The sequence below is a fragment of the Hymenobacter monticola genome (genome assembly GCF_022811645.1).
GTDB lineage: Bacteria > Bacteroidota > Bacteroidia > Cytophagales > Hymenobacteraceae > Hymenobacter > Hymenobacter monticola.
The window spans coordinates 4760354-4818024 of the sequence record NZ_CP094534.1; the positions used below are offsets into that span (position 1 = coordinate 4760354).

The 57671-nt window shown below is 62.4% G+C and carries 48 protein-coding genes and 3 tRNA genes (2 of these 51 running past the window's edge); 31 read left to right on the forward strand and 20 right to left on the reverse strand.

Annotated features, from left to right (window positions below):
• Positions 1-1763, forward strand: the final stretch of a protein-coding gene (locus MTP16_RS19925; RefSeq protein ID WP_243513097.1) for a BamA/TamA family outer membrane protein. 1963 nt of this gene lie to the left of the window's left edge; only the last 1763 of its 3726 coding nucleotides appear in the window; the start codon falls outside the window, past its left edge; its stop codon occupies positions 1761-1763.
• Between the two features lie 79 nt (positions 1764-1842).
• The gene (locus MTP16_RS19930) at positions 1843-2832 is read left to right on the forward strand and encodes a Ppx/GppA phosphatase family protein (RefSeq protein WP_243513098.1); all 990 of its coding nucleotides are present in this window, start codon (positions 1843-1845) and stop codon (positions 2830-2832) included.
• Positions 2833-2965: 133 nt separating this feature from the next.
• On the opposite strand, the gene ppk1 is transcribed toward MTP16_RS19930, so the two are convergent.
• The 11 genes from ppk1 to MTP16_RS19985 all read right to left on the reverse strand — a co-directional run bounded on the left by ppk1 (position 2966) and on the right by MTP16_RS19985 (position 14935).
• Positions 2966-5320 carry a polyphosphate kinase 1 gene (ppk1, locus tag MTP16_RS19935; protein WP_243513099.1) on the reverse strand — a complete coding sequence of 785 codons (2355 nt, stop codon included), beginning with the start codon at positions 5318-5320 and terminating at the stop codon, positions 2966-2968.
• A gap of 124 nt (positions 5321-5444) precedes the next feature.
• Complete coding sequence (locus tag MTP16_RS19940) at positions 5445-6665, reverse strand: sensor histidine kinase (RefSeq protein ID WP_243513100.1); 1221 nt, start codon at positions 6663-6665, stop codon at positions 5445-5447.
• 11 nt (positions 6666-6676) lie between these two features.
• Complete coding sequence (locus MTP16_RS19945) at positions 6677-7090, reverse strand: response regulator (RefSeq protein ID WP_243513101.1); 414 nt, start codon at positions 7088-7090, stop codon at positions 6677-6679.
• 35 nt (positions 7091-7125) lie between these two features.
• On the reverse strand, positions 7126-9441 hold the full coding sequence (locus MTP16_RS19950) for an ATP-binding protein (protein WP_243513103.1): 2316 nt from the start codon (positions 9439-9441) through the stop codon (positions 7126-7128).
• A complete protein-coding gene (locus MTP16_RS19955) occupies positions 9423-10019 on the reverse strand; it encodes a biliverdin-producing heme oxygenase (protein WP_243513105.1) in 597 nt (198 codons plus the stop codon). Before MTP16_RS19955 ends, MTP16_RS19950 begins: the two co-directional genes overlap by 19 nt.
• Before the next feature lie 86 nt (positions 10020-10105).
• Positions 10106-10516 carry a RidA family protein gene (locus MTP16_RS19960; RefSeq protein WP_243513106.1) on the reverse strand — a complete coding sequence of 137 codons (411 nt, stop codon included), beginning with the start codon at positions 10514-10516 and terminating at the stop codon, positions 10106-10108.
• 105 nt (positions 10517-10621) lie between these two features.
• On the reverse strand, positions 10622-12616 hold the full coding sequence (gene gyrB / locus MTP16_RS19965) for a DNA topoisomerase (ATP-hydrolyzing) subunit B (RefSeq protein WP_243513108.1): 1995 nt from the start codon (positions 12614-12616) through the stop codon (positions 10622-10624).
• A gap of 228 nt (positions 12617-12844) precedes the next feature.
• Complete coding sequence (locus tag MTP16_RS19970; protein WP_243513110.1) at positions 12845-14290, reverse strand: T9SS type A sorting domain-containing protein; 1446 nt, start codon at positions 14288-14290, stop codon at positions 12845-12847.
• A gap of 307 nt (positions 14291-14597) precedes the next feature.
• A tRNA-Arg gene (locus tag MTP16_RS19975) sits at positions 14598-14671 on the reverse strand.
• A 22-nt stretch (positions 14672-14693) separates the two neighbouring features.
• Positions 14694-14767: transfer RNA gene (locus MTP16_RS19980), tRNA-Pro, on the reverse strand.
• Between the two features lie 80 nt (positions 14768-14847).
• Positions 14848-14935: transfer RNA gene (locus MTP16_RS19985), tRNA-Ser, on the reverse strand.
• 164 nt (positions 14936-15099) lie between these two features.
• Between MTP16_RS19985 and MTP16_RS19990 the strand changes: the two genes are divergently transcribed.
• The 7 genes from MTP16_RS19990 (at position 15100) to MTP16_RS20020 (ending at position 25955) form a co-directional block, all read left to right on the forward strand.
• Positions 15100-16068: a VWA domain-containing protein gene (locus tag MTP16_RS19990; protein ID WP_243513112.1), complete on the forward strand. Its 969-nt coding sequence runs from the start codon at positions 15100-15102 to the stop codon at positions 16066-16068.
• Positions 16065-17078: a tetratricopeptide repeat protein gene (locus tag MTP16_RS19995; protein WP_243513113.1), complete on the forward strand. Its 1014-nt coding sequence runs from the start codon at positions 16065-16067 to the stop codon at positions 17076-17078. The genes MTP16_RS19990 and MTP16_RS19995 overlap by 4 nt, the downstream gene beginning before the upstream one ends.
• Positions 17079-17217: 139 nt before the next feature.
• On the forward strand, positions 17218-18402 hold the full coding sequence (locus tag MTP16_RS20000; RefSeq protein ID WP_243513114.1) for an acetyl-CoA C-acyltransferase: 1185 nt from the start codon (positions 17218-17220) through the stop codon (positions 18400-18402).
• Positions 18403-18527: 125 nt separating this feature from the next.
• Positions 18528-19976: a toxin-antitoxin system YwqK family antitoxin gene (locus tag MTP16_RS20005; RefSeq protein WP_243513115.1), complete on the forward strand. Its 1449-nt coding sequence runs from the start codon at positions 18528-18530 to the stop codon at positions 19974-19976.
• A gap of 458 nt (positions 19977-20434) precedes the next feature.
• On the forward strand, positions 20435-22963 hold the full coding sequence (locus MTP16_RS20010; protein ID WP_243513116.1) for a TonB-dependent receptor domain-containing protein: 2529 nt from the start codon (positions 20435-20437) through the stop codon (positions 22961-22963).
• 123 nt (positions 22964-23086) lie between these two features.
• Positions 23087-23845 carry a nuclear transport factor 2 family protein gene (locus MTP16_RS20015; RefSeq protein WP_243513117.1) on the forward strand — a complete coding sequence of 253 codons (759 nt, stop codon included), beginning with the start codon at positions 23087-23089 and terminating at the stop codon, positions 23843-23845.
• 169 nt (positions 23846-24014) lie between these two features.
• Positions 24015-25955, forward strand: coding sequence for a M28 family peptidase (locus MTP16_RS20020; RefSeq protein ID WP_243513119.1), 1941 nt, complete (start codon positions 24015-24017; stop codon positions 25953-25955).
• 71 nt (positions 25956-26026) lie between these two features.
• Here the strand turns inward: MTP16_RS20020 and MTP16_RS20025 are convergent, their stop codons facing one another.
• The gene (locus MTP16_RS20025; protein ID WP_243513121.1) at positions 26027-26575 is read right to left on the reverse strand and encodes a helix-turn-helix domain-containing protein; all 549 of its coding nucleotides are present in this window, start codon (positions 26573-26575) and stop codon (positions 26027-26029) included.
• Between the two features lie 250 nt (positions 26576-26825).
• Here MTP16_RS20025 and hisS point away from each other — a divergent pair, with 250 nt between their 5' ends.
• The 8 genes from hisS to MTP16_RS20065 all read left to right on the forward strand — a co-directional run bounded on the left by hisS (position 26826) and on the right by MTP16_RS20065 (position 36483).
• Positions 26826-28259, forward strand: coding sequence for a histidine--tRNA ligase (gene hisS / locus MTP16_RS20030; RefSeq protein WP_243513123.1), 1434 nt, complete (start codon positions 26826-26828; stop codon positions 28257-28259).
• Entirely contained in the window at positions 28259-29467 is a 1209-nt protein-coding gene (locus MTP16_RS20035) for a hypothetical protein (RefSeq protein WP_243513124.1), read from the forward strand. The genes hisS and MTP16_RS20035 overlap by 1 nt, the downstream gene beginning before the upstream one ends.
• Positions 29468-29484: 17 nt before the next feature.
• Complete coding sequence (locus MTP16_RS20040) at positions 29485-30762, forward strand: hypothetical protein (RefSeq protein WP_243513126.1); 1278 nt, start codon at positions 29485-29487, stop codon at positions 30760-30762.
• Positions 30763-30835: 73 nt separating this feature from the next.
• A complete protein-coding gene (gene hutH, locus MTP16_RS20045; protein WP_243513128.1) occupies positions 30836-32329 on the forward strand; it encodes a histidine ammonia-lyase in 1494 nt (497 codons plus the stop codon).
• A gap of 244 nt (positions 32330-32573) precedes the next feature.
• Positions 32574-34505, forward strand: a complete 1932-nt coding sequence (locus MTP16_RS20050; RefSeq protein WP_243513130.1) for a T9SS type B sorting domain-containing protein — start codon at positions 32574-32576, stop codon at positions 34503-34505.
• Positions 34506-34637: 132 nt separating this feature from the next.
• Entirely contained in the window at positions 34638-34976 is a 339-nt protein-coding gene (locus tag MTP16_RS20055; RefSeq protein WP_243513131.1) for a YbaB/EbfC family nucleoid-associated protein, read from the forward strand.
• Positions 34960-36015 (forward strand): glycosyltransferase family 2 protein, encoded by a 1056-nt coding sequence (locus MTP16_RS20060; protein ID WP_243513133.1) that lies wholly within the window; start codon positions 34960-34962, stop codon positions 36013-36015. The genes MTP16_RS20055 and MTP16_RS20060 overlap by 17 nt, the downstream gene beginning before the upstream one ends.
• A gap of 24 nt (positions 36016-36039) precedes the next feature.
• A complete protein-coding gene (locus MTP16_RS20065; RefSeq protein WP_243513134.1) occupies positions 36040-36483 on the forward strand; it encodes a hypothetical protein in 444 nt (147 codons plus the stop codon).
• A gap of 99 nt (positions 36484-36582) precedes the next feature.
• Here the strand turns inward: MTP16_RS20065 and MTP16_RS20070 are convergent, their stop codons facing one another.
• Positions 36583-36801 carry a PspC domain-containing protein gene (locus MTP16_RS20070; RefSeq protein ID WP_046242767.1) on the reverse strand — a complete coding sequence of 73 codons (219 nt, stop codon included), beginning with the start codon at positions 36799-36801 and terminating at the stop codon, positions 36583-36585.
• Positions 36802-36963: 162 nt separating this feature from the next.
• Between MTP16_RS20070 and MTP16_RS20075 the strand changes: the two genes are divergently transcribed.
• The 3 genes from MTP16_RS20075 (at position 36964) to MTP16_RS20085 (ending at position 40677) form a co-directional block, all read left to right on the forward strand.
• A complete protein-coding gene (locus MTP16_RS20075; RefSeq protein ID WP_243513135.1) occupies positions 36964-38775 on the forward strand; it encodes a tetratricopeptide repeat protein in 1812 nt (603 codons plus the stop codon).
• Positions 38776-38802: 27 nt separating this feature from the next.
• A complete protein-coding gene (locus MTP16_RS20080) occupies positions 38803-39918 on the forward strand; it encodes a pyruvate dehydrogenase complex E1 component subunit beta (RefSeq protein ID WP_262922646.1) in 1116 nt (371 codons plus the stop codon).
• A gap of 186 nt (positions 39919-40104) precedes the next feature.
• Positions 40105-40677 (forward strand): DinB family protein, encoded by a 573-nt coding sequence (locus tag MTP16_RS20085; protein ID WP_243513137.1) that lies wholly within the window; start codon positions 40105-40107, stop codon positions 40675-40677.
• A 98-nt stretch (positions 40678-40775) separates the two neighbouring features.
• Here MTP16_RS20085 and MTP16_RS20090 read toward each other — a convergent pair whose 3' ends face one another.
• Complete coding sequence (locus MTP16_RS20090; protein WP_243513138.1) at positions 40776-41204, reverse strand: acyl-CoA thioesterase; 429 nt, start codon at positions 41202-41204, stop codon at positions 40776-40778.
• A 76-nt stretch (positions 41205-41280) separates the two neighbouring features.
• Entirely contained in the window at positions 41281-42021 is a 741-nt protein-coding gene (locus tag MTP16_RS20095; RefSeq protein WP_243513139.1) for a class I SAM-dependent methyltransferase, read from the reverse strand.
• Between the two features lie 136 nt (positions 42022-42157).
• On the opposite strand from MTP16_RS20095, the gene MTP16_RS20100 reads away from it, so the two are divergent.
• Positions 42158-42331 carry a DUF2256 domain-containing protein gene (locus tag MTP16_RS20100; RefSeq protein ID WP_243513141.1) on the forward strand — a complete coding sequence of 58 codons (174 nt, stop codon included), beginning with the start codon at positions 42158-42160 and terminating at the stop codon, positions 42329-42331.
• A gap of 78 nt (positions 42332-42409) precedes the next feature.
• On the forward strand, positions 42410-42718 hold the full coding sequence (locus MTP16_RS20105; protein WP_243513142.1) for a hypothetical protein: 309 nt from the start codon (positions 42410-42412) through the stop codon (positions 42716-42718).
• A gap of 101 nt (positions 42719-42819) precedes the next feature.
• On the opposite strand, the gene MTP16_RS20110 is transcribed toward MTP16_RS20105, so the two are convergent.
• From MTP16_RS20110 to ffh, 3 genes are all read right to left on the reverse strand, one after another.
• On the reverse strand, positions 42820-43644 hold the full coding sequence (locus MTP16_RS20110) for a molybdopterin-dependent oxidoreductase (protein WP_243513143.1): 825 nt from the start codon (positions 43642-43644) through the stop codon (positions 42820-42822).
• A gap of 12 nt (positions 43645-43656) precedes the next feature.
• Positions 43657-44385, reverse strand: coding sequence for a cytochrome b/b6 domain-containing protein (locus tag MTP16_RS20115; protein WP_243513144.1), 729 nt, complete (start codon positions 44383-44385; stop codon positions 43657-43659).
• A gap of 364 nt (positions 44386-44749) precedes the next feature.
• Entirely contained in the window at positions 44750-46117 is a 1368-nt protein-coding gene (gene ffh, locus MTP16_RS20120) for a signal recognition particle protein (RefSeq protein WP_243513145.1), read from the reverse strand.
• Between the two features lie 155 nt (positions 46118-46272).
• Here ffh and MTP16_RS20125 point away from each other — a divergent pair, with 155 nt between their 5' ends.
• Entirely contained in the window at positions 46273-47583 is a 1311-nt protein-coding gene (locus MTP16_RS20125) for a glycosyltransferase family 4 protein (RefSeq protein WP_243513146.1), read from the forward strand.
• The gene (locus MTP16_RS20130; protein ID WP_243513147.1) at positions 47584-49326 is read left to right on the forward strand and encodes a DUF6044 family protein; all 1743 of its coding nucleotides are present in this window, start codon (positions 47584-47586) and stop codon (positions 49324-49326) included.
• 5 nt (positions 49327-49331) lie between these two features.
• On the opposite strand, the gene MTP16_RS20135 is transcribed toward MTP16_RS20130, so the two are convergent.
• Both MTP16_RS20135 and MTP16_RS20140 read right to left on the reverse strand, forming a co-directional pair.
• Positions 49332-50267 (reverse strand): hypothetical protein, encoded by a 936-nt coding sequence (locus MTP16_RS20135; protein ID WP_243513148.1) that lies wholly within the window; start codon positions 50265-50267, stop codon positions 49332-49334.
• On the reverse strand, positions 50264-51736 hold the full coding sequence (locus MTP16_RS20140) for an MBOAT family O-acyltransferase (RefSeq protein ID WP_243513150.1): 1473 nt from the start codon (positions 51734-51736) through the stop codon (positions 50264-50266). Before MTP16_RS20140 ends, MTP16_RS20135 begins: the two co-directional genes overlap by 4 nt.
• Positions 51737-51900: 164 nt before the next feature.
• On the opposite strand from MTP16_RS20140, the gene pseB reads away from it, so the two are divergent.
• From pseB to pseH, 7 genes are all read left to right on the forward strand, one after another.
• Positions 51901-52920, forward strand: a complete 1020-nt coding sequence (gene pseB / locus MTP16_RS20145; protein ID WP_243513151.1) for a UDP-N-acetylglucosamine 4,6-dehydratase (inverting) — start codon at positions 51901-51903, stop codon at positions 52918-52920.
• A gap of 88 nt (positions 52921-53008) precedes the next feature.
• Entirely contained in the window at positions 53009-54184 is a 1176-nt protein-coding gene (pseC, locus tag MTP16_RS20150; RefSeq protein ID WP_243513153.1) for a UDP-4-amino-4,6-dideoxy-N-acetyl-beta-L-altrosamine transaminase, read from the forward strand.
• A gap of 1 nt (position 54185) precedes the next feature.
• Complete coding sequence (locus MTP16_RS20155) at positions 54186-55091, forward strand: aldo/keto reductase (RefSeq protein WP_243513155.1); 906 nt, start codon at positions 54186-54188, stop codon at positions 55089-55091.
• Complete coding sequence (locus MTP16_RS20160; RefSeq protein ID WP_243513157.1) at positions 55073-55879, forward strand: SDR family NAD(P)-dependent oxidoreductase; 807 nt, start codon at positions 55073-55075, stop codon at positions 55877-55879. Before MTP16_RS20155 ends, MTP16_RS20160 begins: the two co-directional genes overlap by 19 nt.
• A gap of 8 nt (positions 55880-55887) precedes the next feature.
• A complete protein-coding gene (locus MTP16_RS20165; protein WP_243513158.1) occupies positions 55888-56640 on the forward strand; it encodes a cytidylyltransferase domain-containing protein in 753 nt (250 codons plus the stop codon).
• A gap of 43 nt (positions 56641-56683) precedes the next feature.
• Complete coding sequence (locus tag MTP16_RS20170; RefSeq protein ID WP_243513159.1) at positions 56684-57274, forward strand: GNAT family N-acetyltransferase; 591 nt, start codon at positions 56684-56686, stop codon at positions 57272-57274.
• A 62-nt stretch (positions 57275-57336) separates the two neighbouring features.
• A protein-coding gene (gene pseH, locus MTP16_RS20175) for a UDP-4-amino-4,6-dideoxy-N-acetyl-beta-L-altrosamine N-acetyltransferase (RefSeq protein WP_243513160.1) crosses the window boundary here: on the forward strand, positions 57337-57671 show its 5' portion. 211 nt of this gene lie beyond the right edge of the window; 335 of the gene's 546 nt are visible here — the first part of the coding sequence; its start codon is at positions 57337-57339; the stop codon falls past the right edge of the window.

The window sequence follows — 57671 nt, forward strand, 5'->3', positions numbered from 1 at the left end:
AGGGCTTCAACACCGAGTTTCAGGACATGAAAAGCCTGAACTGGCCCGCCCGCCACCTCGACCGCTTTCTGCTCCAAAGCCTCACCCGCGAGCAGTGGCAGGAGGCTGCTAAGTACCTGCAAGGCAAAATCACCCCCACCGTTATCGACGGCGCCACTGCCCAGCTACCCGCTGAAATTCAGGACAAATCGGGCAATGACATCAACCGCAAGTTGAAAGCCCGCATCCAGGAATTGCCCAAGGCCATCGACGAGTATTACCTGCTGCTGGCGCGGCGTGTGGACGTGGTTGGCTCTAACAAAGGCGAGGTTTTCCAGGTGAACCGCCTGCCCGATGGCCAAGTGCGCGTGCAGATGTTTGACCGCGCCGGCGACACTGAAAACCCTAAGGGCGCAGCCCTTTTCGACCGCACCTTCAAGCCCAGCGAAACCAAGGAAGTGTGCCTCTACGGCCTCGGCGGCAAGGACGTAATGACGGTGACCGGCGACGGCGGCAGCCATAGCATTCTGGTGCGCGTCATCGGCGGCGACGGCAAGGACAAGATTACCGATAGCTCTACCGCCGCCGGCCTGCGCACCCTCACCAAGGTCTACGACCTGCCCGATACCGAACTGCAGCTCGGCAAGGAAGCGGATAACCACACCAGCACCCGCCCCGGCGTGAACGCCTACGACCGGGAGCAGTTCGAATTCAACTCCTACAAGCCCAGCATCGGCTTAGGCTACAACCGCAACGACGGCTTCACGGCCAGCGCGGGCGTCACCTTCCTCACCCAGGGCTTCCGCAAGCCGGGCTTCAAAAACCAATATTCCGTGCTGGGCGAGGTGAGCACCGGCGGGCAGCGCCAGCTCACGCTCAGCACCCGGCACCGCTATGCCATCGGCAGAATCGATGTGGGCGCAGCGGCCAGCTACGGCAACTACTTCCCCTTCTACAACTTCTTCGGCCTGGGCAACAACACGGCGCTCGACCAGGATAAGTACGACGTAAAATTCTACCGCGCCCGCTACCGCGGCGTCACCCTCAACGGCTTCCTGGAGCGGGTGTTTCTGCAGCGCAGCGTGTTGCGCGTGGGGCCCTCGTTTGAGTACTACGTCACCGACTTTGCCCCCGACAGCTACCTCGGCGTGCTCAACCAGACGCCCGGCGCTTCCGACATCCGCCCCAACAGCAGCACCCAGCGCCTCATCGGCCTCAACGGCGTGTTCGACCTCGACCTGCGCGACCGCCAGGCCTTTGCCCGCCGCGGCGTGCGCCTGCGCGCCCAGCACGACACCTACCGCCAGCTCTCCGGCGCCGAGCGCACCTTCGGCCTCACCCAGGGCTTCGCTGAGTACTACGGCACGGCCAAAATCGGCATCCCGGTTACGCTGGTGGTGAAAGGCGGCGGCGCCAAAAACTACGGCCCCGACGCCGACATTCCCTTCTACAAGTTTGCCTCGCTGGGCCTGCGTGAGGGCCTGCGCGGCTACTACCGCAACCGCTTCAGCGGCGACGCCAGCCTCTACTACAACACCGAGCTGCGCCTCGCCCTGGGTCAGGTCAAAAACGGCTTCCTGCCCTTCTACTACGGCGTATTTGGCTTCTACGACCAGGGCCGCGTGTACTACCAAGGCTCCTCGCCCACCGGCTGGCACAGCGGCTACGGCGGTGGTGTTTACATCGCGCCGGTGGTGGAAACGCTGGCCTTCGCCATCTCCTACCAAAAGTCGGTCGAAGCCACCTTGATACAGTTCGGATTGGGCTTCCGCATCGACAAGTAAACCTTAGCAATAGTCAATTATCCCAAAGGCAACGCCACGGCGTACCTTTGGGCTTTTATTTAATTCCGTTGTTTCCTGCATGAATTTTCCCCTCCGTAAGCTCGCCGCCATTGACATTGGGTCCAACGCCGTGCGGTGCCAGATTTCGGCGGTGTTGTATTACGAAGGCCGCTACCGTCTCAAGCGCGTGGAATACGTGCGCTTTCCCATGCGCCTGGGCGAGGACGTCTTTGCCACTGGTGAGATTTCGGCCGCCAAAGCCGACCAGTTCGTCAAGTTTCTGCATTCCCTCAAGCTGCTGATGGAGGTGCACAGCGTGGCCCATTACCTCGTGTGCGCCACCTCGGCCATGCGCTCGGCGGCCAACGGCGCGGCCATCGTGGCCCGCGTGCGCGAGGAGCTGGGCATGGAAATCAAGGTCATTGACGGCCAGGACGAGGCGTTCTACATCAACCGCGTCATCGAGCACGTGCTGGAAGACAAGCGCCATTACCTGCACATCGACGTGGGCGGCGGCAGCACCGAGTTCAACATCTACCACGACCGCCGCAAGGTGGCCGCGCAGTCGTTCGAAATCGGCTCCATTCGCCGCATGCAGCAGGAAGAAAGCGGCGGCGCCAGCACCGAGGCCCAGAACGAGCTTTGGGCCCGCATGGAAGCCTGGGTGCGTCAGAACGCCCGCCAGTACCACGTCACCCGCGCCATCGGCACGGGCGGCAACATCAACAAGCTCTACAGCCTCACTTCCGCCGCCCCCGACAAGCCCGTGACGCGCCGCAGCCTCGTCACCACCCTCGACCGCCTCGCCGGCCTGAGCATGAACGAGCGCGTGAACGTGGCCATGCTCAACCCCGACCGGGCCGACGTCATCGTGCCCGCTGGCCACATCTACCTCTCGGCCATGCAGTGGGCCAACGTCAACAACATGGTCGTGCCCGACATTGGCCTGAAGGACGGCATGCTGCAAGCTCTCTTCGAAGACTACTTCGACGAGCTCAGCCCCGACGGCACCCACCCCGCCCGCCTGCCCGTGCCCGACGTGCAGAACAGCCCCGCGGAACTGGAATAGAAGGAGATATAAAAAGGTAGTGTCATCCTGAGCGCAGCGAAGGACCTCATCACGCTTGAACAATTCGTTCTTTGGTGATAAGGTCCTTCGCTGCGCTCGGGATGACACTACCTTTTTGGTTCCTATAAAACTCCTACGCCCGCGCCGCCGTAGGCGTCACCGCTTCCTCGTCCACGTGCCCGACCGGGGTAGCATCATCCTCGCAAGCCTCGTCGTGCTCACCCTCGCCGAAAGCATCGTCGGCAGTGGCTTCCTGTGCTTCGGCCAGGGTCAGCGCGGCGGCCTCGGCTTCGGCCTGCTGCGCTGCTTCCACTTCCAGCCGGCGTTGCGCCTGCACGCCCAGCAGCGCCAGCATGCCCTCGGCCGTGGCCGTGGCTAGCTGGGCTTCGTCGCGTTTGAAGAAGTCTTTGTGCACGTTTACTACTGGTTCGCCCGGCGCGGGGCGCTGCCGGATGTAGGCCCCATCTTCCCGCATGAGGTAGCTATTCTGATTATCCATCATATTCATCATCAGAATATTAATAGCCTCGCGCTTAAGCTGCGGGTTAACAATCAAAAACAGGGCTTCGATGCGGCGGTCGAAGGAGCGCACCATGATGTCGGCCGAGCCTGCGTACACTTTGGCCTCGCCGCCGTTGTGGAAATAGAACAGGCGCGTGTGCTCCAGGTAGTCGCCCACGATGCTGCGTACCTCGATGTTTTCGCTGAGGCCCGGCCGCCCCGGGCGCAGGCAGCAAATGCCCCGCACCACAAACCGAATGGGTACCCCAGCCTTAGCAGCCCGGTAAAACTCGTCAATCAGCTCCTTATCCTCCAGGGAATTCATCTTCATCACGATGCCGCTGGGCAGGCCTTTTTTGGCGTGCTTCACTTCCTCCCGAATGAGGTGAATGAGTTGCTGGCGCATGTCTTTCGGCGCTGTGATGAGGTACTCGTAGTCGTCGGGCTGCGAGTGGCCGGTGATGACGTTGAAGAATTCCGACACATCGTGGCCGTACACGTCGTTGGTCGTGAGCAGGCTCACGTCGGTGTAGAGGCGCGAGGTTTGCTCGTTGTAGTTGCCCGAGCCGATGTGCACGTAGCGCGTCACCTTTTCGCCCTCCTTGCGGATAATCATGAGCAGCTTGGTGTGCGTCTTGTACTTGCTCACCCCGTAAATCACGAAGCAGCCCGCTTTTTCCAGCTTAGCGCCCTCCCGGATGTTCTTCTCCTCGTCAAACCGCGCTTTCACCTCGAACAGCACTGATACGTGCTTGCCGTTCTCGGCCGCCTTCAGCAGCGCTGCTGATACGCGGGAGTCGTCGGCTAGGCGGTAAATGGTTTGCTTAATGCCCAGCACGTGCGGGTCGACGGCGGCCTGCTCCAGCAAACGCACCATGGGGTCGATGCTGTTGTAGGGGTGGTGCAGCAACACGTCGTGGTGCTTGAGGTACTCGAAGAGGTTCTCCTCGGCGCCCTCGGGCAGGCTGAGCGGCTGCACCGATGAGGGCATTTTGGCCGTTTTGCCCCGGAAGTTGGGGTGGCGCACTATCTGCCACAGGCCCTTCAAGTCAATCAGTGAATTGATTACGAAAACGTTGCCGTTGTCGATATTCCACCGCTCGCGCAGCACCTGCATCAGGCTGGGCGAGGCGTTGGGCTCCACTTCCACGCGCACCACGCGGCCGCGCTTGCGGGTTTTCAGGCCCACCTGGATTTCCTTGATGAAGTCGTTGTCGATGTCGTCGGATTCTTCCAGGGTGAAGTCGCCGTTGCGCGTGATGCGGAACAGGTCGGCCGACACAATCTCCACGTTGCGAAACAGGCGCGGCAGGAACTCGCGCACCACTTCTTCGATAGGCACAAAAATGACTTTGTCTTTGCGCGTGAGCTCAAAAAACCGGGTCAGGTTCTGCGGAATCTGTACGAAGGTGAGGCGCTCCTGCCCTTTCTCGGCCTCGCCGTCGAGCCCTACCGCCAGGCCGCTGCCAATGCGCGTGACCACTCCGAAGATGAGCATCTGGTTCATCATCAACGGGAAGCCGTGGTACGAGTCGTACACCATCGGCGTGAGCAGCGGAAACACCGTGTTCTTGAAATACCCGTCGGCTTTCTTGATTTCGAGCTCCGTCAGGTCGCTCATCTTCAGAATATTAAAGCCATTCTTCTCAAAGTTGGGCTTTAACTCGTTCAGGTAGGTCAGGCTTTGGTCGTTCACGAACCGGTGCGCGAAGTCGAGCAGCTTGCGCCGGAAGGGCAGCTCGCGCAGGCCTGAGTAGTCAATTCGCTCCTTGCCGTAGTCGAGGTAGTTGTAGAGCGAGCCCACGCGAATCATGAAAAACTCGTCGAGGTTCGAGCTCGTGATGGCCAGAAACTTGAGCTTATCGAACAACCCCCGCCCGGCGTCCTGCGCCTGGTCGAGCACGCGGTAGTTGAAGCGCAGCCAGCTCAGGTCGCGGCTGATGTACTTGCTTTTGCGGATAAGGTCGGCGGACTTAAATAACTTCATGGACCACGGATTTTTTCGAATTTAAACGGATTACGCGGATTTTGGGGCACCGCGCCATCGTCTTCCGGCAAATTAACGGCAAGCATTGCCTCAAAACCGCGCCATTAAGGCATTATTAATCTGCCTAACCCACCGGCGGCCCCAGATACAGCCGAAACACGGTGCCCTCGCCCTCCTGGCTGGTCACTTCGATGCGGCCGCCCTGCGCCTGCACCAGCCGGTTGACCAGAAACAATCCCACGCCCGTGCCGGACGACGCCTGCGGGTGGAACCGCCGGAACAGCTGGAAAATCTCCCCGCCGTGCCGTTCCATGTCGATGCCCATGCCGTTGTCGCGCACTTCGAGCACCGGCTGGCCGGCTTCTTCGTAGGCCCGCACCTCCACGTTGCACCGTCGGTCGGAGTGCCGGTATTTCAACGCGTTGCTCAGCAAATTCAGCAGAATGGTGCGCAAGCTGCTGCGCCCAAACTGCAGCGAAGGCAGGGCGGCAAAATCGGTGTGAACGCAGCCCTTGGCCGCCGCCACCTGGGGCTGGAGCAGGGTCAGCACTTCTTTGGCCAGGTCGGCCAGTACTACTTTCTCGGTGGGCTGGCCCCCGGTCATGCGTTCGGCCTGCACCACGGCCGAAAGGTCGTGAATGGTTTTGCTTAGGTCATGCAACGACGAGTCGACCAAACGCAGCACCGTGCCGGCCTCCGCGTCGTGAAACGTGGCCGAACTGCGCAATTCCTCAAACAAGCCGCGCAGGTTGTCGACGGGCTGCTTCAGGTCGTGTGAAGCCGCGTACACAAAGTTGTCGAGGTCGGAGTTGGCGCGGGCCAGGTCGGAGTTGGCGGCTGTGAGCTGCGCGTTTTTGAGGCTGATTTCGTGGCGCGTCTCGGTCAGGGCGTCCAGCGAGTCGCGCAGCTGCTGGTTCACGGCGCGCAGCTCGTCGTGGTAGCGCGACACGTACTGCCGCCACTCGTTTTTCTCAATGGCGTGCAACACCGTTTTGGCCAGCAGTTCTTGGTCAAACTGCCGCTTCACCAAGTAGTCGAGGGCGCCGTTGTTGAGGGCGCGCACGGCCAGCTCCTCGCTACCGCCGCCGGTCACCATCACCACGCACAGGGTTTCGGGCGGTGTGAGCGTCTGCAGGTCGGCCAAAATGTCGAGGCCATCCGCATCCGGCAGGTTGTAATCAAGTAGCACACAGTCGGGGCGATGGGCCACAAACTGGGCCCGGGCCTCCTCTGCCGTGGCCGCTTCCTCGAAGCTGATGCTTTCAAAACCCAGGTGCCGGCCCAGAAACCGCCGGTACAGGGCGCGGTCTTGCTCGTTGTCGTCAACGAGTAATATTTTCTTCATGAGGCCTGCTCCTACAATGCCTTCGGCAGCTCTGAGGTTTCCAGCCAGTATTGGATGGCGTTGCGGACTTTTTCCTCTAGAGCGGCGTACTCGATGGGTTTGGCAAGGTAGCTGTTGGCGCCCATTTGGTAGCAGTCGGCAATGTCGCCGGCGCTGGTCGAGGTGCTGAACACGATGACGGGGATGGGCTGCAGCTTGGGGTCGCGCTTCATGATTTCGAGCACGGCGCGCCCGTCGGTGCCGGGCATATTTAGGTCGAGCAGTACGAAGGCGGGCAGGGTTTGGGGCCAGCCCGAGGCCTTGCCATAGCCCTGCAGGTACGCCAGGGCCTGGTCGCCGTCTTCGCAGCGCAGCACCGGGTTTTGCAAGGCATGCTTCCGAAACACACGGCTCAGGGCCATGAAGTCTTCGGCGCTGTCTTCCACGACAAGAATGGGTTTAAGTGGCGATAAAAGCACGGTTACCGGCGGATTTTAGGAATAGTGAAGTAGAAAGTGGCCCCCTGGCCGGGCTGCGAATCAACCCACAGGACGCCGCCATGTTTTTCAACCATCTTTTTGGCGATGGCCAGGCCCGCGCCGGTACCTCCTCCGTACTTGTCCGGGGTGTGCAGGCGCTTAAATAGTTTGAAGATGTTGTTTTGGTGGCGGGGGTCAATCCCGATGCCGTTGTCCTGTACGTAAAACACGTAGAATTCGGCGCGATTTACCGCGGGAAAAAGCCCAACAGCTGCCTCACCCACCCGAATGACCTTTTCTGGCCGGTCGTTGTACTTCATGGCATTCGAAAACAGGTTGCTGAACACCTCCTGAATCCGAATCCGGTCGCCCATAATGGCCGGCAGCTTATCCGCTACGATGAGCTGCGTCTGGGTTTCCTCAAAGCGCAGCTGCAGCAGGTCGTTCACTTCCTCCAGCACCTCGTTCAGGTCCACCGCTTCCAGCTCCAGTTCGGCCCGGCCCACGCGGGAGAGCTGCAGCAACGATTCAATCAGGCCCTCCATGCGCTGGCTCAGGCGCACCAGGGTTTGCAGCCGGTGCACGCCCTCTTCGTCGAGCTTGTCGGCGTAGTCCTCAAGCAAAAAGAGGGAATAGTTGTGAATGCCACGCAGGGGCTCTTTCAAATCGTGCGAGGCCACGTAGGCAAACGAGTCGAGGTCGTCGTTGCTGCGGGCCAGTTCGGCGTTGAGGCGGCTCAGGCTGCGAGCCTGCGACTGCAACTCGTTGAACACCTTGAGGCGGATGTCGGAAATGCGCAGCCGGATTTCCTTGGCCGCTTCCAGCTCCACGGGCCGCCACGGGGCCGCGGTATTTTCCACCAGCTGCTTCCAGGACTCAAACGACTGGCGAGGCGAAAGAAATACCTGACCATCCACCAAGGTCTGGTTTTTCTCGTGCTGGCCGGCCCAGGTCACGGTACGCACCTGCTCGGGCCGGAACCAGAGCAGGTAGTTGCCGGACGCATCGGCCAACGAGGCCGCAATGATGCCGCTGGCCGTGGCCCGCATGGCCAGCCCGGCCGGGTTGAGCGCGGCGTAGGACGAAGTCGAAAACACGTCCTCCGGCGCGTGTTCCTGCAGCCAAGCTATCAGGTCGCGGATTTGCTCGGGCGTGGGCGTGCTGCCCAGCGTGATGAGTTCATCGTTGAAGCACACCGCCGCCCCGCCGCAGTCGAACACGTCCTGAAGCGTGGGAAAAAACCGGCACAGGCCGTCCACAAAATTGGTTTGGCCCGATACGGTGACGTGCTCGAACAGCTCGCTCTGCCGCTCGCTGATGCGCAGCTGGTACTCGGTATTATCGAGCAGCTCTTTACTGGCCAGCAGGGCTGAGAACGTTTTGCCGATGAACTGGCACAGGTCGCGCAGCTCGTAGCTCACCAGCCGGGGCGTGAGATGGTGGCAAGTCACCATGCCCCACAGCTTGCCATTCTGAATGAGCGAGATGGTCATCGTAGCGCCCGAGCCCATGTTGCGCAAATACTCCAGGTGAATGGGCGACACGCTCCGCAGCACGGCGTAGGTCATGTCGGGCGGGCGGCCCGAGGCGGGGTTGCGCACCGGCACCAGCGGCACCGGCGCGTAGCCGGCATCGGGGATGAAGCGTAGCCAGTTTTTGAGGTACATGGCCCGCGCCTGCTGCGGAATGTCGGTGGCCGGGTAATGAATGCCGAGCCAGGGGTCGAGGTCGTCGCGCTTGGCTTCGGCAATGACTTCGCCGCTTTCGTCGGCCGCGAAGCGGTAAATGGCCACCCGGTCGAAACCGGTGAGGGCCCGCACCTGGTCCACGGTGTGCTGGCAAAACTCCAGCACCGAGCCCGCGGCCAGCATCTGGCCCAGGGCGGCGTTCAGAAATGGCAGGTCGAGGGGCGCCTCGTCGAGCTGGTCCACCGGCTCAAATTCCAGCCACAGCACCCCGTCGTAGCGGTGCATGATGATTTTGAAGTACGGCTGCCCGGCCACCGGGGCCAGGCGCACGCCCAGCAGCTTGGGCGCCGTGCTCAGCGTGCCCAGCAGCGCTTCCACTTTGGCTTGCTGGTCAGGGGCCAGCACCTGGTCGAGGCCGCCGCCAACCAGGCGCTCAGCCGGCTGGCCCAGGTAGGTTTCGGTGTTAGCGCTGGCCTGTACGATGCGCTGCGTGTGCTCGTCGAGGCACAGCAGAAAGCCGTAGGGCTGAATGGCGCCCGGAATGTGAATGGGCTCCCGGTCGCAGTTGTTCAGGGTGATGGTGGCGCCCAGCAGGCTTTCGTCGGTGTAGCTCAAGGTTTGTTTATCCACGCAGCAAGACATTGAAAAGTAAGAGCGGCCGAAGCCACAATTTCGTCGGCAGTATCTGAGGTAGCGGCCTCCGTCAGCAGGTGGCAGAACGCTTTCCACATCGGTCCGGTTCGCTCGCCATACCCCGCAAAATAGCGCCGCAGCGGAATGCCCGCTTTTTCCAGCTGCCGGGTGATGACCTGTCCGCCCAGTGTCGAGCCCTCCAGCACGTACATGGCTCCCAGCAGCTGCGGCCGCGTGTGCAGCGGCGGCATATCCGGGCACAGCGGCAACCCAGAGTCAGTGGCGGCGCGCCCCAAGTCCTCCAGAATCAGGGGCGCGCGAAAGCGTTGCGGCAGCTGCCAGGCCGGGCCAAAATCGGCTTCGTGCTGGCGCAAGGCGGTTTCGTAGGGCTGCAAAAACCCGTACATCCGCTCCAGGAAATGCGCTGTACCGGCTGCCGTGGGCGCACCCGCCCGCAACGCTTCGTTGAACGCGCCGGCTTCAAGGGCGTCGTGGTACGGGCGGGTTTCGGCACGCAGCCGGGCCAGAATAGGCGGCGCGGCTGGCGTTTCAGGTTGGTTGGGAACAGTGGGCATCAAGAAGGAATGTGCATCGGATAAAACCGACGCAGTGTAACTGCCAAAATTAGGGCAGACCAACCGCTTCCGCTTTTTAGCAAGTGCTAATTTCCGCAGGACTGCGCGTTTCCCTCCCCGGTAATGATGGCCGTTGCCTCAATCTCAACCAGTAAGTGCGGGTCAATCAGGGCCTTCACTTCCAGCATCGACGAAGCCGGCCGAATCTCACCGAACACTTCGCCGTGCGCCCGCCCCACGGCCTCCCACTGCCCAATATCGGTGACGAAAATGCGCGTCCGCACCACGTCGGCAAAGGAGGCCCCGGCCGCTGCCAGGGCGTCCCCTATTTTTTCGAGCGCCCGCTTGGTCTGGGCATACACCTCGGCCCCGCCCGTTATCACGTCGCCGTCCTGGGCCGTGGTGCCGGCCACTTCCACCACGTTGCCCACGCGCACGGCGCGCGAATAGCCCACCAGGGGCTCCCAGGGAGCCCCTGAGGAAATCAGTTGTCGCATAAAAGTCAAGTGTAGTTAATGCAAAAAAAAGAGGCAGCCGAAATCGGCTGCCTCTTCCTAATCATAAAATCTGCAAAATCCGTTAAATCCGCATCATCTGCGGTCCTAAACGTCCAGCTTGGCGTACTTGGCGTTGCGCTCGATAAAGTCGCGGCGCGGGGCCACCTCGTCGCCCATCAGCATCGAGAACAGGTGGTCGGCCTCGGCGGCCGATTCCACCGTTACCTGCTTCAGCGAGCGGGTGATGGGCTGCATGGTGGTTTCCCAAAGTTGCTCGGCGTTCATCTCGCCCAGCCCTTTGTAGCGCTGCACGTTCACGGTTTCGGGCTTGCCGCGGCCGAGGTCGGCCTGGGCCTGGGCGCGCTCCTCCTCGGTCCAGCAGTAGCGCTCTTCCTTGCCGCGCTTCACGAGGTAGAGCGGCGGCAGGGCGATGTAGATGTAGCCGCGGTCCACCAGCTCGCGCATGTAGCGGAAGAAGAAGGTGAGAATCAGCGTGCGGATGTGCGAACCGTCGATGTCGGCGTCGGTCATGATGATGACCTTGTGGTAGCGCAGCTTGTCGAAGTTCAGCGGGCCGGTTTCGGTGCCTTCCTCGTCGGTAGTGAAAGCCAGCGACTTGCGCTCGTTGAACGTGACGCCCAACGCGGTAATCATGTTCTTGATTTCCTCGTTTTCCAGGATTTTGTGCTCCTGAGCCTTCTCCACGTTCAGAATCTTACCACGCAGCGGCAGAATGGCCTGGAACGCCCGGTTGCGGCCCTGCTTGGCGGTGCCGCCGGCCGAGTCACCTTCCACCAAATACAGCTCACAGATTTCCGGGTCGGAGTCGGAGCAGTCGGCCAGCTTGCCGGGCAGCGAGTTCGAGCCCAGCACGTTCTTGCGCTGCACCATGTCCTTGGCCTTGCGGGCGGCGATGCGGGCCTTGGCGGCCAGAATCACTTTCTCCATGATGCGGTTGGCCTGGTTGGGGTTTTCGTCCAGGTACTGCGTCAGGATTTCGCCCACCACCGAGTTCACCGCGCCGCTCACTTCGGAGTTGCCCAGCTTGGTTTTGGTCTGGCCCTCAAACTGCGGCTCGGCCACTTTCACCGAGATAACGGCTGTCAGGCCCTCGCGGAAGTCGTCGCCGGTGATTTCCACCTTGGCTTTCTCAAACAGCTTGTTCTTGTCGCCATAGGCTTTCAACACGCGCGTCACCGCCGAGCGGAAACCGCCCACGTGGGTGCCCCCTTCGATGGTGTTGATGTTGTTGACGTAGGAATAGACGTTCTCCTGGTACGAGGTGTTGTACTGCAGGGCCACTTCCACGGGCGTGCCGCCCTTCTCGCTCTCCACATAAATGGGCTCGGAGAGCAGCGAGGGCCGCTGCTCGCCGTCGAGGTATTGCACGAAGTCGCGCAGGCCGCCGGTCGAGTAAAACTCGTCGCCGCGGAACTCGCCGTTCTCCAGCTTCTCGCGCAGGTCAGTCAGAGTGATGCGGATGCCTTTGTTCAGGTAGCTCAGGTCGCGCAGGCGGCCGGCAATGGTGTCGTAGCGGTACTCAGTTTCGGCGAAGATGGTGGGGTCGGGCAGGAACTGCACCTCGGTGCCGTGCTCATCGGTGTCGCCAATCTCCTTCACGTCGTACTGCGGGAAGCCAATCTTGTATTCCTGCTGGTACACGTGCCCTTTGCGGCGCACGGTCACCTTCAGGTCGGTGCTGAGCGCGTTCACGCAGCTCACGCCCACACCGTGCAGGCCGCCCGACACCTTGTAGGAGCCCTTGTCGAACTTGCCGCCGGCGTGCAGCACGGTGAGTACCACCTCCAGGGCCGAGCGGCCCTCCTTGGCGTGGAAATCGACCGGGATGCCGCGGCCGTTGTCGCGCACGGTGATGGAGTTGTTTTCATTGATGGTGACGTTAATCAGGTCGCAGTGGCCGGCCAGGGCTTCGTCGATGGAGTTGTCGACCACTTCCCACACCAGGTGGTGCAGGCCTTTGAGGCCGGTGTCGCCGATGTACATGCTGGGCCGCTTGCGCACGGCCTCCAGGCCTTCGAGTACTTGAATGCTGTCAGCGGTATAGTCCGGCTGCGGGGTTTTTGCGGTTGTTTCGCTCATGTGGGCGGGATTAAATCAGGTCGTAAAACAGCCGTGTGGGCTGCCAGTTACTGAACACTCAAAAGTACATATTTAATCCCATTTTAGGGAATTTTCGCGGTTTTTATCCCCGGATTTTTTCATTTTCAGCACCCTGAAAATCAAGTAGAAAAACCCACACCGAAGCGCACAAAAAAAAGGCCTTTCCCGACTGGGAAAGGCCTTTTTTAACAAGACTAAAAACGATGATTAGTTAATCACCAGCTTTTGCGTGGCAATGCCAGCGTCGCCGCGCAGCTGCAGGGTGTACACCCCGGTTTTTTCACCGCTCAGGTCGATGGAGAACTTCTTCGAACCCACCGCCGTCGCGTTCAGCGTTTGCGACTTCACCGTGCGGCCCATGGCATCCACCACCGTGAGTTGGGCACCGGCTTTCATCGTCGAACCCAGTTCTACGTTGAACACACCAGCAGCGCCGGGGTTGGGGAATACACTCAGCGATTGTTGCAAGGCAGCATCGCGGGTAGACAAAGGCACAATTCGGGCTTTGTACAGGCCACCCACACCGTTGGCATCAGTCGATGCGCCGGCGTAGCCTTCAGCCAAGGCACCATTCGTTCCGGGAACCAAGTCAAACGCAAAGAAGCCCTGGCTGCTGTTCATGCTGGTCCAGGTCACGCCGTCGGTGCTGTAGGAAGAGCCAAAGTCGGCGGCCACGCCGGGCGTAGAGGCGGGAAAACGCTGGCCCACGCTGTAATAACGGCCGTTCACGGCATCGATGTCGTACCAGAAAAAGCTGCCGGTGTTAGTATTGTTCGGAGTAATGGGTTGCCAGGTGTCGCCGCCGTCGCTGGTACGGATAACGTTCACGGCCGTGAGTGAGCCGCCCGCAGCCTTGGTGTTGTAAGCAATGCCGTTCTGTGGGTCTTTAAAGGCGAGCTTGCTGATGGTTTCGGTCAGCGGCGTGGGCTGGCTCACCGTCCAAGTGATGCCACGGTCCGTCGATTTGTAAACGCGCTCCTGCTCATTTGGTCCGCCCGAAGCGCCGCCAAACCAGATGGTGTTGCCCAGGGCAAAAAACGAACGCACCAAGGCCGCTTCGCCGGTAAAGGGAGTCAGCGTGCTGGTTTGCGGAATGCGCGTCCAAGTCACACCGCCGTTAGTAGTGCGTAGAATCTCGAAATAACCGTTGGTCGGGTCGCCCACGGCCACGCCTTCATTGGCATCGAACATGTGCACGAAGTCGAGGAAACCGCCATTGGCTGCCACAAATTGGGTATTGGTATTTGTGGTTTTGGTCCAGCTTTGGCCGCCCGTGGTGGTGCGCAGGATGTCGCCCCCGCCAGTTGAACCGTATTTCGCGGCCACGGCCGTAGTGGCCGAAACAGCAGATATGTTCGCCGTTTCGTAGGTAGCATTCTGCCCCGCGGCCGAGATGGCGTCAAAGTAGAATTCCGTACCGGTGGCGTTGTTGGTTGCGAAGAAATAGTTGGCAACACCGTTTGTAAGGTCTTCAGCCACCACCCACGACACGTTCGACGAAACGGTGTTCACATGCACGGTGCGATACCCGGGAGCAAACGAAGCGACGCTGGTCGTGTTCACCGGTACCCACGGGCCCAGGTTGACTGTCGGCTGCGCATAGGCGTTGCTCACAGCTCCGAGCAAACCCAAGGAAAGTAGGAATTTCTTCATGGTTAAAAAAGGTAATTGGGGGTGGCTAAAAAGAAGGGGGGTGTAAAAGAAAGATGCCTTTGGTCACAGCAGTCAGTTGGGTGTGCTAGCTGTGTTTGGGGCCCAAGATACGGAAAACAGCCGATTCTCAGCGTGAGAAACGTTAGATTTAGCTTCGGGGTTGTAGCCAGGCCTGCCATTCCGAATGCGACGATTGGCTTTTGTAATTTTGGTAACCAAGCTTTTCGTTAGTGGTCGATGCTTCGAATTGAAGCAACAAGCCATGCATGCAAAAGCCCTTCCCTGAAGCAGGGAAGGGCTTGAACAGTGGCCCCGTTTGGATTCGAACCAAAGACCGACTACTTAGAAGGTAGTTGCTCTATCCAGCTGAGCTACGGGGTCGAAAACGGGGCGGGAAATAAAGTCGGGGTGGCAGGATTCGAACCTACGACCTCCTGCTCCCAAAGCAGGCGCGATACCGGGCTACGCTACACCCCGAAAAAAAATAATGTTGGGCTTAGAAAGCGTCCTACTGGGTGGAGCCCCAACGGGATGCTTTCGCAACCCAACATTATTAGTGGAGAAGGGGGGATTCGAACCCCCGGTAACCTTTAGAGCTACGGCAGTTTAGCAAACTACTGGTTTCAGCCACTCACCCACTTCTCCGGCTGGTTTTCGCTTCCGTCCGAAGCGGGTGCAAATATACTAGCCGAACTGAATTGACCATGCCCTCATCGAAAAAAAATATCTTTGGGGCCCCGCTGTCACCAATTCGGGTTCGTGTTGTTGCTTTGGGGCAGGGCTGCCTTTCTGACTTTTAACTACTGCATTTGCTAACCTGGGCTTATCCTGATTTTATTGCCGTGGGCGTCGCGCTGGCGCTGGCCTTGGCGCTGCTGGGCCGGCACTGGGCGCGCACGGGCCGGGCCGGCTGGGCACTGGGCAGCCGCGCCCGCCACCGCGGCTGGAAGCTGGCCCTGCGACTGGCGGCTGGTGTGGCCCTACTGGCGGCGGCCATGGGCCCCTCGCTGGGCGTGAGCCAGCGGCCGGTGCGCACGGCCGGCAAAGACGTGTGGCTGCTGGTGGACGTGTCGCGCTCGATGGACGCCCCCGACGTGACGCCCTCGCGCCTGCTGCGAGCCCAAGCCGAGCTGGAAGAACTGGTGGTCCAGTTTCCGGCCGACCGGCTGGGGCTGGTGGTGTTCGGGGCCGAAGCTAAGGTGCAATGCCCGCTGACCTATGACCAAGCGGCGGTGCAGGTGTTCATTCGAACATTGCGCACCAGCCTGCTGCCCGCCGGCCCCACCACCCTGCGCGAGCCGCTGGAATTGGTGCTAAAGCGCTTGGGCACCTCCCCGGCAGCCACGCCCCGAGCCACGGCCCTGGTGCTGGTGAGCGACGGCGAGGACTTCGGCGAGAACCTGGAGCCGGTGCTGCGGGAGCTGGGCCGCACCGGCGCCCGCATCTACACCGTGGGCGTGGGCACGGCCAAAGGCGCCCGCATTCCCACCACGGCCGGGGGGTTTGTGCGCGACGGCAAGGGCCAAGTGGTGCAAACCCGACTGCGGGAAGCGACGCTCCTGCAGCTCGCGGCCCAGACGGGCGGGCAATACGTGGAACTGAACGACCAGCAAAACGGCTTCGCCCCCTTGCTCCGCCTGCTGCGCAACATGCCCGGCCTGGCCGAACAGGTGCGTACCGTGCCGGTGGCCGACAACCGCTACCGCTATGCTCTGGCGGCCGCGCTGCTGCTGCTGGCCCTGGATGTGGCCCTCACCGTAACCACCATACGGCTATGAAATATTGGGTATTGGCGGCATTGCTACTTAGTGGCCCCGGCTTGCAGTTGCTCACCCGCGTGCGCGACCGCAACGAGGCGGTGGCCACGGGCACCGCCGCTTACCGCCGGGGCGAAACCGCGCTGGCCGTGTACGCCTTCGAGAATGCGCTCAATGCCAAGGCCCGCCGCCCTGCCGACCCCCGCCTGCTCCTGAACCTAGCCCACGCGCAAACCCGGGCGGGCATGCTGGTGCCCGCGCAGGCCACGTATGAGCGACTGCTTACGGGCTCGCCGGCCGCGCTGAGCAGCGTGGCGCGGCAGCAGTTGGCGGTGCAGGCCGCCCGGCAAGGCAAACTGGCCCAGGCAATTGGCTTGTTGCGCCAAGCATTGATACTGAACCCAGGGAACGCGGGTGCCCGCTACGACTACGAAGTGCTAATCGAGTACCTGGGCAAGCGGCCGAACGCGCCGAAAATTCCGCCCCCGCCCACTCCTAAGGAAAAGAATGCGGCGGATGAAAAAGCAGCGCCCGAAAAAAACGGCACGGCCCAGAACCAACCCGCCGAGAAAGCCGGCACGGACCGCCAAGGCGAGGTGAATGACTCGAAGCCCAGTCCGGTCCCACCCACGGGCCCACCGGACTCCCGACCCGACCCGGCCGGACAGCCCGACCAGCGCCAGCCCAGTGCTGCCCCTGCGAGCGCGGCCGCTGGCGGCCGCACCCTGGGCAACGGCACGCGGCAGCCTCTTCCTTCGGGCGAGGAGCCCGGGCAGCAGCGCGGCCTCGACCGCAGTGCAGGCGCCTCCTCCCCCACCGCAAATGGGCGCAGCAACCACCCCGGCACCGAGGCGGCCACGCCGGCCGACGTGCAGCTCCAAACCCAGCGCGAGCGCCTGCAAGCCATGAACCTGAGCCCGGCCCAGGCGCGCCAACTGCTGGAAACGTTGCGCGCACAGGAGCAACAGTACCTGCAGCAACTGGCGCGCCCACCGGCTCAAAAGCCCAACCCCAATAAGCCAACTTGGTAATTTCAACCTGAAAACAAGCCCTTTAACTTGGTAACCAAAGCAGGCTAACGCCTGTTAGGCTGATTCCTCGCTGGGGGCCGGTAAATCCGTACTTTTGCGGCCAGATTCAACCTCCCACCCCACTTCAATTAACATCGGTATGCAAACCAAAGAAGTTGTCATTATTTCCGCTGTCCGCACGCCCATCGGGTCGTTTGGCGGGGCGCTGGCGTCGTTGTCGGCCACTGAACTGGGCGGCATTGCGCTGAAAGGCGCCCTGGACAAGGCCGGCGTGGCGCCGTCGGAAGTTGAGCAGGTGATTATGGGCAACGTGATTTCGGCCAACCTGGGCCAGGCGCCCGCCCGCCAGGCCGCTAAAAAGGCCGGCCTGCCCGACACCGTGGAATGCACGACCGTGAATAAAGTATGCGCTTCGGGCTCGAAGGCCATCATGTTTGCCGCCCAGGCCATCATGCTGGGGCAAGCCGATGTGATTCTGTCCGGCGGTATGGAGAGCATGAGCAACGTGCCCTATTACCTCGACAAAGCCCGTTTCGGCGCCAAGTACGGCCACGGGCAGATGATTGACGGGCTGGTGCGCGACGGCCTGTGGGACCCCTACCACGACTACGCCATGGGCAACGCGGCCGAAAACACGGCCAAGGAAATGGGCATCACCCGCGAACAGCAAGACGCTTTCGCCATCGAGAGCTACACGCGCAGCGCCGCTGCCGCCAAAGCCGGCAAGAAGAAGGACGAAATTGTGCCCGTGACCATTGAAAGCCGAGGCAAAACCACCGTTATCGAAGATGACGAGGAATACCTGAAGGTAGATTTCGCCAAAGTGCCCGGCCTGAAGCCCGCCTTCATCAAAGAAAACGGCACCGTGACGGCCGCCAACGCCTCCACCCTGAACGACGGCGCCGCCGCCGTGCTGCTGATGAGCCGCGAGAAAGCCGACGCACTGGGCCTCACGCCCATCGGCCGCATCCTGGGCTTTGCCGATGCCGAGCAGGCGCCGGAGTGGTTCACCACTTCGCCCGCGCTGGCCATTCCGAAAGCCCTGAAAAATGCCGGTAAGACGGCGGCTGACGTGGATTTCTACGAAATCAACGAAGCTTTCTCGGTGGTGAGCCTGGCCAACAACAAGCTGCTGAACCTGGAAGGCACCAAAGTGAACAAGTACGGCGGCGCCGTGAGCCTGGGCCACCCGCTGGGCGCTTCGGGCGCGCGCATCGTGACCACGCTGATGAACGTGCTCAAGAACGAGGGTGGCAAAATCGGGGTGACGGGCATCTGCAACGGCGGCGGCGGCGCCAGCGCCATTGTGGTGGAGGCGCTGTAGCGCGACGCTCGAACCGAAGTTTTAAGAGCCCCATCGATATTTCGGTGGGGCTTCTTTTTTTGGCCCGAATTTTAAGAGCTTGCCATTCACTGCACGGAAATAGCATTTCCTGCGTTCTTGCGCCTATGAAATACCTGGTTCCTGTTTTCTTTTTGCTGCTGGCGCTGCCCTCGCACGGGCAGCGGCTGCGGCGGTTTATCTCTTATTATGATTCGCTGAAAACCAACAAGCGCGAGGTGTACACGGCACTTGTGGCGGCCGATACGGTGCCGCAGGGCACCTACAAACGGTTTTACCGCAACGGCAAGCTGGAGCAACAAACCAGCTTCACCCAAGGCAAGCGCGACTCGGCTTATGTGGAGTTTCACCCCACCGGCACCCGGCGGCTGGAGGCTACTTATAAGGACGGCATCCGGCAGGGTCCCTTCAAAACCTACTACAACGACGGCCACGTGGCCCAGGCGGGCTTTTTTGAAAACGACGAGCCCACCGGCGAAATCACCTACTACCACCCCGACGGCTCGGTGAAGCTACGCACCACGCTGGTGAAGGGGCAGCCCAATGGCGCGCTGAAGGCGCTGTATCCGGATGGGAAAACGCAGGCCGAAATCAGCTACGTAGACGGCCAGCCGAACGGCGCGGTGAAGTTTTACTACCCCAACGGCGTGGTGCAGAGCGAGGGCAGCTTCACGAAAGGCTTGTTGTCGGGCCCGTATAAAACGTATTACCCCAACAGCCAGATTGAGGTGGAAGTGCTGGCCGACAAAAACGGCCGCGGCCGATACCGCAGCTACTACATGAGCGGCAAGCTGCAAACCGAGAGCACCTACGCCCCGGCCCCGCTGCAGCAGCGCGCGGTGAAAAACCCGCTGGGCGACGACCTGACCAAGCGCGCCGCCCCGGTGAGCGGCACCGCCAACCTCGACGGGCCGGCCACCAGCTACTACGAGAGCGGGCAGGTGAAATCGAAGCTTACCTACAAGAACGGCATCCCTACCGGCCACGGCCTCGAATACTTCGAAAACGGCCACCTGCGCGAGGAAACTGACTACGGCAACGGTGGCAAAGACCGCAAAATCACGCGCTACCAGGACCTGGCCGGGCAAGTAAAACAGGCTGAAGAACAGTTTAAGAACAACCGCCCGGCCGGTACCTGGCGCGAGTTTTATCCCGACGGCAAGACGCCCCGCAAGGTGGAAACCTATGGCCCCCAGGGCAAGCTGGTGGGCGAGCGCCTCACCTACTTCGAGAACGGCACGGTGCAGAGCCGGCAGCCCTACCTAAACGGCTTCATGGCCGGGGTGGCGCAGGAATATTTTCCCTCGGGCAAGGTGCGCAAGGAAACCACCTACGTGCGCAGCCAGATTCAGGGCCCTTTTAAGGAGTACCGGGAAGATGGCACGCTGGCCGTGAATGGCCTCTACCGCAACAGCAAGCAGAGCGGCGTGTGGACCTATTACAAGGAAGACGGCACCACCGTTGACCGCACCGTGACTTACCGCAACGGCGTGCTGGTGGCCGACCCGGTGCACCAGCCCAAGCCAAAACCCAAGGCGCCGGTGAAGCGGCGGTAGCCCGCAAAAGTCTCCTGATTTGTAAAAGCCCCGGCCGGTTGGCCGGGGCTTTTTTGTGACCGATGGAAAAGTTTAGCCCATGGGCAACCCCACTATTGGCGCTTGCATCTATTAGCCGAACGCCACGCTCAGCCACTAATCCGCTTTCGAGTTCTCGCGCCCGCTTCAGGCCATAAAAATTTCTCCTTGTTAATCAATGGGTAATAAAATCAAAAGCTAAGCTTAAGGCAAATTATTTGAAACAGTACCTTGCTTTACAAAGTACCTGTTTTACATTTGTTCCATACAACACCAAGTAGCTGCTGTTAGCGTGTACCAAAGACGGCCCGCTACTGCCCGGTTTCCTCCCACTCACCGGGATTAACGGGCGACCAAGCTTCTCTCCTCCGCAGCGGAACCGCGGCCGCTGCCCGACCTGAGTTAGCCCCCTCGCCTACCCAATTCTCTTTTTCTGCATCATGAAAACTTTTCCCACCTCCGCTCCCATTTCCTGCGTCGGCCGCGTGTTGCCTGGCCTGATTGTCGCTGCGCTGGCTTTGCCGCTGGCCGCGGCGGCCCAAACCAGCGGCCCCGGCGCGGTGAGCGGCAGCCTGGTAGAAGCGGCTTCCGGCCAGGCCGTGCCCTTCTCCGATGTGCTGTTGCTGCGCGCCGCCGACTCCACGTTTGTGACCGTGGCCCAGACCACGGAGCAGGGCACGTTTAAGGCCAGCGCGCTTCCGCTGGGCACCTACTTGCTGCGCGTGCAGGACTTGAACTATCAGGTGTTGCGCCGCCGCTTTACGCTGACGGCAGCGGCCCCGGCCGTGCAGCTCCCGGGGTTGAAAATGGCCGCAGCTACCGCTACCAAGCTGAACGAGGTGGTGGTGACGGGCCAGAAGGCGGCCGTGGTGGAAGAGCTGGGCAAGCGCGTGATTAACGTGGAAAAGGACCTGGCCAGCGTGGGCGGCACGGCGGCCAACGTGCTGCAAAACGTGCCCTCGGTGAGCGTGGACGTGAACGGCACGGTCTCGATGCGCGGCACTTCCAACGTCACCATCCTCATCGACGGAAAGCCGGCCGGCGTGAGCAACGGCGGCTCGGGCGGCGGCCAGCGCCTCGACCAGATTCCGGCCTCGCGCATTGCCCAGGTGGAAGTTATTACCAACCCCTCGGCCAAGTACGACGCGGCCGGCGGCGGCGGGGTTATCAACCTGATTACGAAGAAAGAAACCCGCACGGGCACCAACGGCACGGCCGCCATCAACCTGGGTACCAACGACAAATACAGCGGCAACATCAGCCTGAGCCGCAAGGTGGGCAAGGCTACTTGGAGCGGCGGCTACGACGGCCGCGACGTGACCTACCGCAGCAAGGGCCACTCGGAACAGACGGCTTTGCTCGGCACCGAAACCATCCGCACCACGCAGGTGGCGGCCGGTAGCGAAGGCCACCGCAACCACTCGCTGCGGGCCGGCGTGGAGCTGGAATTGCCCAAGAGCCAGACGCTGGGCCTGAACGCCAGCATCGGCACCGAGCGCAACCTTGAAAGCGAAGGCCAGGAGCTGACCCAGCAAACCAACAACGGCCCCGTGCAGCGCGCCCGCGGCCAGCAGGACCTCGACGTGCAGGTGAAAGTGTACAACGCCGGCGGCAACTACCGCCGCACCTGGGCCGAGCACAAGGGCCGCGAGCTGTCGGCCAACTTTGGCGGCGTGGTGATTGACGCCACGGTGCCGGTGGTGCAGCGCCAGTACGCTGAGGTGGGCACCATTGCCCAGCCCGGCACCCGGCAGCAGCTCGACGTGCTGGCCAACATCCAGTTCGGACAGATTGACTACACCCACCCGCTGGCCGATGGCAAGGGCCGCCTCGAAATGGGCGCCAAGATTGAGCACCAGGGCAACCGCGGCAGCAACAGCTTCGGCTTCGCGGCCAACGAAAACCGCCCCAACGACTTCGTGAACGACCCCGCCCGCTCGCTCACCTACGCTTCCGACCAACTGGTGCCGGCCGCTTACGTCACGGCGCAGCACTCCTTCGGGCCGAAGTGGAACGCCCAGGCCGGCCTGCGTACTGAATACACCTACCTGAGCGGCAGCATTGCGGGCGGCGCGGGCGTGGCCCAGCGCGGCAGCCTGCAGCAGGACTACCTCAGCTTCTTCCCCTCGGCCCTCATTAGCCGCGACTTTGGCAAGGAGCCCGGCCAGAACCGCCTGCAGCTGAGCTACGCCCGCCGCCTCAACCGCCCTAACTTCATGCAGCAGCTGCCGCTGGCCATTTACCAGGACCCGCGCAGCTACCGCCTCGGCAACCCGCGTTTGCAGGCCGAGTTCAGCAACAACATCGAGCTGGGCCACCAGCTGACCGTGGGCCAGGCCACCATCACGAGCACCGTGTTTGCCCGCATCACCACCAACAGCATCCAGCGCCTGCGCTTCGTGGACACCACCGCCACCCGCTTGGCCGGCAACTCGGGCCTGGTGATGGGCGAAACCTACGACAACCTCGGCACCACTACCAACCTCGGCGCCGAGCTGAGCCTGAACCAGCCCCTGGCCAAGTGGTGGCGCCTGACGGCCAGCACCAGCCTCTACCGCGCCCAGATTGCCGGCAACGGCATCGGTAACAACCGCACGGCCTTGGTAGGCACCGCCCGCCTCGCCAACAACTTCACCCTGCGCCCCACCCTCGACCTGCAGCTGAGCGGCAACGTGCGCTCGGCCTCGCTCACGGCCCAGGGCCGGCAGCTGGCCTGGGGCCAGGTGGATTTGGCCCTGCGCCAGCGCCTCTTCTCCGACCGGGCCGCCCTCACCCTCCGCGTGTCCGACCTGTTCAACATGAACGCCTACCGCACCGAAATCGCCACCGCCGACCTCACCAGCACCCGCTACGCCAAGGACGAAACCCGCGTGGGCTGGCTGGGCTTCACCTGGTACATCGGCGCCAGCAAGGCCAAGCCGGGCCGCATCGAGGCCGCGCCCCAGGGCGGCGGCGGCTTCGGCGGCTGAGTTACTGAATCACCTGCGTTTTCCCTGATACCACCCCGCTTTTCTCTCCTTTTTTCTGCAAAAAGCCCCGCCGTCGGTTCGCCCAGCGGCGGGGCTTTTAATTTTTCCCCATCCTTCCTGGCCATGACCAAGTTTCTTTACCTGTTGCTCCCCGTCCTGCTGGCCGCCGGCCCTGCCACCGCCCAAACGGACCCACCGGCCACGGTCAACGTAGAAATTTCCATGCCCCGCGACAGCGCCCGCCAGTTTTTCGGCAGCTACCAGTTCGAGCCCAATTTCACGATGCGCATTTTCAGCGAAAACGGGAAATATTATGGGCAACGCGTCGGCGACCCCGAGCGGTTTCAGCTTTTCGCTAAGCAGGCCAACCGTTTTTTCCTCAAGGCCATGCCGGCCGAGCTGGAATTTGTGCGCGACGCCCGCGGGCGCTACCAGACGCTGGTGCTGCACCAGGGCGGCCGCAACATGCGCGCCCAGCGCACCCAGGCCCAGCCGGTCGAGCTCTACGACACGGTGCTGCACCTCGACAGCCTCTTGTACGGCGCCTACAACCGCCGCAACCTGCCGGTGCTGCTGGGCTATTTCGCCCCCACCCTGGAATTTTATCACGACCAAACCGGCTTCACAACCTACGCGGAAAATGCCCGGCGCTTCAAGGAAAACTTTGCCAAGCCCACCGTGATGCGGCGCGAGCTGGCCCCGGGCAGCCTTGAAGTGTACCCCATTGCGGGCTTCGGCGCCATTGAAATCGGCACCCACCGCTTCTACCAAACCGACCCGGGCCAGCCGGAAAGGCTGGTAGCCGAGCCCCGCTTCCTGCACGTGTGGCAGAATACCCAAGGCCGCTGGCAAATTGTGCGCATTGTGAGCTACGACCATTGAGGCACGGCGAATAGCTCCGGCCCTGTAATGCCGGCGGCCCCGCTGCGATTTAGCTAGTAGCGAGGCTCATTCAGAAATGCTGCCGAAGCCGTAGTTTCGCCGCCGAACCTGCAATTGCTTTATTCTTTCTGCTTTTTCTGCAACCCTCTTTCCTCACTATCTGACTTCTATGTCGAAACAACTCCCCCTGGCCGTCGCGCTTCTACTGGCGGCCGGCACCGCTTCGGCCCAATCGGGCAAGGTCAAAATCAAGACCAAGCCCGGCCGCAACCAAGAAGCCGCCGCTGCTACCGCCCCGGCCGCCGCGCCCACCGACTGGTCCGTGACCTACGCCAACACCATCACCCCGGCGGGCCTCAAAGCCGACCTCGACGTGCTGGCCTCCGATGCCTACGAAGGCCGCGAAACCGGCAAGAAGGGACAGAAAATGGCCGCCGACTACATCGCCAAAGCCTTCGCCGCCGACGGCCTGACCGGCCCCGTACAGGGTTCCGACAACCCCTACATCCAGCACTTCGGCATGAAGCGCACCACCCTCGACCTGCCCGGCAGCACCGTGAAAGTGGGCAGCCAGACCTTCCAGGGCAAGCGCGACTTCTACGCGGCCCTGACCAAAGTCTTCGCCGCGCCCGCGCCGCTGCAGCCGGCGTTTGTGGGCTATGGCATCAAGGACGACAAATATTCCGACTTCGCCACGGCGGCCGACTACAAGGGCAAAGACCTGATTATGCTGGCCGGCGAGCCCCTGAACGCTCAGGGCAAGTCGCTGATTGGGGCTGATGGCAAGCCCAGCCAGTTCGCGCCGGCTTCGTTGGCCGGGCTGGGGGCGCGGCGCTCTATTTTCGCGCTGCAACCGCGTTCCATCATTGTGGTAATGCCCACGGCGGCCGCCTATGCGGCAGCGCCCAAATCCTACGACCAGGTGATGGGCCACGAGGAGCTGGAGTTTGACGACGCCAAGCCGAAGGGATTTCAGTTCAACATCTTTGTGGTATCGCCCGAGATGGGGGCCAAGCTGCTGGGCACCACCCCGGCCGGCCTCGACAAGTACCGCCAGAGCGTGGGCCAGGCCGGCAAGCCGGTGGCCTCGCCCTTCAAGCCTGCCGCGGCCACGGCCCAGGCCAAGCTGAACACGGAGCCCTTCACTACCGAAAACGTGCTGGGCTATCTCGAAGGCGGCGACAAGAAGGACGAAATCATCGTGGTGTCGGCCCACTACGACCACCTCGGCATCAAGGACGGCGTGGTGTTTAACGGGGCCGACGACGACGGCTCGGGCACGGTGAGCGTGCTGGCCATGGCCCGCGCTTTCACCCAGGCCAAAAAGGAGGGCCACGGCCCGCGCCGCAGCATGCTGTTTCTGGCCAATACGGGCGAGGAAGAGGGCCTGCTCGGCTCGCAGTACTACACCGACCACCCTGTGTTTCCGCTCGAAAAGACGGTTACGGACCTCAACATCGACATGGTGGGCCGCGTGGACAGCCTGCACCAGGGCAAGGGCGACTACGTGTACCTGGTGGGCGCCGACCGCCTCAGCACCGAGCTAAACACCCTGAGCGAGGCCACCAACCAGCAGTACAGCCCGCTGGCCCTCGACTACAAATACAACGACCCGGCCGACCCCGAGCAGATTTACTACCGCTCCGACCACTACAACTTCGCCAAGCACAACGTCCCGATTATCTTCTACACCAGCGGCCTGCACCCGCAGTACCACAAAGCCACCGATGACATCGCACTCATCGATTTCCCGGCTATGGCCCGGCGCGACCAGCTCATTTTCCACACGGCCTGGGCACTGGCCGAGCGCGACACCCGCGTGGCCCTGAAACCCGAGTTCCTGAGCACCGGCTTCACCCCCGCCCCGGCCGACCTCGACCGCTACGTCGGCACCTACGCCAGCGCCCAGATTCCGCTCAAAATCACCTTTACCCGCGAGGGCAACGCCCTCAAGGCCCAGGCCACCGGCCAGCCCGCCTTCACGCTGGAAGCCGTGAGCAAGGATGTGTTCAAGTTCGACCCCGCCCAGCTGCGCGTAGAGTTTTCAGCCGACCAGCCCACCTTCAAGATGAAGCAGGGCGGCGCCGAGCTGGAGTTTAAGAAAGAGTAGCCTTCCTCCTCTCTTTCTGCGGAAAAGGCCCCGTCGTCGGTTCATCCGGCGGCGGGGTTTTGCTTTTAGGGCTATGCTGGTTTCGACGCGTTCAATGCCGCTTCCAAATGCGCAATTTCTGCCTGCAAGCCCGCCAAGCGGGCTTCGAGCAGTGCCCGCGTCTGCACACCGAATTTTGCCAAATCCGACGTAGCATCCTCGGCCATGCGGCCGGCCCAGGCCAGGTTGGGCATCGATGGCTCATCGGGCAGGCTGGGCAATGGAGCCCGTGGGGGCAGCACCGCCAGCCGCGCCGGCAGGGCCCGCCGGTGCCGAGCGGCCTGCAGCCGCGGCAGTTGCTGCGCCAAGGCAAGGGCAAGCTTTTGGGCCTCGGTGCGGCATACTTCCAAGCGGCTTTGCAGTCCATCAAGTGTTTTAGCCGTCGATTCTGCCGGGTCGGGCGGTAGGTCGGCGGGGGCGCTACCGTGCGGCGGGGGCATCAGGCTCAGCAAGGGCAGCATGCGCCAGGTAGCCACCATCGGCAACGGCCGGCGGTCCGCTTCAATATGCGTCAGCAGGCTACGGTCGATGCCAAGATACTGGGCCAAATCGGCTTGGCTGAGCCCAAAATGCGTGCGCATGGCCCGCAGGGTTGAATTACTATGATTCACGAAATCAGGTAAATAGTTAATCGAATCAATTGTCACACTATTTACGCAGTTTTAGTATAAAGTGACAATTAATATCACATTTAATTTCAAAACTTATAAATTTGTGACAATAATTGTCACATCTCATTATGGTGTTTGCGTTTTTGTGACAACACAGTATTAACCGTGGGCAGGTAGTTTTCGCCACTGGCTCGCCTAGCCCGTTACCTTTGCCTGCGTTATGCAAAAACCGAGTATTCCCAAGGGCACCCGCGACTTTGGCCCCGCGCAGGTGGCGCGCCGCCAGCACATTTTCAACGTCATCCGCCGCACGTTCGAGTCGTTTGGCTACGCGCCGCTCGAAACGCCGACGCTGGAGAACCTGTCGGTGCTCACCGGCAAGTACGGCGACGAGGGCGACCAGCTGCTGTTCAAAGTGCTGAACTCTGGCGATTTTGCCAAGGACGTGACGGCCGACGACCTGGCCACCGGCTCGAAAGCACTGCTGCCAAAAGTGGCCGAAAAAGGCCTGCGCTACGACCTCACCGTGCCCTTCGCCCGCTACGTGGCCATGAACCGCGGCACGCTCACCTTCCCCTTCAAGCGCTACCAGATGCAGCCCGTGTGGCGCGCCGACCGCCCCCAGCGCGGCCGCTACCGCGAGTTTTACCAGTGCGACGCCGACGTGGTGGGCACCGACTCGCTGCTCTGCGAAGCGGAAATCGTGCTCATGATGGCCCAGGTGCTCGGCGGCCTCGGCCTGCACGACTTCACCATCAAAATCAACCACCGCGGGGTACTGCGCAACATCTACCAGGCGCTGGGCGGCGAGGGCCGCGAAACGGATTTGTTCGTGGCCATCGACAAGCTCGATAAAATCGGGCGCGACGGCGTGAGCAAGGAGCTGCTGGAACGCGGCTTCTCGGCGCCGACTATCGACACCTTGTTTGAGTTGCTCACGGTGGAGGGCACCTACGAGGAGAAGCTGCAGCGCCTGCTGGCCGGCTTTGTGACGGCGGGCGTGGAGCCCGACGGCGTGCGCCCCACCACCGCCGACGTGGAGGCCGACTCGCCCGAGCCGCTGGCCAACTACCTCGGCCTTACCGAGCTGGCCGAGGTGCTGGACATCCTGCACGCCTCCGGCTTCCGGCAGTTCGACCGGCTGGAGTTTGACCCCACGCTGGCGCGGGGTCTCTCCTACTACACGGGCTGCATTTTCGAGGTTAAAATCAACAACGTGCAGATGGGCAGCGTGAGCGGCGGCGGGCGCTACGACAACCTCACGGGCTCGTTCGGATTGCCAGGCGTGTCGGGCGTGGGCTTCTCGTTCGGCGTCGACCGGCTGTATGACTGCCTGGAAGCGCTGGACCTGTTCACGGTGACGGGCGAAACGCCCACCCGCTGCCTCATCACCCACTTCGACGTGGCCAGTGGCCGGGCCGCCCTGCCCCTGCTGGCCGAGCTGCGCGCCGCCGGCATCCCCAGCGAGCTGTACCCCGACGCCAGCAAGCTGCAGAAGCAGTTCAAGTACGCCGATGCCAAGGGCATTCCGCTGGTCATCATCATGGGCCCGGAGGAAGCGGCGGCCGGCGTGGTGAAAATCAAAATCATGCAAACCGGCGTGGAGCGCGTGCTGCCGCTGGGCGAAGTGGTGGCGGCCCTCACGGCGGAGTAATGAAACGGACCGGCGCGGGCTGGCAGCACGCCAGCGGCTTATTGATTTTAGCCGCGTTGGCCAGCTGCCAGCCCGAGCGGCCTAAAGAAAAACCCAACGGTGCCGGGCCGCGGCCACCCGCGCCGCCCGTGGCCGCGCAAGCCCCCGCCGCACCAGTAGCGGCCGGTGCATCAACTGATACCCTGCTACGCTCAGCTCCGGCCCGCCCGGCAAACAAGGAGCCGGTGAAGCCGGGTTGGCAATTGGTGAGCAGCCCGGTCTTGCGGCGCGTGCTGCAAGTGCACCGCTACGTGGGTACCATCGGTGGCCAGCTGGCCACAGCCGAATTGCAGTGGCACAACCCCGACTCAATAACCGGCCGCTTTTATCTGCACCGCACCGACTCCGAACACCTTTGGGAGTACGTGAGAAAGGGAAAGTGTCCGGTGGTGTTCGACTTTGCCGAAGACGGGCAGTGGCGGCTGTCGGGCCTGCCCGGCGGGCCCACCCTGCGCGCCACTTGGCACCAAGGCCGCCGCCGACAGAGCGTAGCCCTGCAGGAGAATTACGCCGGGGCGGTGCGCTACGGCATCCGCCGCCTGTTGCGAGTCGAAGTGGCGGATACCACGGCCGGCTCGGCGTATGAAGTGAAGGCCTCGGTTGAGCGCGATTTTCTGATGCTGCCAGCTCCCGCCTCGGTGCGGCTGCCGCTGCGACGGCTGCTGAACCCTGGCCCCAAGGCCCGGCTTCGGCTGCTTCATGACCTTCAAGAAGGCAATTCCGTCGTAACCCATCGGCTAAACGTGCGCCTTAATGACTTTGGCCTGTTCAGCTATCAAACCTGCCATTTCTCGCGTGAGTCGGGTGGTACCCCCAGCGTAGGTTTCGAAAGCACGCTGCTGGACCTGACCACCGGGCGGCCTATCACCGTGGACAGCCAGCTGCGGCCCGGCTATGAGCTGGCCCTGCGGCAGCTGATTATGCAGCATGTTCTGCACGATGCTGAATTTGATGAACAAGAGCGGAAATGGTTGACAGACGATTGGAAAAGCACTCATCTGGCAGACTTTCCGGATATGGATTTGGGTTTGACCGCGACCGGGCTGGAAGCGGTGTATTGGCAGCCCATGTATCCCGAATCGGTGTTCATTCCCTACCGCGAATTGCGCCCGCTGGTGCGCCCCGGTACCCCGCTGGCCCGCATGCTGTCCGCCCGCAAGCTATGGTAGTTGCCCTGCACACTTATATGGTCCACGAATGCCGGCCGCTGCGGCTGGCCAGCGGCTTGCTGCTGCTCGCCGTCCTGTCCGGCTGCCAGCCCGACCCGCCAAAGGAGCAGCCGGCTCAGGCATCAAAGCCGCCCCCCCCACCATTCACCGAGCGGCCGCCGGCGGCCTGGGCAACTGCGCAACTGCCGCCTTACACCATCGAGCGCCAAGCGGCGATGGAGGCAGAAGCCGCCGCCGCCGACACCTTGGGGTGCGTGCCGCAGCCTATGCGCTTCAGCGCCTTAGCAACCGGGCCGGTATTCCGCCGCTACACCGGTATAATTGACCAGGCGCGCGTGACCGTGGAGTTGGGCTGGACGCGCCCGGACTCGATAACCGGCCGTTTCTACCGCTGGCGGGGCGGGCCGGAGTATGCGCTAGGTGCCGTTGACCAGCCATCCAAGCCGTTGGTGCTGCCGGTGCTAGAAAGCTTCAACGGAGTCGGCGCGGGCACCTGGCGACTGGCGCGGGTGCCCACATCGGTACTGGCCGGCGTGTGGGTCGACACCAGCGGTCACCGCCATCCTTTTCAGCTGCGCGAAAACTACACCGGCGCGGTGCCCTATGAAATCCAGGTGCTGAAACAAACCGGCGGCAAGCCCAATTCCGACGAGCCGCACGACTGCCGGGTTCCTTTTTTGCGGCAGGAGTATCTGCACCTGCGGGGCGTAGCGGGCCGTCGCCCGGCGCTGCGCCGCCTGCAACCGCCGCCCCTGGCCGTGCGCCGCCGGCACCTGCGGGCCGCGTATGAGTTCTCCCGCACCGAATGCGGCGTGGTGGTGCGGCTCAACGGCTTCAACCTCCTGAGCTACGAAGCCACCTACCAGGATGACCAATTCGGAGGAAATCGGCCGCTGACCAGCGTGAAAAGCTTTCTGGTAGACCTGGCTACCGGGCAGCCGCTCACCATCGCCAGCCAGCTGCGGCCCGACTATGAGCGGCCCTTGCGCCAGCTGCTCACCGAACAGCTCCTAAAAGATTACGGCCCGGACGAGGACTGGAAATGGCAGCAGCCGGACCGCGCCCCCGCCGACCAGCTGGCCGACCTGCCCCGGCCCGAGGACGAACCCCTCACCGACGAAGAGCTGTTGCTAACCGGCGAAGGCCTGGAAGCCACCTACTCCAAGTACAGTGTGTACGCCAACCCCGGGCCGGTGCCGCCAGCTTACGTCCGCATTCCCTACCGGGCGCTGCGCCCGCTGGTGCGCCCCGGTACCCCGCTGGCCCGCATGCTGGCCGCGCGGGGGCTGTGGTAGCCCGGGCTGTCGCCGGGGCCGGAATTGCCGCTATTTTTGTAGCCACCCCTCACCGCCCCTCACCCCTCGTTTAATGCCCACCCATACCCTTTCGCCCGCGCAGCCCCTCACCCTGGCCGCGCTGGCCACCATGCTGGCCGACGGCCGCCCCGTGCAGCTCGGCGACGACGCTAAGCAGCAGATTGCCGCCTGCCATGCCTACCTGCACCAGCGCCTGGCCCACGACGACCAGCCGATTTACGGCATCAACACCGGTTTCGGCTCCTTATATAACGTGGGCATTGCGCCCGAGGAGCGCGCCCAATTACAGGTAAACCTGATGATGTCGCACGCCTGCGGCACCGGCGCCGAAGTGCCCCAGCACCTGGTGCGCCTTATGCTTTTCCTCAAAGCTCAAAGCCTGAGCTACGGCCACAGCGGCGTGCAGGTGGCTTCCGTCGAGCGCCTTGTGGCCATGTACAACCGCGAGCTGCTGCCCGTGGTGTACGAGCAGGGCAGCCTCGGTGCCTCTGGCGACTTGGCCCCGCTGGCTCACCTGTGTTTGCCGCTGCTGGGCTTGGGCGAGGTGAACTACCAAGGTTACCGCCTGGCGGCGGCCGACGCCATGAGCCTCTTCAGCTGGGAGCCCATCGCGCTGCAAGCCAAGGAAGGGCTGGCGCTGCTGAACGGCACCCAGTTTATGCTGGCCTACGCCGTGGATGGCGTGCTGCGCGCCCAACGCCTGGCCAACGCGGCCGACGTCATCGGCGCGCTTTCCACCGAAGCCTTCGGGGGCTGCGACGACCCGTTCAACGAGAACCTGCACCGCATCCGGCCCCACGCCGGGCAGGTGACGGTGGCCCGGCGCCTGCGCGAGCTGCTGACCGGCTCGGAACTGCAAACCCAGCCGCGCCACGCCGTGCAGGACCCCTACTCCTTCCGCTGCCAGCCGCAGGTGCACGGCGCCTCGCGCGATGCCCTGGCCTACGTGGCCCAGGTGGTGGAAACCGAGTGCAACTCCGTGACCGACAACCCCAACATCTTCCCCGACGAAGACCTGATACTAAGCGGCGGCAACTTCCACGGCCAGCCCTTGGCCCTGGCCCTCGACCACCTGGCCGTGGCCGTGGCCGAGTTGGGCAGCATCTCGGAGCGCCGCACCTACCAGCTCATTTCGGGCCAGCGTGGCCTGCCCACCTACCTGGTGGCCGAACCCGGCCTGAACTCCGGCCTGATGATTCCGCAGTACACCGCCGCGGGCATTGTGAGCCAGAACAAGCAGCTCTGCACGCCGGCGTCGGTGGACAGCATCGTGAGCAGCAACGGCCAGGAAGACCACGTGAGCATGGGCGCCAACGCCGCCACCAAGAGCCGCCGCGTGCTCGACAACGTGGAGCAGGTGCTGGGCATTGAACTGCTGACGGCCGTGCAGGCGTTGGCTTTCCGCCGCCCCGGCCGCACCTCGGCGGCGCTGGAGCGCGTGGTGCAGGCCTTTGGCGAGGAAGTGAAGTTTGTGGTGCGGGACCGGGTGCTGTACCCAGACCTGCACAAGGCGGCCGCTTTTGTTCGGACGTTTGACTGGCAATAAGCGAACAGGGTTGTTCGTAATGAGTTCGGTTTTGTCGAACCATTCGCCGCGGCCCGAATTTTGTGCGTTGCAGGGCCGTGGTGCTTTTCCTACGAATTGAAAGTTATTTATGAGGTGGGTGTACTGGTTTTATTGTTTCGTGGTGCTGGGATTGGGCTTCTCAACGCCCTCTTACGCCCAACCTCCTCAACCTTCCCAGTGCGCGAGTACCCCACAGCCCGACAGTACTTTCCACGCTGTTGATGTGCAAACCGGCAAGCGGGTGACTTCCTTTTGCGTGGGCCGCAGCGTGCAGTTCAGGCTCGACGGGGGCCGCAATATTGCTAACCCCAATAACTTCGTGTATTACGGCGTGAAACCGGGCACCGGTGCGGCTGCCGACTGGCCGGCCTGCACCCCGAACCCCTCGAATAGCAATCCGGCCGCCCCTAATTACGCCACTTACGTGTACACGCCCACCCGCGCCGATGTGGGGCTCGTCACGGTTTCGGAGCTGGCCACCGCTGATAATACGATTCTGCCGCCACGCGGCGCAACCTATTACATTCACACTTACCAGGTATTCGACAATGTAGCGCCCACCTTCACGGTGGCGCCGTGCCCCAGCAACAATGCGCTGGTGACCATCACCGATATCACTTACAACAGCTACACCGTCCAGGCTGGCACCGGCGCGGTGCAAACCATCGCACCTGGTCAATCAAAAGTCAATACCGTTACGCTAAATGGGGCCACTTCCGTCACGGTTCGGGGTTTTCATAATGCCCCCAACACCTGCGAAAGCCTCCCCTCGACGCAGACTATTGCCCCGCTGGCGCCCCCCCAAACTCCGCTCCTGACCTCGCTTACCCTCCAGGCCTCCCTGCCCAGCGGCGCAGCCACGCTAGTCGTGGGCCAGCTGCCGACCGGCTACACCTACACCTTGCAGCGCACCGATGCTAGCGCGCCTGGTGGCTACACCCCGGTGGCCAACGTGCCGGCCGGCAGTCCTCCTATCACCTTGGGCACTGTGGTTGCCAATAGTGGCTACCGCCTGTTGCGCACCGACCCTTGTAACAGTCTTCCTGACGTTTCGGAGCAACTCTATCCTCTCAGCTTAAGCGGCAATTCTACACAGAATCGTAACCAGCTGCTTTTCAACGACGGCGGTGCGCCCGGCACCACCTATACCGTGACGCGCGATGACATTCCGTTCACCGCCTTCACCGTCATTCCCGGCGGGCTGGAAGATGCTACCGGAACCTGTAAGACCCGTTACCGCTACCGGGTGACGGCTACCTACCCGCGCGGCGGCAAGTCGGTTTCCAACGAAATCACCATTCTCACGCAGTCCAACTTACCGCCGCCTCAGCCCAAGCTGCTGGCCAGCTTCAACGTGCGCAACGTGGTGGAGCTGACGCCCCTGCTCACTCCCCCCACGCTACCCACCGGCAGCACGCTTTACTACCGCAAGGCCAGCGGCGGGGGCACGCCGGTCGCCCTGGCCACCACCACCACGGCGCGCCCCGCGCGCGACTCTACCGCCCTGGCCGACCTACGCGCCTCGCCACCTTGCTACTCGCTGCGCCAAGCCGATGTATGCGAAAACGCATCGCCCGAAAGCGCCAGCACCTGCCCGGCCCTGCTCAGCGCGAGCCCGGCCGATGCCGACGGCAGCACCGCCACCCTGACCTGGACGCCCTTCACCGGCCCCGACCCCAGCCAGCCGGCCACCTACGTGCTCCAGCGCCTGGGGCCGGACAATGCCGTGCAGCCCGGCAGCGTGCCCGTGACGGGCAGCACCTATACCGACCTGACGCCGCCCACCAACCGGCAAGTGCTGCGCTACCGCCTGCAAATCAGCGGCGCGGGCTTGCCGCCGGGCACGTTCAGCTACTCCAACATTGCCATCGTCTCGCGCCGGCTGTCGCTCACCATCCCCACGGCCTTCACGCCCAACGGCGACGGACTGAACGACGGGCTGGAAGTGAAAGGCAAGTACCTGGATAACTACAAGTTTGTGGTGGTGGACCGCAACGGGCAGGAGGTATTTCGGGGCACCAAGCGGACCGATGTGTGGGACGGCACCATCCGGGGCCACGCGCCGGTAATGGGCGCTTACGTGTGGCGCTTCAGCCAAAACAACGAGGACGGCAGCCCGTTCACGGCCACGGGCACGGTCACCATTCTGAAATAAATACGTCCCGACATTTGGGCCGCAACAAACCCTGAAGCCCGTTTGGGCGTCTTTGGGTGGCAATGCGCAAGATGGCACTCTTCTCAGCGGCCCAATTGTTCATTGCTCATTGATTAACTGACAACTGATACCATGGCATTCGATATCACCGGCATGATGGGCAAAGTGAAAGAGCTGCAAGACAAAATGCAGCAGGCCCAGCAGGAAATTCAACACATCACGGCTACCGGCGAAGCCGGCGGCGGCCTGGTGCGCGCCACGGCCAATGGCCACCGCAAAATCCTAAAGCTCGAAATCGACGACACCCTGCTCACCCCGCAAGACCGCGACATGCTGGCCGACCTCGTGGTGGCCGCCGTGAACAAAGCCCTCGATGAAGCCGCTGAGCTGGCGGCCCAGGAATTGAAGCGCAAAACCAGTGGCCTGATGCCCAACGTGCCCGGCCTCGACCTGAGTGGCTTTGGCGCCTAGTGCGGCCCGGGTCGGCGTGTGCGCCGACGTGGCCATCGTCATCCTGAACTGGAACGGCGCTGCTTTCCTAAGCCGCTTCCTGCCCGGCGTCATCACCCACGCCGACGGCGCCCGCATCATCGTGGCCGATAACGCCTCGACCGACGACTCGGCCGAGGTGCTTTCGCGCGACTTCCCGCAAGTGGAAATGATGCTGCTGGAGCGCAACTTCGGCTTTTGTGAAGGCTACAACCAAGCGCTAGCGCAGGTCGACAGCGACTTTTTCGTGCTGCTCAATTCCGACGTGGAAGTGACCCTGGGCTGGCTGCGTCCGCTGCGTGCCCTGCTCGAGGCCCAGCCGCGGGTGGCCGCCGTGCAGCCCAAAATCCTGGCCGCCGCCGACCCCACTTACTTCGAGTATGCCGGTGCCGGGGGCGGCTACCTCGACCGCTTGGCCTACCCCTTCTGCCGCGGCCGCTTGTTTGATACGCTCGAAAAAGACCACGGCCAATACGACGACCCGCGCCCCGTGGCCTGGGCCAGCGGCGCCTGCCTGCTGGTGCGCCGCAGCGCCTGGCAAACCCTGGGCGGCCTGGAACCGGCCTTTTTCGCCCACATGGAGGAAATCGATTTCTGCTGGCGCTTGCAGAATGCCGGACACGAGGTGTGGTACCACGGCGGCAGTGCCGTGCACCACGTGGGCGGCGGCACCCTACCCAAAACCAACCCCCGCAAAACCTTCCTCAACTTCCGCAACGGCCTGGCCCTACTTTACAAAAACGCGGCCCCCAGCGAGCTACTTTGGGCCATGTGGCAGCGCCTGGTGCTCGATGGCGTGGCGGGGCTGAAATTCCTGGCCAGCGGCGAGTTTGGCAATTTTTGGGCGGTGCTGCGGGCGCACTTTAGCTTTTACGGCGCCTTTGGTTACTGGCGCCAGCGGCGCAAGGCCGCCCGCCCGCACCTGCGCGTGGGCCAACGGGCCGGCGTGTACAAAGGCAGCGTAGTGTGGGCCTATTTTGCCCGGGGCAAACGCAAATTTTCAGAGTTAGGTATTCACTGACATCTAACTTGAGTTAGCCAGAACGTGTACCCCGAAGCTCCGCTTCGGTTCTTTGAACAATTTCAATACGGGCCAAAGCGGAGCTTCGGGGTACACGTTCTGGCCTTACCTTGCTGCCAAACCAACTTTATTTCCTGCTTCGCGATGAAAAAATCGCTGCTTTTGCTATTGGCCAGCTTGCTGCTAGTCCTGACTTCGCCAGCCCCCGCGAACGCGCAGATGTTTCATCGCCTGGGCCACGCCAACCGCTCTCGCACCAAAAAGGCAGAGCACTCGAACAAGCACGTCAAGCACCGCGACAAGAAAAAGGTCAAGAAGAAAAAACCCGAGAACGACAAAAGCCGCCGCCGCAAAGAAGCCAAGCTGCAAAAGGAGCGCCGCGAGGACGGCGGCCGGATTCCCGCCGAAGCTACGGAGCCTGAAAAGTCGGATTCAGATAAATCGGAATCGGATAAAAAGGAGGAATAAATGCCAACAAGTCCTACATAGGTATCAACAAGAAAGGGAACCCCGTTGGGGCTCCCTTTTCTATGAAACAACTTTAAAGCAAGCCGAAGCTTTGCGTCTTTACAAATCCCACACGGTGCTGCGCTGCTGGCGCATGGCCCGGCGCACGTTCATCCAGAACGCTCCGGCAAAGTAGAGCACGATGGGCGAGCCAAACGTGAAAAACGACGCGTACACAAACGAGAGCCGCACGCTGCGCGTGCTGAACCCCCACTTTTGGGCCAGGGCCGAGCACAAACCAAAAGACTGCGTTTCGAGGTAGTCGGTGAAGCGTTTCATGGGCGGTAGCGGCTAACAAAATACAGATTGTCTGGGCTAAGATAAGGCTTTGGGCAACCGAGGGCAAGCCCGGCCACGTAATTTCGCCGGCCCGGGCCCGACTAATTGGACGCCTTTTACGTTGAAAGGGCTAGCTTTCGTTTTCCGTTGTTGCATATTTTGATGAGTTATTTTTTGCGGCCGGTGGCCCACGGGTTGCTGGCAGCCACTTTGTTACTCTCGGCCTGTGCCCTACCGCGGGTGCTGAAACAGGCCGAAGCCGGGCGCACCGTGGCGGCTCGCCCCGCCCCCTTGCTGGCCTCGGGCGAGGCCGTGCCGTTTGAGGTAACGGCCCGCGTGCCAGCCAGCCACCTGCACAAGGGTGTCGCTTACGAGCTGCTGCTGCGCTACCGCTACGAGCACGGCCTGCGCGAAGACACGCTGGGCCGCCTCACCTTCACGTCGGGCAATTATGTGTACGACGACGAGCACAAGGGCCTGCTCGTCGCCACTCAAAAATTCAGCATTCCCAACACGCCCGGCCGCAACCCCGGCGAGTTGCTGGCCCACGGCCAAGTGCGCGAGCTGAAAAAGAACGGCAAAGTGCTGCGCGCCACCGCCGACGTGCTGGTAGCCCGCGGCATTGCCGACCCGGCCCGCCTCGTGACGCGCGAAGACACTGTGCTGACGCTGCTGTCCGAGCATGCCAACAACACCATGAGCGGCACCCGCGTGCTGCCTTTTTATTTCGATGAGGATAAGTGGTTTATCCGTGGCTACCTGGGCACCAACGTGCAGGCCTTGGAAGACCTCATCGACGCCAACCAGCACACCAGGCAGGTGCTCATCATCGCGGGCCACTCGCCCGACTCGACAGACGCCCACAACCGCGCCCTGGCCAGCAAGCGCGTGCGCATGCTGCTCTACTACTACAAGCAGCGGGTGAAAACCTTCTCGTATCTCAATAAAAACGAGAACATTCGTTACGACACGCTGGCCTACGTGCGCAAGTGGGATACCTTCCTGAGCAAAGTCACGTCCTCCGCCCTCAAGCCCGACCAGATTGACTCCGTGGTGTCCATCATCAACGACACGCGCGGCACCTTCGAGCAAAAGGAAAAGGCCCTGCACAAGCTCTCCTATTTCGATTACATCGAAGACTACATCTACCCCGTGCTGCGCTTCGGCACCGTGGCCGTGACCTACACCGCTCCCAAGCGCTACGACTCGGAGGTATATCTGCTCTCGAAAAAAATCGTGGAAAAGCAGGTAGAAGCCGACGCCCTCACGCCCGAGGAGCTGCGCTATTCGGCCACGCTCACGCCGCTGCTGGCCGAGAAGCAGCGCATCTACGAAGTGGCCGCCGCCAACAATCCCAACAGCTGGGAAGCTTTCCACAACCTGGGCGTAGTGCTGCTGCAGCGCGGGGAAAAAGAGCCTACCGCCAAAACCCAGAAGGCCTATTATCACCGCGCCGCTGTGAATTTCACGCTGGCCGCCCACCGCAACCCCACGGCTGAGTTCTTTTACCACGCCGCCACCGCCTACCACCGCGCCGGCGACCGCCTCGAAGCCCTGCAGAATTACGACTACGCCATCAAGCTGGGCGGCCCGCGCCCGCTGCTGCGCAAAATTTTCTCCGACCGCGCCGCACTGGAAATCGAAGTAGGCCAGCCCGATGAGGCCCTGCGCAACCTGCAATACGCCGGCCCCTCCTACCAGAACGCCCTCAACAAGGGCCTGATTCTGGTGGGCCGCGAGGGCTACGACCTGGCCCTGGAGCAGTACCGCCTCGCCCAGGCCCTGCGCCCCACGGCCGCCGCGCCCGTCTACGGCATGGCCGTGGTAGCCGCCCGCCAGAAAAACGAGGCCGAGATGGGCCAGCTACTCAAGCAAGCCATCGCCCTCGACCGCAGCTACGCCCAGCGCGCCGTGGAAGACCTGGAGTTTCAGGACTACGCGCAGGGCAAGGTGTTTCGGGAGGCGTTAAAATAGGGTAAGAGGGTGCAGGGGTAGGAGGGCATGAGTTATTCGCTGATTGAAAAACTCATACCCTCCTACCCCCGCACCCTCTTACCCTATTATTTGCCCACCGCCGCCGCCTGTCGTAGCTTTGCCGAACGGCTGAAAACCGGCTTTACCCTAAAGAAAACCATGCGTCAAATTCAATTTCGTGAGGCCTTGCGCGAGGCCCTGTCCGAGGAAATGCGCCGCGACCCGCGGGTGTTCCTCATGGGCGAAGAAGTGGCCCAGTACAACGGTGCCTACAAAGTGAGCCAAGGGATGCTCGACGAGTTCGGCCCCGAGCGCGTGATTGACACCCCGATTGCTGAGCTGGGTTTTGCCGGCATCGGCGTGGGCGCCGCTGCCAACGGCCTGATTCCGGTCATCGAATTCATGACCTTTAACTTCTCGCTGGTAGCTATTGACCAGGTGATTAACTCGGCTGCCAAGCTGTATTCAATGTCGGGCGGTCAGTACTCCTGCCCCATCGTATTCCGCGGCCCGACGGGCAACGCCGGCATGCTCAGCAGCCAGCACTCGCAGAACTTCGAGAATTGGTACGCCAACACGCCCGGCCTGAAAGTGGTGGTTCCCTCGAACCCCTACGACGCCAAGGGCCTGCTGAAATCGGCCATTCGCGACCCCGACCCGGTTATTTTCATGGAGTCGGAGCTGATGTACGGCGACAAGGGCGAAGTGCCCGAGGAAGAGTACCTGCTCGAAATCGGCAAAGCCAACGTGGTGCGCCAGGGCAAACACGTGACGCTGGTGAGCTTCGGCAAAATGATGAAGATTGCCTACACCGCCGCCGACGAGCTGGCCAAGGAAGGCATCGAAGCCGAAGTAATCGACTTGCGCTCGGTGCGCCCGATTGACTACGACACGCTCATCGCCTCGGTGAAGAAAACCAACCGCATGGTGGTAATTGAGGAAGCCTGGCCGCTGGCCAGCATCTCGAGCGAGCTGAGCTACATCGTGCAGCGCCGCGCCTTCGATTTCCTCGACGCGCCCGTTATCCGCATCACCTGCGCCGACGTGCCCCTGCCCTACGCGCCCACGCTCATCGAAGCCTCGCTGCCCAACGTGGCCCGCGTGGTGAAAGCCGTGAAGGAAGTGACTTACGCCAAGGCGTAATTTCTGGCTCAGTTTTAGATTAAAAGCCCCGCTGGTACCGCCAGCGGGGCTTTTTCTTTACCCGACAATAAATAACCGGGGCGGCAGCTCGCCATAAAATTGTTGAGTTTAACGGGGCAATGCCGCTACCCAGCCGGAAACTTCCCGTACTTTTCCGCACTCCCACCAATCCCAATTCCCACCGCCATGAACCACCGCCTGCACCTCAAGCTTGAACAGCTGGAACGCGCCACCGAACGCCTGCTGGCCTCGGCTGAAGCGCTGGGGCCGGACAGCAGCAAGGCGCCGGCACCGGGCAGTTGGTCGGCCAACCAAGTGGTGCATCACCTGCTGTTTATTGAGGGCAACATTGTGCAGTACATTCAGAAAAAGATGCACGCCGAAGAAATGTTGCCCAAAGTGGGCATGCTGACGCGGCTGCGGGCCCGCGTGGTGCGGCTGTTGCTGCGGCTGCCCGGCTTCAAGTACAAGGCCCCGCGCGGCGTGGCCACCCTCACCAATGCCGGCAACCTGCCTAGCCTCCCCGAACTGCGCCAGAACTGGGAAACCACCCGCCGCCAACTGGAGCGCCTGCTCAACGAGTTTCCGGGCCGGCAGCTGAACCGGGCCATTTTCCCGCACCCCCGCTCGGGTCGCATCACCATCTATCAGGTGATGGAATTTTTGCTCGACCACCTGCTACACCACCAGCAGCAGATGAACCGCATCACGAAGACGCTCCGACCGGGCGCTGTGGTTCGGAATGCGGTTGAGGCCTAAAGCCCAAGTACCCCGAGGCTCCTGCTTCGGCCCGGTAGGATATCAGTTGTTCCAGGTGGGCCGAAGCAGGAGCTTCGGGGTACTCGTGCCATGCGGCGCTACTTGACCGGGGTTTCGTATACCGGCATTGATTTGAAGGCTTCGGCTAGCTCCGTGGGCGGCACGGTGAGTTTGCGGCGGTCGAGGTCGAGCCAGGCGCCGTCGACGGTGACGGTGGCGGCCACGCGGCCATCGGCTTTGAAAATGGTATGCACGATGGTCCAGCGCGAGCCGTCTTCACTGGCGGCGGCCAGGTGTCCGTCCACGCGGATTTCTTCGCCGATGTTTACCTCTTTCAGGTATTTGGTTTCTTCCCGAAACAGGATGGGGCCGAGGCGCAGCTCAGCGAAGCGTTTCACATCGAAGCCCCACTGGGCCAGTAGTACCACGCGCTGGTCAGCGGCAAAATCGGCGTAGGCGGAGTGGCGCATGTGGCCATTGGGGTCCATGTCGGCCCAGCGCGTGCGGTAGGTAATAGCGTTGGTCATTTTTGAGGATGAGAAATTAAGTTAGAAGCAGACGGTTATGCCGAACATAGTCGGGACACAATCGGCAGGTTATTCTCTACTGGTTCAAGGGCGTCAGTCGCACCAGGTATTGCTCGTTGTCGTCTTCGCCAATAAAATCGGCGGCGTAGCCAGCAGCTTCGGCAGCGTCGTTGAGCAGGGCTGCGTCTACAAACAGCCAGGGGAAGGGCTCGCCGGTTTGGCCTTTGTAGCTGAGCGTATATTCTACCTCGCCGTAGTAGGGGCCGTTGAGGTTGATGAGCAAAGCGCCGTCTTCGTCCTCGTAGAGGTAGCGCACGTCGGAGGACGTGGCCAGAATCTGGCCGCCGGGCGCCAGCAGCGTGCGGGCGTGAGCCAGGAATTTGTCGAGGCCTTCGAGCGTACCGGTCAGGCCGAGGCCGTTCATGAGCAGCAGAATGGTATCGTAGGGCAATTCGGTGGCGGGCTTAGGAGCAAACAAGTCGTGGCGGGCCACGTTGCGCACGCCGCGCTCGGTCATCACCTGCACCGCGCCGGCCGATACGTCCACCGCTTTCACGTAGTCGAAGCCCCGGCTCTGTAGTTCCAGGCTGTGGCAGCCGGCGCCCGCGCCGAGGTCGAGCACGCGGCCGCGGCTCTCGTCGAGGGCCTGACGCTCCAGCTCGGGCATTTGCAGCACGGTGCGGAAGAAATAGGCGGCGGGCAGCGGCTCGTCGTCGGCCGCACTGCAGTGCACGGTAACGGCGGCGGCCTTGGCCTTGCCGTGGTGGTAGTCGAGCAGGGCCTGGCCCAAGATGTCGGGAGCGGAAGTGGTGGTCATAAGAAAATAGGCCGCGTACTGGCCACAACGCCGAAACCGGCGCCGGTGCTACCTACGGCTTTGAGGGCGAAAAGTACCTAAAACTTCGCGGGGGTGGCGGCCGTTTGCCTGTTATCTCGCTTCACCTGCACTCCCAATGCTTCCCGCCAAACTTCGTAAAGGCCAGTTGCCCACCAAAATCTGCGTTACCTGCGGCCGGCCATTTGAATATCGCAAAAAATGGCGCGCCAACTGGGACGAGGTGAAATATTGCGGCGAGAAGTGCCAGCGCAACCGCCCGCCCAGCACCCCAAATGCTGCCACCGCTTGAGCAGCCCGCAACCGGGCTGCATCTTTTTACTCACCGGCCCGTTTTGCTGAAACACCATTCGCTTAGCTTACCCCACTCATGGCCTCCAACCTCGATTACCTGGACCCCGCCCTCAAACCCCTAGAAGAAAAAGTTGACGCTTACCTGGAAGCCGAAAAAGCGCTGAACCGCGCAAAAGTGGCGCACGAAAACGGCGAAAGCCCCCAGGATGTGCCCGGTCTGCAAGCCGACTTGGCTCGCTTGGAGCAGGAAATCATCGGCATGCTGCCCACCCGCGACGAATGGCTTAAAGTGAACCTTGGCTACGGCCCTAGCCGCGTGGGCGCGTGGCACGTGCCGGCCCTTAATGGCGCGCCTGAACGGTACGAGTTGCGGGTCATCCATTAGGTGAAACGGTGAGGTAGTGAAATGGTGAGTTTGGTGTTCTGGCAGCGCGGTCTGCGCAATTTGAACATCAAACTCACCATTTCACTATCTCACCGTTTCACCTAATGCCCCGAGTCCCAGTCGTAGCCCATTTCGGCCCATAGGTCTTTTGGCCGGGTGTCGGCGAAGGCGATGGTGCCGATGCGCTTGAGGTGCTTGATGCCGTACTTGAGCGGGGTGACGAGGCGAAGGGGGGCGCCGTGCTCGGGCGTGAGGGGCTTGCCGTTCATTTCGTAGCACAGCAGCGTTTGCGGGTGCAGCACGGTGTCCATGTCGAGGCCCACGTAGTATTTCCCGTCGGGCGTGACGATGCCGGCGTAGGGCGCCAGGTCAGCCGGTGGGTTGCGCGGGTCGACGGGGCGGCCGCTGCGGGTGGCCAGGGGGTATTTGGCCAGAAAATCGGAGAAGCGGGCACCGGCCCAGTGCACCACTACGCTCCAGCCCTCGATGCACTTTAGTTCGGTCACCATCTCGATTTTAGGCAAGGCCTGCACGTCGGCCAGCGTAAACTCCTGGGTTTTGTCGGTGCCATAGGCTTGCACCTGCATGCGCCAGGTTTCGGGGTCCAGCTCACTTTTGAGCCCGTAGCGGCCATTGACGCGGGGCCGGCGGGCGCGGCTGCGGGCAAACTCCGGCGCCAGCCGCGTTTCCTTGTAATAGGCGTGGCTGAGGCGGCCGTTGGCGTCCAGCACCTTGCGCAGCGGGCGCGGGATGCCCTCGTCTTCAGGCTGCGAAATGAGCCATTTCCAGCCGCCCAGGCCCGCCAGCCCAGCCAGGCCCAGGCCGATAAACGAGCGGCGCGAGCGGCGACGGGCTTCGGCCAGCACCTCGGCTTCGGGGCGGAGGGGCGGCTGGTTGGGGGTAGTATCGGAAGTTTGGTCCGTCATTTCAGAAGCAGGCTACTTGGTTTGCGAAAGGGAAGCATCCGCGGCCGGGCCTGAAGTGGGGCCAGCCTTGATTTCGCGCGTAGCGGGTGCTACTTCCACTATCTCAAAGCCGGCCACCATGGCCCGGAAATTATTCCAGCCGGCGCGCACCACCTGGGCAATGTGCACGATGAAAAACAGCACATAGCCAATGGTGAGCGCAAAGTGAATGATGCGCGCAAACTCGTAGCCGCCCAGCAACTGCGTGAGCCAGGCAAACTGCACCGGCTTATAGATGGCCAGCCCGCTGAGCACCGAGCCCACGCCCATCAGAATCACGCTGGTGTAGGCTATCTGCTGGGCGCCGTTGAACTTGCGCACCGGCAGCGGCTTCTTGTAGAGGCCCAAATCATGAAGAGTTACCAGCACGGCCTCTCTAAATGAATGCCGGGTGGGCACCAAATAGCGCCACTCGCCCGAGAAAATGGTGTAGAGCACGTAGAGCAGGCCATTCAGGGAAAACACCCACATCAGCACAAAGTGCCAGCTCATGCCTTTGGCGAGCTGAAAGGGAATGTTGAACGCCTCGTAAAACGACTGCGGGAAGAACTTGAGCAGCGTGGTTTTGCCCCAACCGAGGCGGTACACGTCGTTGGCCCAGTATATCCACAGCCCGCTCCAAATCATGAGGCTGAGGACGGGAAAATTGACCCAGTGAAACCAGCGAATGGCCAGCGGGTGCTTTTCAACGAGTTGTTTCATACACAGCGGGAGGGTCGGGAATGCGGCGCAAGGTACGCCGGGCCGCCGGCTGGCCTTGCCTCCGTAGACGCCTTCAACCACGTTGCCTTACAGGCAGTTTTGGCGAATAAAAAAAGGACGACGCAGAGCGCCGTCCCTTTCCATACCAAAACACCTTAAAAAACTATTCTTTCACGATGAGGCTAACAACAATTGCACCAAAAGATTCCAGCGAAGTGGAAATTTCTCTCAACTATTTTGTATTGTGGAGTTTATCCTAGCCATCCTTACAAAAACCCAACCCAGAAAAGCAAGCCTCACCAAAAAGCCCCGACGTGTGTCGGGGCTTTTTGGTGAGGCTTGAAAAACGAAACCAGGAGAAGCCTTAGCGGCCCATCATGCCGCCGCCACCGCCGCGCATGCCGCCCATCATCTTCTGCATCTGGGCGAGGCCGCCTTTGGTTTGGCTAAGCTTGTTCATTTTGCGCATCATCTGGCGCATCTGGTCGAACTGCTTCATCAGGTCGTTCACCTGCTGCAGCTCCGTGCCCGAGCCTTTGGCCAGGCGGCGCTTGCGCGAGGCATTCAGCAGGTCGGGGTTGGCGCGCTCTTGCTTGGTCATGCTGCGGATGATGGCCTCGACGGGCTTGAAGGCGTCGTCGTCGATTTCCACATCCTTCATGGCCTTGCTCATGCCCGGAATCATGCCCATCAAGTCCTTGATGTTGCCCATCTTCTTGATTTGCTCGAGCTGGCCGAGGAAGTCGTTGAAGTCGAACTGGTTCTTGCGGATTTTCTTCTCGATGCGCTTGGCTTCGTCCTCGTCGAACTGCTGCTGCGCGCGCTCTACCAGCGAAATCACGTCGCCCATGCCCAAGATGCGCTGGGCCATTCGGTCGGGGTAGAACAGGTCGAGCGCGTCCATTTTCTCGCCCGTCGAGATGAACTTGATAGGCTTCTCGACCACCGCGCGGATGGAGAGGGCCGCACCGCCGCGCGAGTCGCCGTCGAGCTTGGTGAGCACCACACCGTCGAAATTCAGGCGGTCGTTGAAGGTTTTAGCGGTGTTCACGGCGTCCTGGCCGGTCATCGAGTCCACCACGAACAGCGTTTCGCTGGGGTTGATGGCCGACTTCACCTGCTCAATCTCGCGCATCATCTGCTCATCCACGGCCAGGCGGCCGGCGGTGTCGATGATGACCACCTTCTTGCCGTTTTTCTTGGCGTAGTCGATGGCGTTGCGCGAAATCTCAACGGGGTTCTTGTTCTCGACTTCGGCGTACACTTCCACGCCGATTTGCTCGCCGAGCACCTTCAGCTGGTCGATAGCGGCGGGGCGGTACACGTCGCAGGCCACGAGCAGGGTGTTGCGGCCCGATTTCTTGATGTGGCTGGCCAGCTTGCCCGCAAACGTGGTTTTGCCCGAGCCCTGCAGGCCCGAGAGCAGAATCACGGCCGGTTCGCCCTTGATGACGATGTCCTTCTTCTCGCCGCCCATGAGCTCGGTGAGCTCATCGTAGACGATTTTGACCATGAGCTGGCCCGGCGACACGGCCGTGAGCACGTCGCGGCCCATGGCGGCATCCTTGATTTTGTCGGTTACTTCTTTGGCAACCTTGTAGTTAACGTCGGCATCGACCAGGGCGCGGCGGATTTCCTTGATGGTGGCCGCCACGTTGATTTCCGAGATGCTGCCCTGACCTTTCAGGGTTTTGATGGCCCGGTCGAGCTTATTGGAAAGATTATCGAACATGAAACGCTGAGTTGAGCGGGAGAAACTGACGCACTGACCGCCGACGAAGAGCCGCGCAAAATCAGGCAGTTATTGAACCCCAAAAGTAACCACAAAAGGCCGAAAACCGGCAAAGCACGTACCTTCGCGCCCCGCCTGCCCTCCCCTGCTGTTCCGTGTCCGCCACTCGTCCGCTGCGCCTGCTCGTCATCACCTACTATTGGCCGCCTTCGGGCGGGGCTGGCGTGCAGCGTTGCCTGAAATTTGTGAAGCACCTGGGGCATTTCGGCGTCGAGCCCACCGTGATAACCGTGGACCCGGCCCAGGCCACCTACCCGGTGCGCGACGAAAGCTTGCTGGCCGAGGTGCCGCCGGGTGTGCGCGTCATCCGCACCCGCACCACCGAGCCGTTTGAGAGCTATAAGAAGCTGACCGGCCGCGCCGTTCCCTACGGCGGCTTCGCCAACGAGGGCAAGCCGGGCGCCATGCAAAAGGCCCTGCGCTTTGTGCGCGGCAACCTGTTCATTCCGGACCCGCGCCGGGGCTGGAACCGCCACGCCCTGGCCGCCGTCGAAAAGCTATTGGCCGCCGGCGAGCAGTTCGACGCCGTGCTCACGTCGTCGCCGCCGCACTCCACGCAACTCATCGGCTTGGAATTGAAGAAGCGTCACGGCCTGCGCTGGCTGGCCGATATGCGTGACCCCTGGACGGATATTTACTATTACAAAGAACTGCACCACACGCCGCTAGCTGCCTGGCTTGATGCCCGCTACGAGCGGCAGGTGCTGACGCAGGCCGATACCGTGCTGGTGACCTCGCCCGAAACCAAGCGGCTGTTTTCGGCCAAGCTGCCGGCGCTGCCATCCACCAAGTTTCAGGTGCTGCCCAACGGCTACGACGAAACCGACTTCCGGCAGCCCTCGCAGCCACCGACGGACTGCCTGCGTATCACGCACACCGGCACCATTACCGAGCTATACCACATCGAATGCCTGCTGGAGGCTATAGCCGCTTGCGCCAAGAAGCACCCCGATGTGCCGTTGCGGCTACGCTTCGTGGGGCAAGTGTCGGCCCAACTGCGCGGGCAGATTGAGCGGGCCGGGTTGCTGCCAGCCACGGAGTTTATTCCCTTCGTGCCGCACGACGAATCGGTAGAATACCTGCTGCATTCTTCGGTGCTGCTGATGGCCATACCCGACGTGCCGCGCAACTTCGGCATTCTGCCGGGCAAGATTTTCGAGTACCTGGCGGCCAACAAGCCCATCCTCTGCGTGGGCCCGGCCGGCTCCGACGCCGACAACCTATTGCAGGAGTGCGAGGCGGGCCAAGCCCTGCCCTACAGCAACTCGACCCTGATGCTGAGCACGCTGGAAGCCTTGGTAGCCCAGTGGCGCCGCAGCCCCAACCTGGATTTGCCCGCCGTGAGCCACAACCGCTACTCGCGCCGCGCGCTGGCGGGCCGGCTGTCCGAAATTGCCGCCCGCTAAATGGAACGAAACGCCATAACAAGCGGGAGCCCTTTGCTCCGGCCGCTGCCCCTGGCGCTGGTGGGCCTGGCGCTGTTTCTGCTGCCGTTCCTGCTGCTGGGCAGCCACAGCTACCTCATTATTCACGACAACCTCGACACCGAAATTGGCAGCCCCTACCTGCTGAATAAATTTCACGCCGTGTTCGATTACCGGCCCACGACGGTCATTCACAGCATCATGAACGGGCTGCCGCGCAATGCCCTGCGCTCGGGTCTGAACCCCACGGTGTGGCTGTTTGGCCTGTTGCCACCTTGGGCCGCATACCTCGTGAACCAGGCGCTGGTGCGGCTGCTGGGGCTGCTGGGCATGAGGGCCCTGCTGCGGGCGCGCTGGCTGCCCGAGCCGAGGCAGCGTGGGCTGGCGGCGGGACTGGCGTTGGCCTGGGCCACGCTGCCCATCTACTCCATTTACGGGCTTACGGTGCTGGGCCAGCCGGCCCTGCTGCTGGCGGTGCTGCGCCTGCGCGAAGGCCGCGCGCGCGGCTGGGACTGGCTGCTGGTGGCGGCGTTTCCAGTATGGACGTTTTTCGTGTTCGTAGGACCATTCATCGGGGCGGCGCTGGGCGGGCTGGTGCTCTATGACTTCTGGCAGGGGCGACGGGCGTCAGCTGCGCGCGTGGCGCTGGCCACGGGCCTACTGATGACCATGTACGTGGTGGTGGAGTGGCCGCTCTTTAATTCGCTGCTGGTGGCGCAGCAGTTCGTGTCGCACCGCACCGAGCACGACTTGCTGCAGCAAGTGCAACTTGGGATGGGTGCCGGCTTGCGGCAGACGCTTAACTTCCTGGTGCTGGGTCAGTACCATTCGAGCCAATTTTTTCGGGGCGCCGTAGGCTTGGCAGTGCTGGCCGCCCTGGCCGGGGCGCCAGGCGGCTGGCGAGTGGCGGCGCGCAAGCTGGCACCGTGGCTGCTGGGCATTTTGGGTGTGAGCGTGTTCTGCGGCTTTGTGCTGCAGGGCGTGGCGCTGGTGCAGCATCAGCTGCCCTTGCTGCATGCCTTCAACCTCACACGGCTGGGCTTTTTGCTGCCGCTGGCCTGCTTCGGCGTGTTGGCGCTGAGCTTGCGCTTGCTGCCAGCCGGCCGGCGCGGGGCAGCGGTCGGACTGGTGGGTTTGCAGCTGCTCATCGGCCTGCTAATGAACACGGAATGGACCAGCAACCTGCGCGAGCTGGCCGGGCATCCAAAAAAAGGCCAGCCCAACTACGCGCAGTACGTAGCTAAGCCACTGTTTGACAACATTAAACAATACCTCGCCCAACGCACGGGCCTGCCGCCCAGCGGCTACCGGGTGGGCTGCCTGGGCTTTGCACCCGCTGTGGCCCAGCTCAACGACTTCTACACCCTCGACAGTAACCAGAACAACTACCCGCTCGCCTACAAGCACCGGTTCCGGCCGCTCATCGCCAATGAGCTGGCCAAAGACGCGGCCCTGCGCAACTACTTCGATGCTTGGGGCAACCGCTGCTTTTTCTTTTCGCACGAGCTGGGCCGCGACTTTCTGGTGCCGGCCGTGCCCGTCCGCACCGTGCAGGATTGGGCCCTCGACGCAGCAGCCTTCCGGCGACTGGGCGGCCGGTTTATTCTCAGCGCCGCCCGGCTGGCAAATCCCGCCCGGAGCGGCCTGCGCCCGGTGGCCGATTTCAGCAACCCCAGTGCCTACTGGCGCATTTACGTGTACGAAGTGGCGCAAGCAACCAAGTAACGGGGTTATAGCGCGGGCAATATTTTACCCAAATCGTTAGCCAATTGCTCGCTGAAGGCCGCGCTGGCGTCGCGCTGCAGGTGGTTGCCGTCGGTGGTGGCGTAGGGCGCGGCGCTGTAGTCGAGGTAGGGCACGGCCTGCTCGGCAGCCATTTCTCGAATCCGCTGGTCGAAACCGGGCTGATGGGTGTGCTCTAAGGCCAACAGTGCCGGGCCCACAGGCAGGCGCACCAGCACCACGTGGCCGTGCTGTTTTAAGAGCCGCACGGTTTGGGCCAGCGCCTGCAAGCGGCCGGCCGAGAGGTGCTGCGTTGTGGCCAGCTTCTGGTAGTCTGCCAGCTTGCGGGCGGTGCGGGCGCGCACCTGGGCGCTGTCGGTGCCGATGTTCACTTCGAGCCAGCCGTCGGGGTGCAGGCGCTCGGTGGCGGTGGCGTAGTCGAGCAGCAGGCGGTAGAGCGGCTTGGTTTGGTAGCGCGTGAGGTAGGGCAGGTTCGGGTTCTGGCTGACCTGGCGGAGCTGGCCGATGAACGATTGGCTTTCGGGAAAAACGCCTTCCGGCCCCATGAGCGACAACGACCACGGGTCGACGGCCACGAGGAACAGGCCATTCTTTACCTCCGGCCGCAGCTTGCGCTCAATGCTGCGCAAATAGGCCGGCCCGTAGGGCGAGTGCGTGAGCGTGAAGGCATAATTCAGCAACGGCCCCTCGAACCGCCCGCCCAGCCGCGCCGCCAGCACCGCCGGCCGGATGCCCTGCGCCGCCCGCGAGGTGCCCAGAATCAGCGAGCCCGCTGGTGGGCTGGTGAAGCGACCATAAAAGGCATCGACCTGCCCGCGCTGCAGCACCGGGCCCAGCGCCAGCGCCCCTAGCAGTAGGGCGCCGCCTAGCAGCACCAGCCGCCCGAGCAGCTTCAGAACCGCAGATTTTTCGGGCTGCTTCAAAACTGGAAGTAGATAAACGAGGTGCTGTTGAACACGCCCAGGTACAGAATGAGCAAAGCCAGTCCCGAATAGCCGGCCCAACGCACCGGGGCCGATTGGGCGGAAAGCCAAGCTTGCAGACTGCGTGCCCGTCCGAAATATTCAACCACCAGCATGGCGAATACGCTGAACGCGGCCACGGCCAGCTCGGGCCGGTAGTGCTGCGAGAACTCAAGCAGCAGCGTGGCTGTGCCCCGGCCACCCAAGTTTCCCCAGCCACTGAGCAGGTGTTGGCTGATGAAAACGGCATCGCCGAAGCTGTTAGCGCGGAAGAAAATCCAGGCATAAGCCACCAGAACGAATGTAACCAGTACGCCTATTATGCGCCGCAAACGTGGGTACGCGGCCAGCCCAGTGAAGCGCGCCAGCCGCTCGCGCACTGGCCGGGCCCAAGTGCTGAGCACCAGGTACAGGCCGTGCAGGCCACCCCAGGCCAGAAACGTCCAGTTGGCGCCGTGCCACAGGCCGCTGATGAGAAACACGGCCAGCAGGTTGCCATAGGCGCGGGCCGGGGCCACGCGGCTGCCGCCCAGCGGAATGTACACGTAGTCGCGGAACCAGCCGGACAACGAAATGTGCCAGCGCCGCCAGAACTCCGGCACCGAAGCCGAAAGGTAAGGCTGCCGGAAATTGAGGTTAAAATCGAAGCCCAGCACCCGCGCGGCGCCGCGGGCCATGTCGGTGTAGCCGGAGAAGTCGCCGTAAATCTGGAAGGTGAAGGCCAGCGTGGCCAGCACCAGCAGCGGCCCTTCCGGATGCTGCTGCGGGTTGTTGAACACGGGATTGACGAGCAGGGCGAGGCGGTCGGCCACCACAACTTTCTTAAATAAGCCCCAAGCCATGAGGCGCAGTCCGTTCACGATGCGGGCATAGTCAAATGAATGCTCGCGCCGAAACTGCGGCAGCATGTGACCGCCGCGCTCGATGGGCCCGGCCACCAGCTGCGGAAAAAACGCCACGAAAAGGGCAAAGCGTCCAAAATTGCGCTCCGCTTCCAGCCGGCCCTGGTACACATCGATGATGTAGCCCACCGACTGAAACGTGTAGAACGACACCCCCACCGGCAGCAGCAGCCCCAGCGCCGGCCCGCTGCCGTGCGGTAAGTGGAAAGCCTCGGCCAACTGCAGCACCGCGTCGCGGAAGAAGTTGAAGTACTTGAACACGAACAGCGTGCCCAGGTTGCTGGCCAGGCTGAGGTAGAGCCAGGGCCGGCGCGCCTGCTTGCTGGTTAGCTGGCTCATGCGGTAGCCGCTGTAGTAGTCGAGCACGGTGGTGGCCAGCAGCAGCAGGGCGTAGATGGCCCGCCAGCTCATGTAGAAATAGTAGCTGGCAATGAGCAGCAGCGGGTTGCGCCAGCGCGGCGGCAGGCTGAAGTAGAGCCCGACAACCAGCGGGAAAAAGACGAGGAAATGAAGGGAATTGAATAGCATGCGCGCGGCGGCCGGGGCGTGGCGGGCCAAAGGTCGGGAATGTAGCGTGGACTCTGCGAGTCCGCGCCCGCGTGGTGTTCGTTCGTGCAAGGCGCGGACTCGCAGAGTCCACGCTACATTCCTGCCGACTACTTTTGCAGTCTTGTTTCGGCTTCCCCTAATTCATGGCTCTCGACCTCAACCACAAATCCATCCTCGTCACGGGCGGCACCGGCTCGTTCGGCAAGCAATTCGTGCGCACCGTTTTCGAACAATTTCCGCAGGTGAAACGCCTCGTGGTGTTCTCGCGCGACGAGCTGAAGCAGTACGAAATGAGCCAGGAATTTAGCCCGGCCAAGTACCCGGCCATCCGCTACTTCATCGGCGACGTGCGCGACCCGCAGCGCCTGCACCGCGCCTGCGAGGGCATCGACATTGTGATTCACGCCGCCGCCCTCAAGCAGGTGCCCGCTGCCGAGTACAACCCGATGGAGTGCATCAAAACCAACATCTTCGGGGCCGAAAACGTCATCAACGCCGCCCTCGATTGCGGCGTGAAGGACGTGGTGGCCCTGAGCACCGACAAGGCCGCCGCGCCCATCAACCTCTACGGCGCCACCAAGCTGTGCTCGGATAAGCTCTTCGTGGCGGCCAACAACATGAAGGGTGCCCGCGACCTGCGTTTCTCGGTGGTGCGCTACGGCAACGTCATTGGCTCGCGCGGCTCGGTGGTGCCGTTCTTCCTGCAGGAGCGCCACAAGGGCGTGCTGCCCATCACGCACCCCGATATGACGCGCTTCAACATCTCGCTCGAAGAAGGCGTGGACCTGGTGCTCTATGCGCTGGAGCACGCCTGGGGCGGCGAGATTTTCGTGCCGAAAATTCCCTCCTACAAAATCACGGAAGTAGCCCGCGCCATCGGCCCCGAGTGCGAGCAGCGCATCGTGGGCATCCGCCCCGGCGAGAAGCTGCACGAGGCCATGATAACCGAAACCGACGCCCTGAGCACTGTGGAGCTGGACCGCTACTACGTTATCCTGCCCGCGATGCCGACCTGGGATGTAGAAAAATTCATCAAGGAATTCAACGGGCAGCGCGTGCCGCTGGGCTTCTACTACGACTCGGCCAACAACGAGGAATGGCTGGATGCGGAGCAGATTCGCGAGGAAATCCGCCTGCACGTGGACGCGGACTTTGCGGTGTAGTTTTTAGGCTTCTGGCAGATAGCTACCAGCCAGAATTCGTTCTCTTTACCTGAACAACAGCTAGCAGTTAATGGCCAACAGCTCAACAGTGCCTGACCGCCCCCTTCCCTACGGCCGCCAGCACATCACCGACGCCGACGTGGCCGCTGTGACGGCCGCCCTGCACGCCGACTACCTCACCCAGGGCCCCACCGTGGCCGAGTTTGAGCGGCAGTTTGCCGAGTACGTTGGGGCCAGGTACGCCGTGGCCGTAAGCAACGGCACCGCTGCATTGCACCTCTGCGCCCTGGCCCTGAACGTGCAGCCCGGCCAGCGCATCATTACTACGCCCCTCACCTTTTCGGCCTCGGCCAACTGCGTGCGCTACTGCGGCGGCGAGGTGCACTTTGCCGACATCGACCCACAAACCGGATTGGTGGATTTAGGATTGGTGCGCCAGATGCTCGAAGCGCACCCAAAAGGCTATTTCACCGGCCTGATTCCGGTGGATTTTGCCGGACTGGCCGTAAACTTGGAAGAAGCCCGGAAGCTGGCCGACGAGTTCGGCCTCTGGATAATTGAGGACGCCTGCCACGCGCCCGGCGGCTTTTTCGTCGACTCGGCGGGCCGGGAGCAGCGCTGCGGCAACGGCCACTTTGCCGACCTAGCCATCTTCAGCTTCCACCCCGTGAAGCACATTGCCACCGGCGAAGGCGGCATGATTACCACCAACTCGGAGGCGCTGTTTCACCACCTGCTGCGCCTGCGCACCCACGGCATTACCCGCGACCCGGCCGACCTCGTACGTGAGCCCGACGGCGGCTGGTACATGGAAATGCAGGAGCTGGGCTACAACTACCGCCTGCCCGATTTCAACTGCGCTCTGGGCCTGAGCCAGCTGGCCCGCGCCGACGAAGGCCTGGCCCGCCGCCGCCAGCTGGCCGCCCGCTACGATGCCGCCTTTGCCGCGTTGCCGGGTGTGACGGTGCTGGCCCCCGGCCGGCCCGGCCACGCCTACCACCTTTATGTCATTCAAGTAGCGCAGCGGCGGGAGCTGTATGACTTTTTAAAAACCAAGCAGATATTTGCGCAGGTGCATTACATCCCGGTGCACCGCATGCCGTACTACGAAGGCCTGGGCTGGCGCGCGGGCGACTTCCCGCTCGTGGAGAATTATTACGCGCACTGCCTAAGCATCCCCATGTTTCCGACGCTGACCGACGCGGAGCAAGACTACGTGGTGGCGTGCATTCGGGAGTTCGTCGAAGCACCCCATGCCCGCTGATATGGCCGCGGCTGACGCGCAGGACTTTACCGGCCGCTTGGCGCTGGGCACCGTGCAGTTTGGCCTTGATTACGGCATCAATAACACTGCTGGCCGCCCCGACGACGCCACGGTGGCCGAAATCCTGAGCATCGCCCAAGCCGCGGGCATTAACCTTTTGGATACGGCCGCCGCCTACGGCGACAGCGAAACCCGCCTGGGTGATTGGCTCGGTCAAGCCGGAGCCGAGCCCTATCCGTTTGCATTGGTGACCAAGCTGGCCGCGGGGCCAGCCGGGCACGTGTGGCATGCGTTTCAGAACTCGCTTAAACGCCTGCGGCTGACGTCGGTTTACGGGGTGCTGTTCCACCAGTTTGCTGGCTTTCGCGACAAGCCGGCGGCCTGGGAGGTATTGTGCGATGCGCAGGCGGCGGGCCTTGTGCAACGCATTGGCGTGTCGCTCTACCATCCCGAAGAAGCCGAGTGGCTGCTGGCCAACCCGCTGGGTGTAAGCTTGGTGCAGCTGCCCTTTAATGTGTTTGACCAGCGGTTTGGGCCTCTGTTGCCGGCCTTGCAGCGTGCCGGTATCGAGGTGCACGTGCGGTCGGCTTTTCTACAAGGACTGCTGCTGCGCGACCCGGCCACGCTGCCCGCTTTCTTTGCGCCGCTGGCGCCTAAACTCGTGCAGTTGCGGGCCTTAGCCCAGCGCGCGGGCATTCCGCTGGCTAGTTTGCTCCTGCTCTTTGCCGCTTACGCACCGGGCGTGGGCCGCGCGGTCATTGGCGTCGACACGGCGGCCAACCTGCGCGAAAACCTGGCCGCCGGCGCCTACCGGGTGCCGGCCGAGCTGCTGCGGGCTGAGCTGGAAACCCTGGCCGAAACAACTACCGATTTTATTTTGCCCTATACATGGCCTCCTCGTCCTTAGCCCCTTACGCCAACTTGTTCGACCTGACGGACCGGCTGATTCTCATCACAGGCGGCTACGGGCACCTGGGCCGCGGCATGGTGCGCGGCCTGCTGGCCCATGGCGCCACCGTGGTGGTGCTTGGGCGCGACGAAAACCAGTTCAAGGCCACCTTCGCGGAGGAAATCCCGGACGGAGCGCTGCATTTTGTGAGCTGCGACATTGCCACCACGCCTTCGGTGCAGGCGGCGCTGGCGGCCTGCCGGGAACGGCACGGCCTGCCCCACGTCCTCATCAACAACGCCGTGTACAGCGCCGGCCAGCAGCCCGATGCCCTGACCGACGAGCAATTTGCCCGCGGCCTCGACGGCTCGGCGGGCAGCGCCTACCGCTGCCTGCGCGAAGTGCTGCCCTACCTGCGCGAAAACGGCGGCGGCAAAATCATCAACGTAGCTTCGATGTACGGCCTCGTCGCCCCCGACTTCGCGGCCTACGACGAGTACCCGCAGTTTCTGAACCCGCCGCACTACGGCGCGGCCAAAGCCGCTGTAATTCAGCTCACCAAGTACTTTGCTTCTTACCTTGGCGCCGAAAACATTCAGGTAAACTGCGTGTCGCCGGGCCCTTTTCCCAGCGAAAGCGTGCAGGCAGAAAGTGGTTTTGTGGCGGAGCTGCAAAAGCGCAACCCCTTGGGGCGCATTGGCCGGCCTGATGACCTGGCCGGGGCTTTTGTGTACCTCTGCGCGGCGGCTTCTGACTTTGTTACCGGCCACAACCTCGTGGTGGACGGCGGCTGGACCATTCGCTAATACCCCGCATGATGCTCCCCTCCTGGCCCGTTCGCGTTGTCGTCATCATTCAGGCGCGCATGAACTCTTCCCGCCTGCCGGGCAAGGTACTGCTGCCCCTGCCTTTATCGGCCGAAACCAGCATTCTGGGCCATGTAGTGGCGCGCGCCGCGCTGGTGGTGCCGGGCCCGCAGGTGGTGGTGGCCACCTCCACCCAAGCGGCCGATGATGCCGTAGTCGCTGCCGCGCAGGCCCTGCAGGTGCCGGTATTTAGGGGCGACGAGCAGGACGTGCTGGGCCGCTTCGTGGGGGCCGCAGCGGCCCATCAAGCCGAGGCAGTGGTTCGCCTCACAGCCGACAACCCGGCCGTAGACCCTGCTTTTGTGCGGGCCTGCGTGGCCCATCACCAGGCCACGCAGGCCGATTATACCCTGACCACGGGCCTGCCGCTGGGCACCAATGTAGAGGTCATCGCGGCAGCAGCCCTGCGCCGAGCTGCCGACGCCGCCACGCGCCCTGAGGAGCGCGAGCACGTGACGCCCTACCTGCGCCGCCACCCCAACCTTTTCCGGCTTGAAGAGTTGCCTTGCGCCGTGCCGGCTGCCGTGGCCGGGCTGCGCCTGACGGTGGATTACCCAAGCGACTACGCACTACTGCAGCTGCTGTATTCAGAGTTGCCTGCCGGTTTTTCGCTCACCGACCCGGCCGGGCTGCCCGCTTTGCTGGCAAAGCACCCCTGGCTGGCGCAGATTAACAGCCAAAACAGCCAGGTTCAACCCTAAAGCGCCGGTTTTTCTATCAACTTTCCATTCCTGCCCGTTTTCCATGCCCGAGCTCTCCTACCTGGCCTTGCGCTCCAACCCGTACGAGCACGACGGCTACTGCCTGCGGCCCATCCGTTACGAAGACCGGGAGCCCATCCGGCAGTGGCGCAACGCCCAGCTGCAGGTGCTGCGTCAGGCCGTGCCGCTCACTGTCGAGCAGCAGGACGCGTATTTCCAGCGCGTGGTGCTGCCGCTATTCGAGCAGGAACGGCCTGGCCAGCTACTATTTTCGTTGCTGCATCACAATGAGTTGGTGGCCTACGGCGGCCTGGTGCATATTTCCTGGCCCGACGAGCGGGCTGAGATTTCCTTTCTGGCCGCCCCGGCGCGCGTGAGAAACCCGGCCACCTACCGGCAGGACTTTCTCACGTTCCTGCAATTGCTCTACCGGGTGGCTTTCGAAGACCTGCGCCTGAACCGGCTGGTGACCGAAACCTACGACCTGCGGCCGGCGCACGTCGCCATCATGGAAGAAAGCGGCTTGAAGCCCGAGGGCCGGCTGCGCCAGCACGTGCAGTTGGCACCCGGTACCTTTGCCGACTCGCTCATGCACGGGCTGCTGGCCGCGGACTACGCAGCCACCGCGCCCTGAAGTGGTGCCGGCGCTGCGGCCCGCTGCTTTTCCCGTGTAAATCTGTTCTTGTTTTATTGCCCATGAATAACGACATCCTGCGCCCCCTCACCGCCGACGACCTGGAAATGGTGCGCGCCTGGCGCAATTCCGACGCTGTGGCTCAGTACATGTACACCGCCACGCCCGTTTCGGCCGAGCAGCAGCAGGCGTGGTTTGCCCGCATCAGCGCCGACGCCAGCAAGGAGTACTGGATTATTCAGAACCAGGGCCGGGCCGTGGGCGTGGCCAACCTCTACGACATCAACCCCGCGTTTAAATCCTGCTACTGGGCCTTTTACCTGGGCGAAACCGACCTGCGCGGCAGCGGCCTGGGCGCTAAAGTAGAAATGGCCGTGCTCGATTACGTGTTTGAGGA

Excerpts from the sequence above, each read along its gene's own strand:
- MTP16_RS19930 (WP_243513098.1), top strand. The coding sequence starts at position 1,843 with ATGAATTTTCCCCTCCGTAAGCTCGCCGCCATTGACATTGGGTCCAAC.
- ppk1 (WP_243513099.1), bottom strand. The coding sequence starts at position 5,320 with ATGAAGTTATTTAAGTCCGCCGACCTTATCCGCAAAAGCAAGTACATC.
- MTP16_RS19940 (WP_243513100.1), bottom strand. The coding sequence starts at position 6,665 with ATGAAGAAAATATTACTCGTTGACGACAACGAGCAAGACCGCGCCCTG.
- MTP16_RS19955 (WP_243513105.1), bottom strand. The coding sequence starts at position 10,019 with ATGCCCACTGTTCCCAACCAACCTGAAACGCCAGCCGCGCCGCCTATT.
- MTP16_RS19960 (WP_243513106.1), bottom strand. The coding sequence starts at position 10,516 with ATGCGACAACTGATTTCCTCAGGGGCTCCCTGGGAGCCCCTGGTGGGC.
- gyrB (WP_243513108.1), bottom strand. The coding sequence starts at position 12,616 with ATGAGCGAAACAACCGCAAAAACCCCGCAGCCGGACTATACCGCTGAC.
- MTP16_RS19970 (WP_243513110.1), bottom strand. The coding sequence starts at position 14,290 with ATGAAGAAATTCCTACTTTCCTTGGGTTTGCTCGGAGCTGTGAGCAAC.
- MTP16_RS19995 (WP_243513113.1), top strand. The coding sequence starts at position 16,065 with ATGAAATATTGGGTATTGGCGGCATTGCTACTTAGTGGCCCCGGCTTG.
- MTP16_RS20000 (WP_243513114.1), top strand. The coding sequence starts at position 17,218 with ATGCAAACCAAAGAAGTTGTCATTATTTCCGCTGTCCGCACGCCCATC.
- MTP16_RS20005 (WP_243513115.1), top strand. The coding sequence starts at position 18,528 with ATGAAATACCTGGTTCCTGTTTTCTTTTTGCTGCTGGCGCTGCCCTCG.
- MTP16_RS20010 (WP_243513116.1), top strand. The coding sequence starts at position 20,435 with ATGAAAACTTTTCCCACCTCCGCTCCCATTTCCTGCGTCGGCCGCGTG.
- MTP16_RS20015 (WP_243513117.1), top strand. The coding sequence starts at position 23,087 with ATGACCAAGTTTCTTTACCTGTTGCTCCCCGTCCTGCTGGCCGCCGGC.
- MTP16_RS20020 (WP_243513119.1), top strand. The coding sequence starts at position 24,015 with ATGTCGAAACAACTCCCCCTGGCCGTCGCGCTTCTACTGGCGGCCGGC.
- MTP16_RS20025 (WP_243513121.1), bottom strand. The coding sequence starts at position 26,575 with ATGCGCACGCATTTTGGGCTCAGCCAAGCCGATTTGGCCCAGTATCTT.
- hisS (WP_243513123.1), top strand. The coding sequence starts at position 26,826 with ATGCAAAAACCGAGTATTCCCAAGGGCACCCGCGACTTTGGCCCCGCG.
- MTP16_RS20035 (WP_243513124.1), top strand. The coding sequence starts at position 28,259 with ATGAAACGGACCGGCGCGGGCTGGCAGCACGCCAGCGGCTTATTGATT.
- MTP16_RS20040 (WP_243513126.1), top strand. The coding sequence starts at position 29,485 with ATGGTCCACGAATGCCGGCCGCTGCGGCTGGCCAGCGGCTTGCTGCTG.
- hutH (WP_243513128.1), top strand. The coding sequence starts at position 30,836 with ATGCCCACCCATACCCTTTCGCCCGCGCAGCCCCTCACCCTGGCCGCG.
- MTP16_RS20055 (WP_243513131.1), top strand. The coding sequence starts at position 34,638 with ATGGCATTCGATATCACCGGCATGATGGGCAAAGTGAAAGAGCTGCAA.
- MTP16_RS20070 (WP_046242767.1), bottom strand. The coding sequence starts at position 36,801 with ATGAAACGCTTCACCGACTACCTCGAAACGCAGTCTTTTGGTTTGTGC.
- MTP16_RS20075 (WP_243513135.1), top strand. The coding sequence starts at position 36,964 with ATGAGTTATTTTTTGCGGCCGGTGGCCCACGGGTTGCTGGCAGCCACT.
- MTP16_RS20080 (WP_262922646.1), top strand. The coding sequence starts at position 38,803 with ATGAGTTATTCGCTGATTGAAAAACTCATACCCTCCTACCCCCGCACC.
- MTP16_RS20085 (WP_243513137.1), top strand. The coding sequence starts at position 40,105 with ATGAACCACCGCCTGCACCTCAAGCTTGAACAGCTGGAACGCGCCACC.
- MTP16_RS20090 (WP_243513138.1), bottom strand. The coding sequence starts at position 41,204 with ATGACCAACGCTATTACCTACCGCACGCGCTGGGCCGACATGGACCCC.
- MTP16_RS20095 (WP_243513139.1), bottom strand. The coding sequence starts at position 42,021 with ATGACCACCACTTCCGCTCCCGACATCTTGGGCCAGGCCCTGCTCGAC.
- MTP16_RS20100 (WP_243513141.1), top strand. The coding sequence starts at position 42,158 with ATGCTTCCCGCCAAACTTCGTAAAGGCCAGTTGCCCACCAAAATCTGC.
- MTP16_RS20105 (WP_243513142.1), top strand. The coding sequence starts at position 42,410 with ATGGCCTCCAACCTCGATTACCTGGACCCCGCCCTCAAACCCCTAGAA.
- MTP16_RS20110 (WP_243513143.1), bottom strand. The coding sequence starts at position 43,644 with ATGACGGACCAAACTTCCGATACTACCCCCAACCAGCCGCCCCTCCGC.
- MTP16_RS20115 (WP_243513144.1), bottom strand. The coding sequence starts at position 44,385 with ATGAAACAACTCGTTGAAAAGCACCCGCTGGCCATTCGCTGGTTTCAC.
- ffh (WP_243513145.1), bottom strand. The coding sequence starts at position 46,117 with ATGTTCGATAATCTTTCCAATAAGCTCGACCGGGCCATCAAAACCCTG.
- MTP16_RS20130 (WP_243513147.1), top strand. The coding sequence starts at position 47,584 with ATGGAACGAAACGCCATAACAAGCGGGAGCCCTTTGCTCCGGCCGCTG.
- MTP16_RS20140 (WP_243513150.1), bottom strand. The coding sequence starts at position 51,736 with ATGCTATTCAATTCCCTTCATTTCCTCGTCTTTTTCCCGCTGGTTGTC.
- pseB (WP_243513151.1), top strand. The coding sequence starts at position 51,901 with ATGGCTCTCGACCTCAACCACAAATCCATCCTCGTCACGGGCGGCACC.
- MTP16_RS20155 (WP_243513155.1), top strand. The coding sequence starts at position 54,186 with ATGGCCGCGGCTGACGCGCAGGACTTTACCGGCCGCTTGGCGCTGGGC.
- MTP16_RS20160 (WP_243513157.1), top strand. The coding sequence starts at position 55,073 with ATGGCCTCCTCGTCCTTAGCCCCTTACGCCAACTTGTTCGACCTGACG.
- MTP16_RS20165 (WP_243513158.1), top strand. The coding sequence starts at position 55,888 with ATGATGCTCCCCTCCTGGCCCGTTCGCGTTGTCGTCATCATTCAGGCG.
- MTP16_RS20170 (WP_243513159.1), top strand. The coding sequence starts at position 56,684 with ATGCCCGAGCTCTCCTACCTGGCCTTGCGCTCCAACCCGTACGAGCAC.